The sequence below is a fragment of the Streptomyces avicenniae genome, assembly GCF_000719135.1.
Taxonomy (GTDB): domain Bacteria; phylum Actinomycetota; class Actinomycetes; order Streptomycetales; family Streptomycetaceae; genus Streptomyces; species Streptomyces avicenniae.
Map to the genome: position 1 here is coordinate 1 of NZ_JOEK01000021.1, position 56,255 is coordinate 56,255.

The 56,255-nt window shown below is 73.4% G+C and carries 49 protein-coding genes and 1 pseudogene (1 of these 50 running past the window's edge); 25 read left to right on the top strand and 25 right to left on the bottom strand.

Features of this window, described 5'->3' with window-relative positions; all coding sequences use genetic code 11:
* Positions 1-104: 104 nt before the first annotated feature.
* The 3 genes and pseudogenes from IF27_RS28900 to IF27_RS28910 form a co-directional block, all read right to left on the bottom strand.
* Positions 105-944 (bottom strand): annotated as a pseudogene (locus IF27_RS28900) (helix-turn-helix domain-containing protein); the annotation flags it as partial.
* A gap of 404 nt (positions 945-1,348) precedes the next feature.
* Positions 1,349-2,965, bottom strand: coding sequence for an MFS transporter (locus tag IF27_RS28905; protein ID WP_052852834.1), 1,617 nt, complete (start codon positions 2,963-2,965; stop codon positions 1,349-1,351).
* A 120-nt stretch (positions 2,966-3,085) separates the two neighbouring features.
* Positions 3,086-3,850, bottom strand: coding sequence for an SDR family oxidoreductase (locus IF27_RS28910; protein WP_052852835.1), 765 nt, complete (start codon positions 3,848-3,850; stop codon positions 3,086-3,088).
* Between the two features lie 222 nt (positions 3,851-4,072).
* On the opposite strand from IF27_RS28910, the gene IF27_RS28915 reads away from it, so the two are divergent.
* The 5 genes from IF27_RS28915 (at position 4,073) to IF27_RS28935 (ending at position 11,725) form a co-directional block, all read left to right on the top strand.
* A complete protein-coding gene (locus IF27_RS28915) occupies positions 4,073-7,378 on the top strand; it encodes an AfsR/SARP family transcriptional regulator (protein ID WP_052852889.1) in 3,306 nt (1,101 codons plus the stop codon).
* A gap of 823 nt (positions 7,379-8,201) precedes the next feature.
* Positions 8,202-9,086 (top strand): ABC transporter permease, encoded by an 885-nt coding sequence (locus tag IF27_RS28920; protein ID WP_223291252.1) that lies wholly within the window; start codon positions 8,202-8,204, stop codon positions 9,084-9,086.
* Positions 9,083-9,964, top strand: a complete 882-nt coding sequence (locus tag IF27_RS28925) for an ABC transporter permease (protein WP_110946351.1) — start codon at positions 9,083-9,085, stop codon at positions 9,962-9,964. The genes IF27_RS28920 and IF27_RS28925 overlap by 4 nt, the downstream gene beginning before the upstream one ends.
* The gene (locus tag IF27_RS28930; protein WP_052852836.1) at positions 9,957-10,724 is read left to right on the top strand and encodes an ABC transporter ATP-binding protein; all 768 of its coding nucleotides are present in this window, start codon (positions 9,957-9,959) and stop codon (positions 10,722-10,724) included. Before IF27_RS28925 ends, IF27_RS28930 begins: the two co-directional genes overlap by 8 nt.
* A complete protein-coding gene (locus tag IF27_RS28935) occupies positions 10,721-11,725 on the top strand; it encodes an ABC transporter substrate-binding protein (protein WP_052852837.1) in 1,005 nt (334 codons plus the stop codon). Before IF27_RS28930 ends, IF27_RS28935 begins: the two co-directional genes overlap by 4 nt.
* 91 nt (positions 11,726-11,816) lie before the next feature.
* On the opposite strand, the gene IF27_RS28940 is transcribed toward IF27_RS28935, so the two are convergent.
* The 4 genes from IF27_RS28940 to IF27_RS28955 all read right to left on the bottom strand — a co-directional run bounded on the left by IF27_RS28940 (position 11,817) and on the right by IF27_RS28955 (position 16,067).
* Positions 11,817-12,623, bottom strand: coding sequence for an IclR family transcriptional regulator (locus tag IF27_RS28940; RefSeq protein WP_110946352.1), 807 nt, complete (start codon positions 12,621-12,623; stop codon positions 11,817-11,819).
* 92 nt (positions 12,624-12,715) lie between these two features.
* Complete coding sequence (locus IF27_RS28945) at positions 12,716-13,600, bottom strand: fumarylacetoacetate hydrolase family protein (RefSeq protein ID WP_052852839.1); 885 nt, start codon at positions 13,598-13,600, stop codon at positions 12,716-12,718.
* 53 nt (positions 13,601-13,653) lie between these two features.
* Positions 13,654-14,781 (bottom strand): cupin domain-containing protein, encoded by a 1,128-nt coding sequence (locus IF27_RS28950; protein WP_110946353.1) that lies wholly within the window; start codon positions 14,779-14,781, stop codon positions 13,654-13,656.
* A gap of 20 nt (positions 14,782-14,801) precedes the next feature.
* Positions 14,802-16,067 (bottom strand): FAD-dependent oxidoreductase, encoded by a 1,266-nt coding sequence (locus tag IF27_RS28955; protein ID WP_190233140.1) that lies wholly within the window; start codon positions 16,065-16,067, stop codon positions 14,802-14,804.
* Positions 16,068-16,685: 618 nt separating this feature from the next.
* On the opposite strand from IF27_RS28955, the gene IF27_RS28960 reads away from it, so the two are divergent.
* The 4 genes from IF27_RS28960 (at position 16,686) to IF27_RS28975 (ending at position 20,950) form a co-directional block, all read left to right on the top strand.
* Positions 16,686-16,901, top strand: coding sequence for a hypothetical protein (locus IF27_RS28960; RefSeq protein WP_052852841.1), 216 nt, complete (start codon positions 16,686-16,688; stop codon positions 16,899-16,901).
* Positions 16,902-17,605: 704 nt separating this feature from the next.
* The gene (locus IF27_RS28965; protein ID WP_052852842.1) at positions 17,606-18,190 is read left to right on the top strand and encodes a TerD family protein; all 585 of its coding nucleotides are present in this window, start codon (positions 17,606-17,608) and stop codon (positions 18,188-18,190) included.
* 327 nt (positions 18,191-18,517) lie between these two features.
* Entirely contained in the window at positions 18,518-19,552 is a 1,035-nt protein-coding gene (locus IF27_RS28970; RefSeq protein ID WP_052852843.1) for a DUF4331 family protein, read from the top strand.
* 186 nt (positions 19,553-19,738) lie between these two features.
* Complete coding sequence (locus IF27_RS28975; protein WP_190233143.1) at positions 19,739-20,950, top strand: MFS transporter; 1,212 nt, start codon at positions 19,739-19,741, stop codon at positions 20,948-20,950.
* 11 nt (positions 20,951-20,961) lie between these two features.
* On the opposite strand, the gene IF27_RS28980 is transcribed toward IF27_RS28975, so the two are convergent.
* From IF27_RS28980 to IF27_RS29000, 5 genes are all read right to left on the bottom strand, one after another.
* On the bottom strand, positions 20,962-21,348 hold the full coding sequence (locus tag IF27_RS28980; protein WP_052852845.1) for a Dabb family protein: 387 nt from the start codon (positions 21,346-21,348) through the stop codon (positions 20,962-20,964).
* A gap of 150 nt (positions 21,349-21,498) precedes the next feature.
* Entirely contained in the window at positions 21,499-22,158 is a 660-nt protein-coding gene (locus tag IF27_RS28985; RefSeq protein ID WP_052852846.1) for a fasciclin domain-containing protein, read from the bottom strand.
* Between the two features lie 72 nt (positions 22,159-22,230).
* On the bottom strand, positions 22,231-23,865 hold the full coding sequence (locus IF27_RS28990) for a molybdopterin-dependent oxidoreductase (RefSeq protein WP_052852847.1): 1,635 nt from the start codon (positions 23,863-23,865) through the stop codon (positions 22,231-22,233).
* A gap of 383 nt (positions 23,866-24,248) precedes the next feature.
* On the bottom strand, positions 24,249-25,043 hold the full coding sequence (locus IF27_RS28995) for an anti-sigma factor (RefSeq protein WP_052852848.1): 795 nt from the start codon (positions 25,041-25,043) through the stop codon (positions 24,249-24,251).
* Positions 25,040-25,636: a sigma-70 family RNA polymerase sigma factor gene (locus IF27_RS29000; protein ID WP_052852849.1), complete on the bottom strand. Its 597-nt coding sequence runs from the start codon at positions 25,634-25,636 to the stop codon at positions 25,040-25,042. Before IF27_RS29000 ends, IF27_RS28995 begins: the two co-directional genes overlap by 4 nt.
* A gap of 233 nt (positions 25,637-25,869) precedes the next feature.
* Between IF27_RS29000 and IF27_RS29005 the strand changes: the two genes are divergently transcribed.
* A complete protein-coding gene (locus IF27_RS29005) occupies positions 25,870-26,202 on the top strand; it encodes a glyoxalase superfamily protein (RefSeq protein ID WP_052852850.1) in 333 nt (110 codons plus the stop codon).
* A 140-nt stretch (positions 26,203-26,342) separates the two neighbouring features.
* Positions 26,343-27,029 carry a restriction endonuclease gene (locus tag IF27_RS29010; protein WP_223291253.1) on the top strand — a complete coding sequence of 229 codons (687 nt, stop codon included), beginning with the start codon at positions 26,343-26,345 and terminating at the stop codon, positions 27,027-27,029.
* Between the two features lie 10 nt (positions 27,030-27,039).
* Here IF27_RS29010 and IF27_RS29015 read toward each other — a convergent pair whose 3' ends face one another.
* The 3 genes from IF27_RS29015 to IF27_RS29030 all read right to left on the bottom strand — a co-directional run bounded on the left by IF27_RS29015 (position 27,040) and on the right by IF27_RS29030 (position 29,819).
* A complete protein-coding gene (locus tag IF27_RS29015; protein WP_052852852.1) occupies positions 27,040-27,876 on the bottom strand; it encodes an SDR family oxidoreductase in 837 nt (278 codons plus the stop codon).
* A gap of 531 nt (positions 27,877-28,407) precedes the next feature.
* Entirely contained in the window at positions 28,408-29,205 is a 798-nt protein-coding gene (locus IF27_RS29025) for a fibronectin type III domain-containing protein (RefSeq protein WP_110946357.1), read from the bottom strand.
* A gap of 11 nt (positions 29,206-29,216) precedes the next feature.
* Entirely contained in the window at positions 29,217-29,819 is a 603-nt protein-coding gene (locus IF27_RS29030) for a hypothetical protein (protein WP_052852854.1), read from the bottom strand.
* Positions 29,820-30,151: 332 nt separating this feature from the next.
* Between IF27_RS29030 and IF27_RS29035 the strand changes: the two genes are divergently transcribed.
* Positions 30,152-31,324 carry a hypothetical protein gene (locus IF27_RS29035; RefSeq protein ID WP_052852855.1) on the top strand — a complete coding sequence of 391 codons (1,173 nt, stop codon included), beginning with the start codon at positions 30,152-30,154 and terminating at the stop codon, positions 31,322-31,324.
* A gap of 48 nt (positions 31,325-31,372) precedes the next feature.
* On the opposite strand, the gene IF27_RS31895 is transcribed toward IF27_RS29035, so the two are convergent.
* From IF27_RS31895 to IF27_RS29050, 3 genes are all read right to left on the bottom strand, one after another.
* Positions 31,373-32,257: an RICIN domain-containing protein gene (locus IF27_RS31895; protein ID WP_052852856.1), complete on the bottom strand. Its 885-nt coding sequence runs from the start codon at positions 32,255-32,257 to the stop codon at positions 31,373-31,375.
* A gap of 149 nt (positions 32,258-32,406) precedes the next feature.
* Entirely contained in the window at positions 32,407-34,143 is a 1,737-nt protein-coding gene (locus tag IF27_RS29045; RefSeq protein ID WP_052852857.1) for a ThuA domain-containing protein, read from the bottom strand.
* Positions 34,140-36,983 (bottom strand): PQQ-dependent sugar dehydrogenase, encoded by a 2,844-nt coding sequence (locus IF27_RS29050; protein WP_052852858.1) that lies wholly within the window; start codon positions 36,981-36,983, stop codon positions 34,140-34,142. The genes IF27_RS29045 and IF27_RS29050 overlap by 4 nt, the downstream gene beginning before the upstream one ends.
* Before the next feature lie 498 nt (positions 36,984-37,481).
* Between IF27_RS29050 and IF27_RS29055 the strand changes: the two genes are divergently transcribed.
* The 4 genes from IF27_RS29055 to IF27_RS29070 all read left to right on the top strand — a co-directional run bounded on the left by IF27_RS29055 (position 37,482) and on the right by IF27_RS29070 (position 41,138).
* On the top strand, positions 37,482-37,970 hold the full coding sequence (locus IF27_RS29055) for a beta-class carbonic anhydrase (protein ID WP_052852859.1): 489 nt from the start codon (positions 37,482-37,484) through the stop codon (positions 37,968-37,970).
* 85 nt (positions 37,971-38,055) lie between these two features.
* The gene (locus tag IF27_RS29060; RefSeq protein WP_110946359.1) at positions 38,056-39,414 is read left to right on the top strand and encodes a bifunctional o-acetylhomoserine/o-acetylserine sulfhydrylase; all 1,359 of its coding nucleotides are present in this window, start codon (positions 38,056-38,058) and stop codon (positions 39,412-39,414) included.
* Positions 39,411-40,535: a homoserine O-acetyltransferase MetX gene (gene metX, locus IF27_RS29065; protein ID WP_110946360.1), complete on the top strand. Its 1,125-nt coding sequence runs from the start codon at positions 39,411-39,413 to the stop codon at positions 40,533-40,535. Before IF27_RS29060 ends, metX begins: the two co-directional genes overlap by 4 nt.
* A gap of 144 nt (positions 40,536-40,679) precedes the next feature.
* Positions 40,680-41,138: a VOC family protein gene (locus tag IF27_RS29070; RefSeq protein WP_052852862.1), complete on the top strand. Its 459-nt coding sequence runs from the start codon at positions 40,680-40,682 to the stop codon at positions 41,136-41,138.
* A gap of 8 nt (positions 41,139-41,146) precedes the next feature.
* Here IF27_RS29070 and IF27_RS29075 read toward each other — a convergent pair whose 3' ends face one another.
* On the bottom strand, positions 41,147-41,938 hold the full coding sequence (locus tag IF27_RS29075) for an SDR family NAD(P)-dependent oxidoreductase (RefSeq protein ID WP_052852863.1): 792 nt from the start codon (positions 41,936-41,938) through the stop codon (positions 41,147-41,149).
* Between the two features lie 96 nt (positions 41,939-42,034).
* Between IF27_RS29075 and IF27_RS29080 the strand changes: the two genes are divergently transcribed.
* Positions 42,035-42,826, top strand: coding sequence for an MBL fold metallo-hydrolase (locus IF27_RS29080; RefSeq protein WP_052852864.1), 792 nt, complete (start codon positions 42,035-42,037; stop codon positions 42,824-42,826).
* A gap of 19 nt (positions 42,827-42,845) precedes the next feature.
* On the opposite strand, the gene IF27_RS29085 is transcribed toward IF27_RS29080, so the two are convergent.
* Positions 42,846-44,909, bottom strand: coding sequence for a S9 family peptidase (locus IF27_RS29085; RefSeq protein ID WP_052852865.1), 2,064 nt, complete (start codon positions 44,907-44,909; stop codon positions 42,846-42,848).
* A gap of 336 nt (positions 44,910-45,245) precedes the next feature.
* On the opposite strand from IF27_RS29085, the gene IF27_RS29090 reads away from it, so the two are divergent.
* The gene (locus tag IF27_RS29090; RefSeq protein WP_223291254.1) at positions 45,246-45,728 is read left to right on the top strand and encodes a cupin domain-containing protein; all 483 of its coding nucleotides are present in this window, start codon (positions 45,246-45,248) and stop codon (positions 45,726-45,728) included.
* 18 nt (positions 45,729-45,746) lie between these two features.
* Here the strand turns inward: IF27_RS29090 and IF27_RS29095 are convergent, their stop codons facing one another.
* A complete protein-coding gene (locus IF27_RS29095) occupies positions 45,747-46,472 on the bottom strand; it encodes a GntR family transcriptional regulator (protein ID WP_052852866.1) in 726 nt (241 codons plus the stop codon).
* A 145-nt stretch (positions 46,473-46,617) separates the two neighbouring features.
* Here IF27_RS29095 and manD point away from each other — a divergent pair, with 145 nt between their 5' ends.
* Complete coding sequence (manD, locus tag IF27_RS29100; protein ID WP_052852867.1) at positions 46,618-47,847, top strand: D-mannonate dehydratase ManD; 1,230 nt, start codon at positions 46,618-46,620, stop codon at positions 47,845-47,847.
* 10 nt (positions 47,848-47,857) lie between these two features.
* Here the strand turns inward: manD and IF27_RS29105 are convergent, their stop codons facing one another.
* On the bottom strand, positions 47,858-48,334 hold the full coding sequence (locus IF27_RS29105; protein WP_052852868.1) for a rhodanese-like domain-containing protein: 477 nt from the start codon (positions 48,332-48,334) through the stop codon (positions 47,858-47,860).
* A 71-nt stretch (positions 48,335-48,405) separates the two neighbouring features.
* On the opposite strand from IF27_RS29105, the gene ftrA reads away from it, so the two are divergent.
* Positions 48,406-49,392 (top strand): transcriptional regulator FtrA, encoded by a 987-nt coding sequence (gene ftrA / locus IF27_RS29110; RefSeq protein ID WP_052852869.1) that lies wholly within the window; start codon positions 48,406-48,408, stop codon positions 49,390-49,392.
* 36 nt (positions 49,393-49,428) lie between these two features.
* On the opposite strand, the gene IF27_RS29115 is transcribed toward ftrA, so the two are convergent.
* Positions 49,429-50,046, bottom strand: a complete 618-nt coding sequence (locus tag IF27_RS29115) for a TetR/AcrR family transcriptional regulator (protein WP_052852870.1) — start codon at positions 50,044-50,046, stop codon at positions 49,429-49,431.
* A 94-nt stretch (positions 50,047-50,140) separates the two neighbouring features.
* Here IF27_RS29115 and IF27_RS29120 point away from each other — a divergent pair, with 94 nt between their 5' ends.
* A complete protein-coding gene (locus IF27_RS29120; RefSeq protein ID WP_052852894.1) occupies positions 50,141-50,887 on the top strand; it encodes an SDR family oxidoreductase in 747 nt (248 codons plus the stop codon).
* A gap of 57 nt (positions 50,888-50,944) precedes the next feature.
* On the top strand, positions 50,945-51,337 hold the full coding sequence (locus IF27_RS29125) for an ester cyclase (protein ID WP_052852871.1): 393 nt from the start codon (positions 50,945-50,947) through the stop codon (positions 51,335-51,337).
* 95 nt (positions 51,338-51,432) lie between these two features.
* Here IF27_RS29125 and IF27_RS29130 read toward each other — a convergent pair whose 3' ends face one another.
* A complete protein-coding gene (locus IF27_RS29130; protein WP_052852895.1) occupies positions 51,433-52,518 on the bottom strand; it encodes a cation diffusion facilitator family transporter in 1,086 nt (361 codons plus the stop codon).
* Between the two features lie 96 nt (positions 52,519-52,614).
* On the bottom strand, positions 52,615-53,016 hold the full coding sequence (locus IF27_RS29135; protein WP_052852872.1) for a RidA family protein: 402 nt from the start codon (positions 53,014-53,016) through the stop codon (positions 52,615-52,617).
* Between the two features lie 99 nt (positions 53,017-53,115).
* Between IF27_RS29135 and IF27_RS29140 the strand changes: the two genes are divergently transcribed.
* From IF27_RS29140 to IF27_RS29150, 3 genes are all read left to right on the top strand, one after another.
* Positions 53,116-54,708: an N-acyl-D-amino-acid deacylase family protein gene (locus IF27_RS29140; RefSeq protein ID WP_052852873.1), complete on the top strand. Its 1,593-nt coding sequence runs from the start codon at positions 53,116-53,118 to the stop codon at positions 54,706-54,708.
* 112 nt (positions 54,709-54,820) lie between these two features.
* Positions 54,821-56,053, top strand: coding sequence for a glycosyltransferase (locus IF27_RS29145; RefSeq protein ID WP_052852874.1), 1,233 nt, complete (start codon positions 54,821-54,823; stop codon positions 56,051-56,053).
* Positions 56,054-56,062: 9 nt separating this feature from the next.
* Positions 56,063-56,255, top strand: partial view of a GNAT family N-acetyltransferase gene (locus IF27_RS29150; RefSeq protein WP_052852875.1) — the start only. The gene runs 332 nt beyond the window's last position; only the first 193 of its 525 coding nucleotides appear in the window; it begins with the start codon at positions 56,063-56,065; its stop codon lies off the right edge, out of view.

Below are 56,255 nucleotides of genomic sequence, written 5' to 3' on the forward strand. Positions count from 1 at the left end.
CGAAGAACCCAGCTCAGACCGCAGTCACCCGTCCGGGGATGATCACTAAATCACCAGCCCAACACCTCGCTCATCTAGTGATCGTTCCCAGATTCGGCACAGGGCAGGATCGCGAGCTGCACGCACTGACGGCGGCCGTCGCGAGCGGGGCGGTAGATCCGCGGCCACGGGCCGAACCCGCGGCGGGTGAGCTGCCACTTCGCGCGGGCAAGCTGCTTGACCACCGGGTGGTCCTCCGCCAGGCGCAGCGAACGGCGCTCCTCGAACCCTTCGAGGCGTTCGGGCAGGCCGCACTTCACAGCCGCCGCGGCGGTGAGCACGATCAGCGGGTCGCTGTCCTTGCCGTTGCGGTGCAGTCTGGGCGCGCCGAGCCCCGACTCGGTCAGCGTCCACTCCACCAGCTGGGGGATCGTGCTCGCCGGGCAGTCAAGCACCAGCCCCCCGGCGGCAGACGCGGCCCCGTCACCGTCCAGGACGGCCAGCGGACCATGCGGCCAGCGCGGATCGGCCGGGGGACGCTGGAACGTGGCCGAGCGGCGCGACGATGCGGCCGGACGGGCAGGACGGGCGTGGGTGGTCGAAGTAGTCGGGGTCCGGGGCGGCGCGGCGGCCTCCGGTGCGGCGGTCGAGGAGAGAGCCGGACGCGTGGTTGGTGACGTCGGTTGCGGCAGGGTGACCGGGGCCTCGGCGGACGTGGACGGGTACTTCGCGGCCCAGCCGTCCAGCAACCGCTGGTACGCGCCCAGACGCGGCGGGCGCGGCTCGGACCGGCCGTTCTCCCAGTTCTTCACCGTCTGCGGCGTCATCCTCAGCGCTTCGGCCAGACGCGCCTGGGTGATACCGGCGGCCTCCCGGAGCCTGGCCCGTTCCGCCGGAGGCGGCAGCTGCGGCTCCTCCTCAAGCAGCGCGTCCACCGACGCGAACAGCTCTTCCTCGGTCGCCATACGGGCTCCACCTCCGTCCCGGACGCTAACAGACTTTAGCCTCCGTTTTGCTGCGGCATTTAACCCGCACGGGTAAGCGTGGCAGGGTACCGGTGACGCGGCGGCGCAGCCCGGAACGCCCGCCTCCCGCCGCACGAGGACACCCGTGCGGCGGACAGACCGCCGGCCGCGCACCGCGTCCGTCTCGGCGCCGAGAACGAGCCCGGAGACGGCGCACCGCTCGCAGGGCGCGGTGGCAGTCTCCGCCTTGCCCCGGGGCGCCGATCCCCCCAACTCACCCGTACTCACCAGGCGTCCGCGGCCCGGGTGAGTCGCGTCCTGACTTCGGGGGCTCCGGGTGTTCGGGCCGGGGCCGGCCTGCCGTCCGGGGCCGGTCGAGAGCCCTGGGCGGCAGGCGCCGGCCGCTACAGGGCCGCAACCGGTGTCTCTTCTCCGGCGGAAGCGGTGGCCCCGGTGGGGGAATCGTCGGCCGGTGCCTGGTGAACGGGTGCGTTCGTGGGCGGCACGTGCCGCAGCATGGTCAGCGCGAGCACCGTCATGGCGGTGAGGAGGACCGCGCCCACCACGGCGACGCCGTTGAGGCCGGACGCGAAGGCGTCACGGGCGGGCGTGATGATCCGGTCGGCCGCGGCGGCAGGCATGCCCGCAGTGGCGTCGAGCGCGCGGGCCAGGGTGTCACGGCTCGCCTCGGCGGCGGCGGCCGGGGTGCCGGCCGGAAGGCTGTCGGCGACGCTGTTGCGGTAGATCGCGGTGCCGAGGCTGCCGAGCGCGGCGATACCGAGGGCGAGACCGAAGTCGCTGCTGGTCTGTTGCAGGGCGGATGCGGCGCCGGCCTTCTCGGGGGGCGCGGAGCCCACGATGAGAGAGACGCTCAGGCTCATGACGGGGCCGATGCCGGTGTAGACGAGGCCGAAACCGGCCAGGACGTACGCGAGTCCGTGGTCCTGGGGGTCGGCCTGGGTGAGGGTCGCGTACCCGATGGCGGAAAGGCCCAGGCCGATCGCGGTGACGCTGCCGGGGCGGATACGCCGTGCGGCGACGGGGGCGAGCATCGACGAGGTGATGAGGAGACCGGCGGCGGGCAGCAGCCACAGGCCGGCGCGCAGCGGCGAAAGACCGGCGACCATCTGCAGGTACTGGGTGACGAAGAGATAGATGCCGCCCATGGCGACCGCGGCGAACAGCATCACGCCCAGGGCGGCGCTGAAGGCGCGGGAGCGGAACAGGCTGAGGTCAAGCATCGGGTCGTCCAGGTGCAGTTGGCGCCGCGAGAAGACGAGTCCGAAGGCCACGCCGACGACGATGGCGACGATCGGCGCGGTCTGCGCGCCGTGCTTGGCGATCTCCTTGATGCCGTAGACGACCGGCAGGATGGCGAGGAGCGACAGGACGACGCTGGCCGGGTCCATGCGGCCGGCGTTCTCGTCCTTGTACTCCGGCAGCAGCACGGGCCCGGTGATCAGCAGCAGCAGCATGACGGGCACGGCGAGCAGGAACACCGATCCCCACCAGAATGCCTCCAGCATGAGTCCGCCGACGACCGGCCCGAGCGCGATGCCGACCGAGAAGCTCGCGGCCCAGATGCCGATGGCCGTGCCCCGTTCCCTGGGATCCTGGAACATGTTGCTGATCAGCGCGAGCGTGGAGGGCATGAGGGTGGCGCCCGCGACACCGAGCAGGGCCCGGGCGGCGATCAGCAGTTCAGGGCTGTTCGCGTACGCGGCGATCACGGAGGCGATGCCGAAGGCGAGCCCGCCGATCAGGAGCAGCCTGCGCCTGCCGATGCGGTCCCCCAGGCTGCCGGCCGTGACCAGGAAGCCGGCGATCATGAACGCGTAGATGTCGATGATCCACAGCATCTGCGTGCTGCTCGGCGCCAGAGCCGCGCCCAGGTGCGGCACCGCCAGGTGCAGCAGCGTCACATCGAGGGACAGCAGGATGCTGGGCAGCGCCAGCATGGCGAGACCGATCCACTCCCGCCGCCCGGCTTTTACCCTGCCGGAATCAACACCCGTAGACATCGTGGTGGCCTTTCGTGGTTGTGCTCGTGGGTCTTCTGTCAGATCAGGGGCCGCCGCCCCCGCAGCGCGGGGGCGGCGGCGGACGGTGTCCGTCCGTGGGGGCGGGGCCCCGAACAGCGGTCAGTGCTCGGCGCCCGGCAGGCCCTGCGCGAAGCCGCCGTCCACAGGGAATTCGACATTGGTGGTGAACGTGGCGTCGGCGGCCAGGAACAGCGCGGCCGCGGCGACCTCCTCGGCCGTCCCCATGCGCTTGAGCGGCGTGCTCAGGCCGCCCTGCTTCTCGAAGTCCGCGCGCTCCTGGTCGGTCATGCCGGGGACGCCCATGGTCGGGGTCTTGATGTAGCCGGGGGCGACGGCGTTCACGCGTATCCTGCGGGGCAGGTACTCGGCGGCGAGGACGTGCGCGAAGGCACGCACCGCGTCCTTGGAGCCGGCGTAGGCACTCAGGCCCGGGAAGACCAGGTCGTTGGCGACCGTGGTGAAGACGATGGCGCCGCCGTCGTTGAGGAGCGGTGAAAGGCTCTGCACGGTGAAGAAGGCGCCCTTGGTGTTGATGGCGAAGTGCCGGTCCCAGGACTCCTCGGTCACCTCGTCGAGGGTCTGCACCTCGGCGAGGCCGTGGTTGACGAACAGGTAGTCAACCCGGCCGAGCTTCTCCTGCGCGATGTCGGCGAGAGCGCGGACGTCGGCCATGCTCGCCGCGTCGGAGCGCACGACGTGCGCCCGGTCCGACACCAGCTCGGTGCGTGCCCCTTCGATGTTCTTCTCGTTGCGGCCGGTGAGGACGACCTCGGCCCCTTCGTCCAGGAGCTGCTTGACGATGGCGAGACCCATCCCGTGCGTCCCACCGGTGACGACCGCCGTCTTGCCCGTGAACCTGCTCATCTTCGTCTCCCTGGTCAGCTGTGGTGTGTGGTGCGTGTTCGACCGGTGGCCACCGGCGAGTGCCATCCTCGGAGCCGCCTCTTGCGGTCTGCTGTCGATCCGCTTTCACCACTGTCCGGACCGGCTGTCACCCGCTGTCCCCGTGCGCTGCGCCGCAGGCCGTGGGCGGACCGGGGGCATGCACGCGCCGCGCGGCCGGTGGTGCCGTACTACGGTGGCTCCATGCGTCTAGGGGTACTGGGGCCGCTCGCCGTCTGGTCCGACGACGGAGACCTTGCGGCAGTGCCGGAGTCGAAGGTCCGCGCTCTGCTCGCGGACCTGCTGACGGCTCCCGGGCAGGTGATCTCCGCCGACCGGCTCATCGACGAGCTGTGGGGCACCACCCCGCCGGCCAACCCCTCGGGCGCCCTGCAGACCCTGGTCTCCCGCCTGCGCCGGGTGCTCGCGCGGGCCGGAGCCGCCGAGGCGGTGCTCCACCGCGCACCCGGCTACGTCCTCGCGGTGGCGAGCGAAACGGTGGACACGGGCCGGTTCACAGCGATCACCGCACAAGCCCGCACCACCGTGGGCCACCAGGAGCGCGCCGGCCTGTTCGCCGACGCCCTGGCGTTGTGGCGCGGCCCCGCCTTCGCGGACTTCGCGGACGAGCCGTTCGCGCGCCCCGCGATCGCCCGCTGGGAGGAACAACGGCTGCTGGCCCTGGAGGACCAGGCGGAAGCCCGCCTGGAGCTGGGCGACCACGGACTGCTCGCGGGCGAACTGGGCGACCTCACGAGCCGCCACCCCCTGCGGGAACGGCTGCGGGCGGCCCACATGCGGGCCCTGTACCGGGCAGGCAGAGCGAGCGAGGCCCTGGACAGCTACCTCGACCTGCATCGGCAGCTGAAAGATGAACTGGGCCTGGACCCCGGTCCCGAACTGATCGCTCTGCAACGGGAAATCCTGCGCCAGTCACCCGCTCTGAGCCAGCCACCGAGCACCGACGCACGCCTCAGGCAGCCGGGCACGCACCGCTCACCCGCACGGGAACCACGCGCGGGCCACCGGCCCCGCACCAACCTGCCCGCTGCCACCACCGACCTGATCGGCCGCACGGACTCCGTGGGCGAGATACGCGCCCGAGTGCGCGCAGGCCGCCTGGTCACCCTGACCGGTCCCGGCGGCGTGGGCAAGACCCGCCTCGCCGTGGAGGTCGCGGCCCAGCTCGCCGAGGAGTACGAGGACGGGGTGTGGCTGGTGGAGCTGGCGGCCCAGGCGCCGACCACCCCGTCGGACGACGAACTGGCCGAACTCGTGGCGGCGACGCTCGGCGTACGCGACGACTCCGGGACGGGCTCCCCGCCCGGCGGCCGGCCGTACACCCTGCCGGGGCGGCTCACCGATGCACTTCGCGGTCGCCATCTGCTGCTCGTCCTGGACAACTGCGAGCACGTGGTCGAGGCGGCGGCGCGCCTGGCCCGGGCACTGCTGCGGCATGCGCCGGGCGTCCGTATCCTCGCCACGAGCCAGGAGCCGCTGGACGTCGCCGGTGAACAGGTGTGGCCCGTCCCGCCACTGGACCTGCCCGACCCGGCCGCGTCGGCTGCCGCCTCGGCCCGCGCCAGTGCGGTGCAGATGTTCCTCGCCCGTGCCCGGGCGGCCCTTCCCGGTTTGGAGCTCACCGACGACAACGCTCCGCTGGTGGCGGCGATCTGCCGTCGTCTCGACGGGATCCCGCTCGCCCTGGAGCTGGCCTCGGCCCGGGTCCGTGTCCTGGGGGTGCACGAACTGGCCGAGCGCCTGGACGACCGGTTCCGGCTGCTCACGACCGGCCGGCGGGACGCCCCCGCGCGCCAGCAGACCCTGCGCGCGATGATCGACTGGAGCTGGGAACTGCTGACGGCGGCCGAGCAGACGGTGCTGCGGCGGCTCGCCATCCACTCGGACGGGTGCTCGCTGGAGGCCGCCGAGGCCGTCTGCGCAGGCGAGGGCGTGCAGCCGGCCGAGGTCCTGGACCTGCTCGCCCGCCTCGTCGATCGTTCCCTCGTGTTCGTCGTGCAGGAGGCGTACGGGCCGCGCTACCGGCTCCTCGAATCGGTGGGCGCGTACTGCCTGGAGCAGCTGCGGGCCGGCGAGTACGACCGCGTACGGCGCGTCCACGCCCTGTACTACGCGTCCCTGGCAGAGCGTGCCGACCCCTTTCTGCGCGGCGAGCGGCAGCAGCAGTGGCTTCGCCGCCTGGACGCGGAGACGGCGAACGTGCGGGCCGCGCTGGACGGCGCCGCAGCCGGTGGTGACGGCCGTCTGATGCTGCGCCTCGGCTCGGCGATGGTCTGGTACTGGTTCCTGCGGGGGCGTCTCGGCGAGGCGAAACGCTCCCTGACCCGGGCCCTGGAGGTGGCCGGTGCCCTGGCCCCCCAGGAGGCCGCCCACGCCGATGCCGACCGTGCCCGGGCCATGGCCTGGCGTACCGGCATGGACCTGGTGTCCGGCGCCCCGGACGGGCTCGCGGGGCACGGCCGCTCCGTGCTGGCCCTGTACGAGGACGTCCGTGACCCGCATGAACGCACCCGGGCAGGCTGGTTCCTGGGCTCCGCCGTCACCCGGTTCGGCGACCAGGCCGTCGGTGAGGAACTGCTGGACCGAGTCCTGGCCGAGTCCCGTGCGCTGGGGGAACGGTGGGCCATCGCTGCGAACCTGGGGACACGCGGCATGCAGACGTATGTGTGCGGGGATCTCGACTCCTCGCGCCGAGACGGTGAGGAGAGCCTCGCGCTGTTCCGCGAGACAGGCGACCGCTGGGGCCAGCTCCAGGCGATGGCGGTGCTCGGGCGGGTCGCCGAGATCCAGGGCGACTACGCGGAGGCGAGCCGGCGGCATGGCGAAGGGCTGTCCATCGCCGAGGAGTTGGGGTTGTGGACGGACGCCTCCATGCGCCTGTCCGAGCTGGGCCGGATGGCGCTCCTGACCGGTGACCACGCCCGTGCCGACGAACTGCACGAGCGTGGTCGGCGCCTGGCCGTCGAGCAGGGGGACAAACCGGCGGAGGAGTTCGCCGAGATCGGCCTCGCCCTGAGCGCACGCCGGCAGGGCAGGCTGGACGACGCGGAGGGCCGTCTGGGGCGTTGGCTGGAGTGGAACCGGCAGTTCGACGCGGCGAACGGCGCCGCCCTGATCCTCGCCGAACTCGGCTTCGTCGCCGAACTGCGCGGCGATGCGGAGGCGGCGCTCGCCCGACACCGGGAGGGTCTGGCAGCCGCCGGTGCCACCGGTGATCCGCGCGCAGTGGCCCTGGCCAGGGAAGGACTCGCCGGTGCGTGGGCGCTGGCGGGGCGGCATGAGCACGCCGCCGTGCTGCTGGGCGCGGCGGCGGCGGCGCGCGCGTCGGTGGGGGCGCCGTTGCCCCAAGGCGAGCGGGGCGACGTGGACCGCATCGAGTCCGCTGTACAGGCCGCGCTGGGAGACGCCGTGTTCTCGGCGGCGCACGCGTACGGCGGGACACTCGGCACGGACGCCGCTGACGTCACTGAGCTAGCCGTTCCCCGATGACGGTGTCCTCCCGCGCGGCACAACGGCCAGGTGAGGCCGCATGAGGCGACCAGCACCAGCTGCTGCCCGCCGAGCCAGGCAGCCCGGGCCACGCCCAAGGCGGGCGCGTGGGCACCGGCGGCGCGGACCAGTCTGCTGATCGCCCGGCGACTGGCCTTTCTCGACGCGCGCCGTCCGGGCTGCTCGACGCCATCCTGACCGGCTTCCCCAGCGAGGAGGCCGCACAGCCCACCGGTGCCCGGGGACGTCCGGTAGCTGAGGCGCCGACACCGCGATCGCCCACGCCGGACCCCGTCCTCGTCGTGACGAAGGGCGTCCCCCGGGTCGCAGCCGGGTCGAGGAAGCACAGCCAGCAGGCGCGGACCCCTCGGACAGGCCCGCCGAGCCGGAGCGGCGGGCGGCCCGTGCCGACCGCGGGATCGTGGCCGGGACGCCGGACGGCGACCGGCTCGTGGAGATCGAGGCGATCGCCGCGGGCCGAGATGCTGCCGAAGGGGCCGGTTTCCGGCGCGCGAACCAGCGTAAAACGGTCACCGGCCGAGCTGACCTCCCGTCAACTGCCGCCCGAGCCAGGCCCGAAGGCCGCCGCCACCACCCGCGTCACACAGGGTGAGGAATGCGTTGCGATGGCGGCGTTTTTTCTCATGGAGGGAAATTCGAGCACTTGTATTGCTGCATGCGGAATTAGGTCGTAGCTTGCGAGCTACTCGTGATCGAGCGCACGACGGTTCGCCGTCCAAGCCTCACACTGCAAAGGAGCCGCCATGAGCTGGACCGAACCCTTTTCCGGCGCGTCACGGCCTTCGGCCCCCGGGCGGTCCCGGTGAGCGTGGAAGGAACCGCCTCCGCGGCGAGCGCCGGGCCGCGCGAGCGCGGCACCCCGCCGCCGGGCGCGGCGCAGGGCGCGAGCCGCCTCAGGCGCCTCGCCGAGCGGCGCCGCGTGCGCGACCTCGGGCTCCGGGTCGCCGGCGTCCTCACCGTCCTCAGTGCCCTCGAACTGTGCTCCCGCGTCGGCCTGCTCTCGCAGGACTGGTTCCCGCCCGTCACCGAGACCTACGCCGAGCTGGGCAGGCTGGCCGCCGGCCACCCCCTGTGGACCGAGATCGGCCGCACCCTCAACGGCTGGCTGGTCGGCATCGTCATCGCCACCCTCCTCGCCGTCCCCATCGGCGTCCTCCTGGGCAGCAACAACACCGCCTACCGCTTCTCCCGGGTGGTCATCGAGTTCTGCCGGCCGATCCCCTCGGTCGCCCTCATCCCCCTCGCCGTCCTCGTCTACGGCGTCGGCCTGGAGATGAAGGTCTTCCTCATCGTCTTCGTGACCTTCTGGCCCATCCTCCTCCAGGTCATCTACGGCGTGCGGGACGTGGACCCGCTGGTGCAGGACACCGCCCGCAGCTACGGTCTCCCCCCGAGTGCCCGCTTCCTGCGCGTCACCCTGCCGAGCGCCGCCCCCTACATCGCGACCGGCCTGCGCATCGCCTCGTCGATCGCGCTCGTGCTCGCCGTCACCGCCGAACTCGTCGTCGGCGCCCCCGGTCTCGGCCAGTCCATCGTCGTCGCGCAGTCCAACGCCCTGCTCCCGCGCATGTACGCGCTCATCATCGTCACCGGACTCGTCGGCTGGGCCCTCAACTCGGTCTTCCAGGCCATCGAGCGCCGCCTGCTCCGCTGGCACCCGTCGCAGCGCCGGGAGGTCGCCCAGTGACACGCCGTCTCCTCGGAATCCTGCTCGAACTCGCCCTGCCCGTCGCTCTCGTGGCCGGGTACTGGGTGTGGTCGGAGCAGGCCGACAACTTCTACTTCCCGCCCTTCGGCGAGATCCTCGACTACTTCCGGGAACTGTGGCTCTTCGACCGCGTCGGCAGCGACCTCGCCCCGAGCCTGCTGCGCATGCTCGCCGGCTACGGCATGTCGATCGTCATCGGCGTCTCGCTCGGCGTCCTGCTGGGAATGTCCCGGGTGCTGCGTACCGCAGCCGAGCCGGTCGTCGAGTTCCTGCGCGCCCTGCCCGCGCCCGCCCTGATCCCCTTCTCCCTCCTGATGTTCGGCGCCGGCGACGGCTCCAAGATCTTCGTCATCGTCCTCGGGTCCGTCTGGCCGATCCTGCTCAACTCGATCGACGGTGTCCGCGGCGTCGATGCCCAGCAGCTCGACATGGCCCGCGCCTACCAGATCCCGCTCACCGCCCGGGTGACCCGGATCATCCTGCCCGCCGCGAGCCCACGCATCTTCGCCGGCATGCGGACCTCCCTCGCCATCGCGATCATCCTCATGGTCGTGTCCGAGATGGTGGCCAGCTCCAACGGCCTCGGCTACTTCGTCCTCGAATCCCAGCGGTCCTTCGCCATCCCCGACATGTGGACCGGCATCATCCTGCTCGGCCTGCTCGGCTACGTCCTCAACTGGCTGTTCCTGCGCGTGGAGAACCGCGTCCTGCTCTGGCACCGGGGCGTCAGAGGGCTCCTGCCGGCCGCACGCACCGGCGCCGGGGACCGGGGCCGCGCCACCGCGGCCACGACCGCCCCCGCCGCCCCGCACCCGCCCTCGTCCACGCTCTCGTCCTCGGAGAAGTCTGATGCTTGAAGTCACCGACCTGCGCAAGGTCTACGGCCCCGACCCGACCGCGGCCCCGGCCGTCGCCGACCTGTCCTTCACCGTCGGCGACCGCGAGTTCGTCTGCATCCTCGGCTCCTCCGGCTGCGGCAAGACCACGATGCTGCGCTGCCTGTCCGGCCTCGTCCCGGCCACCTCCGGCGAGATATCGCTGCGCGGCAAGGCCGTCACCGAGCCGCCCGAGGACATGGCGTTCGTCTTCCAGGACTACAGCCGCTCCCTGCTGCCGTGGATGACGGTCCGCCGCAACGTCGCCTTCCCCCTGCGCTACAAGGGCATCGACAAGCGCGAGGCCGCCACCCTCACCGACGAGGCGCTGGACGCCGTCGGCCTCTCCGGACGCGGCGACCGCTACCCGTGGCAGCTCTCAGGCGGCATGCAGCAGCGCGTCGCCATCGCCCGGGCGCTGGCGTACCGGCCCAGGATCCTGCTGATGGACGAGCCGTTCGCCTCCGTCGATGCGCAGACCCGCTCCGGCCTCGAAGACCTGCTCCTCAAGGTCTGGGAGCGCTACGACATCACCGTCCTGTTCGTCACCCACGACATCGACGAGGCCATCTACCTCGCCGACCGGGTGCTCGTGCTGCGCCCGCCGGCCAACGTCGGGCACGAGGTGACGGTCAACCTGCCGCGCCCGCGCCACCAGGTCACGACCAAGCAGGAGCCGGAGTTCGCCCGGCTGCGCGGCGAGCTGTACGCCGCCCTCGACGGCCGGTCGGTGGCCGCATGAGCAGCCTCCTCCTGCGCCCGCTGCGCAAGCGGCGCCATCGCGCGGGGCTCGCCGCGCTCTCGGGCCTGCTGCTGGTCACCGGCTGCACCGACTACGGCGGCGACCTGTCCGGGGCGAGCATCTCCGGCGGCGGCGACGGCGACACGGTCGTCGTGTCAGAAACGGCCGGTACCCCCTCGGCGTTCCTCGCCTACGGGGTGCGCGAGGGATTCTTCGAGGACGAGGGCCTGAACGTCGAGGTCCGCCCGTCCTCCGGCGGCGCCAGCGTCATCCCGGCACTGCTCAGCGGCGACATCGACATCGCGGGGTCCAACGTGGTCTCGGCGCTGCTCGCGATGGGCCGCCGGATGCCGATCGAGATGATCGCGGCGGGCACCAGCACCTCCGAGCGGGCCGATGACGACTTCTCGTCGCTGATGGTCCCCGCCGACAGTCCCATCGCGGGCCCTGAGGACCTCGACGGCGCGAAGATCGCCGTCAACACGCTGCAGAACATCAACGACATCGTGCTGCACTCGGTCCTCGCCGAGCACGGCCTGGGCAACGGCGACGTGCAGCTCGTGGAGATGCCGTTCCCCGACATGCCCGCCGCCATGGACAGGGGTGACGTGGACGCCGGGCTGCTGATCGAGCCGTTCGCCACCATCGGCCGGGGCGCCGGGCTGCGCGACATCGCCCGCCCCTACACCGCGACCCGGCCGAACCTGCAGATCGGCACCTACCTGATGACCGGCGACGAGATCGGGGAGGACCCCGAGCTGGCCCGGGCATTCCGGGCGGGCGTGGAGGCGACGGCTGAGTCGATCGCGCGGGACCCGCAGTCGTTCCGGGACGCGCTGCCGGAGATCAGCGAACTGGCGCCGGAGCTGGCCGCGCAGATCGACCTGCCGGACTGGCAGGGCGTCACCGACCGGGGGTCGATCGAGACGATCCACGCGGTGATGCGGGACATCGGCCTCACCGACGCCGAACTGGACTACGACGAGGCGGTGTACGAGTAGGGCCTGGGCCGCGAAAGGGCGGCGGTCGGCGCGACGGGACGAGCAGGTCCCGCGCCGGCCGTCGCCCTTCTCCGCGGTCTTCCGGTCCTCCTCAGCCCCTGACCTGGTCGCTCAGCAGGTCCTGGAGCCGGTCGCGGGCATGCAGCAGGTCGGCCGCCAGCTCGCGGGCCTCCGCCTTCGACGGCAGCCGCGTCGCGGGGACCACGACCGCTATCGACGCCAGGGGCGTCTCCGCCAGGTCGCGCAGCACGGCGGCCACCGCGCTGATGCCGCGCTCGCCCTCCTCCACGTTCGTGGCGTACCCGTCGCGGCGGATCCCCGCCAACTCGGCCTCCAGGGCGGCCCAGTCGGAGACGGACGCCTCGGTGCGGGTGACCAGCTCGCGGTCCGCGAACCGCCGGGACAGCTCGGCGGCGGGCATGGCGGCGAGGATCGCCTTGCCGGCGGCGGTGCAGTGGGCGGGCAGCACGACGCCGGTGCGGTTGCCGACGCGGACCGAGCGGGGGCTCTCCACGCAGTCAACGAAGCGGACGTTGCGGCCCTCCAGGAGGGACAGGCTCACCGTCTCCTGGGTGCGGTCGCGGATCTCCTCCAGGATCGGGCGGGCCACCTGCCGGATGTCGATACGGCCGATGGCGGCGAGCCCGATCTCGTTCAGCACCGGGCCGGGCCGGTAGGCGCCGTTGGGCTTCTCCTGGAGCACGAAGCCGCGCCGGCGCAGCGCGTTGAGCAGCCGGTGCGCGGTGGAGGGGGCGACGCCGAGCTGGACCGCCGCCTCGGAGACACGCAGGGCCTGCCGTTCGCCGATCAGCTCCAGGAGCCGCAGCGCGTTGTCCACGGAACTGGTGACGCCCTGGGACGCCGCGGGGGCCGCCGCCTCGGGAGCAGAATTCGACATGGAAGAAATCTACCCCAGAGTTTTTCGAATGCATACGTCCCGGGCGGTCGAGTAAACCGCCCGGGACGCCGTGGACTTCCTGGGGTGGGGGCTCAGCCCTCGCGGACGTCGAGCGTCAACCTCCCGATCCGGCTGATGGCGGCCGTGAGCCGGTCGCCCGGCTCGATGGCGCCGACGCCGGGGGGCGCCCCGGTGAAGATCAGGTCGCCGGGCAGCAGCGTCATCATCGAGGACGCGTAGGAGACGATCTCGGGGACGGCCGTCAGCAGGTCCCGGGTGCTGACCTCCTGCCGCTTGACGCCGTTGACGTCGAGGGTGATCTCCAGCGTCCGGGGGTCGCCTATCTCGTCGGCGGTGACGATCACCGGGCCGAGCGGGCTGAAGGTGTCGTAGCTCTTGCGCCGCGAACGGTCGGCCGGGCTGCGGACGGTGATGTCGAGGCCGAGGGTGTAGCCGAAGACGTGGTCGAGGGCGCGCTCGGCCGGGATGTCGGCGCCGCCGTCGCCGACCACGACGACCAGCTCCGACTCGTGGTGGATCTCCTGGCCCGCGGCGACGATCTCCTTCGGCAGCACGATGTCCTCGCGCGGCCCCGACAGGGAGGACGGCGCCTTCAGGAACACGTCGAAGTTCATCATCCAGGACTCGACGCCGCCCAGGGTGCGCTCCTGCACCTCGTGCATCTCGGCGACGTGGTCCGCGTAGTTGGACGCGCAGGCCACGATCTTGCTCGGGTTGAGCGCGGGGGCGCACAGCGTCACCTCGCCCAGCGGGCGGGCCCGGCCGGTCGCGGTCGCCGCCGCCAGGGCGTCGCGGACGCCGGCGAAGTCACGGCAGAGCCGCCGCCACCAGCCGGCGGTCAGCGGGTCGGCGTCGTGCGGCCACCCGAGTGCGTCCGTCACGTCCACCACCCGCTCGGTGCCCTCCGCCCCGGTCACGACGCCGAGCCGGTGGTCGTCGAACAGCGCCAGCCTCATCTTGGGAACCTTTCACAGAATCGAATGTCACAACGGGTCGCCGCCGGCCCTGGTCAGTCGAACACACCGGTGACGACCTGGGGTTCGGGCAGCGTCTCCTCGCGGTAGACGCCGAGGGCACGCAGCACCGGGGCGTCGCCGAGGCTGAAGAGATCGGCTCCGGCGGCCGAGCGGTGCTCGGCGGCGGACCACGACGGCACGACGAACATGTCCCCGGCCGACCAGTCGAAGCGGCGCCCGTCGATGACGCTGCTGCCCTCGCCCCGGAAGACGACGTACACGCTGTTGCCGCTGCGGCGCACCGGGGCCGACGAGCCGCCCGGCAGCAGCCGGTGCATGCCGCAGGCGAGCGTCGGCAGCACGCTGGCGCCCGAGTGCGGGTTGGTGAACTCGACGCTCACCAGCGGGCCGCCGTCCTCGACGGCGAGCCGCGTCAGCTCCTCGTCGGTCGCCGACCAGCGGTAGACCAGCAGCGGGGAGGGCGCGGCGTCGAGCGGGCCGTCCACCGAGCCGGACGTCATCGTGGCGCCCGCCGTGCCGCCGCCGGCCACGTACGCCGTCTCCGACCGGTTGTGCTCGCCCTCGACGGGCTGGCGCAGCTCGGGGTGCGGCTCGAAGAAGATCGCGTCCAGCGCCTCGACCATGGGCAGGTCGAGGCCGTCGAACCAGAACATGCTGCCGTCGCCACCGTTGGCGTGGTCGTGCCAGGCGCCGCCGGGGGTGAGGACCAGGTCGCCGGGATGCATGTCGCAGGCGTCGCCGTTGACCGTCGTCCACACGCCTTCGCCCTCGATGACGAAGCGGATCGCGCCGGGTGTGTGCCGGTGGGCGGGCGCCGTCTCGCGCGGGCCGAGGCACTGGATCGCGCCCCACAGCGTCCCGGCGGCGTAAGGGCGCCCGCCGAGGCCGGGGTTGGTCAGCGACAGCACCCGGCGCTCGCCGCCGCGCTCCACCGGCACCAGGCCGATGGCGCGCTCGGCGAGCGGGCGCAGCACCGAGGACCGCCACAGCCACGGCACGGCCCGGGGCCTGGGGGTCGGGGTGAGGAGCTGCTCGGTGATGGTCCACAGCGGGCGCAGGCCGGCGGCGGCGATGTCCTCGTACAGCGCCGCCAACTCCGGTTCCCCGTCGGCTGGTCCGGCCGCCGTGGTCTGCGCCTGCGTGTCGTCGAGTGTTGACATGTCGGTCTCCTTGCCGGTGCTCAGTGGGCCGGGACGGCCTCGGACGGGGACGGGTGGCCGGGCGGCAGCCCGATCCCGAAGCGGCGCACGCTCTCCAGGAGCGACGCCCGCCGCATGTAGGCGCGCGCCCGGCCGGGGTCGGTCGCGATGGCGCGCATCTCGTCGTGCGAGGCGCGCCGCCGCGCCTCGTCGGTCTCCATCAGCCGCTGCGTGTTGCGCTGCGTGTCGGCCTGCACGTACTCGACGGCCACCCGGTGGCGCAGTTCGGCGAACGTGGACAGCTCGCTCTCGGCGTCGCCCTCGCCGGAGCGGATGCGGGCGATGCGGCGGGTGACGTCCATGGCGTCGTGGATGCCGCTGTTGAGGCCGACGCCGCCCATCGGGCTGTTGATGTGGGCGGCGTCGCCGATCAGGACGACGTCGCCGGCTCGGAAGGTCTCGGCGACCCGCTGGTGCACGCGGTAGAGCTGGCGGTCAACGATCGGGTAGCCGCCGGGCCGGGGCGCGACGCCCTGGAACTGCCGCTGCAGGGTCGCCTCGTCCTTGGCCTCGTCCTCGCTCTGCTCCGGCGGGACCGGCCACACGGCCCGCCAGGACTCGACGGTGCGCAGGAGGAACAGCCACTCGTGGGGGTCCGCCACGTAGTTGACGTCCGCGATGCCGGGCAGCGCCTCGGACAGGTCGATGGTGGTGCTGGCGATGAGGAAGCGCTCGGGGTAGGTGTAGCCGGTGAAGCCGACGCCGAGCGAGCGGCGGACGGTGCTGCCCGCGCCGTCGGCGCCGATCACGTGAGCCGCGTCGAGGGCGCTCGCCCCGCCCCGGCCCTCCACCAGCACGGAGGCGCCGCCGCCGGGCGCCGGCTCGACGCCGGTGACACGGGTGCCGAACAGCAGCGTGACGCCGGGGGTGTCCGCCAGCTGCCGGTGCAGCATGCGCACGAGGTGCTGCTGGTTGAGCTGGAGGCGGTAGGGATAGGGCGTCTCGTCGGCGAGCAGGGAGAAGTCGAACTCGGCCACCAGCCCGTCGCGGCGGTCGCGGAAGTGGTAGATCGGCACCTGCAGGCCCTCGGCGTGCATCTGCTCCACGACGCCGAGTCCGGACAGCAGTTCCAGGGTCGCGGCGTGGAACGTCGATGCGCGCCAGTCCGTCTTCGGCTCGTCCTCCGCCTCGACGAGCACCACCGGGACGTCCAGCCGCGCGAGCGATGCGGCGGCGACCATGCCGACCGGTCCACCGCCGACGATGACGACCGGGCATCTCGAAAGGTCACGTTCATTTCCTGGCATGGCCCTAAACATGGCACATGTTCCGCAGAACTGAAAGCTGTCCGAAATTAATTCCTCTGTGCAGAAAAGATGGCAGCAGCCGAGGTGTACAGGTGGGTCGCGCACCCCCTCGCGACGTGCGCACTCCCCCACAGGGGGCGACGGGGAACCCTGGCACGGCACGGCTCGTCGGTGCCGTGCCGTCAGCAGGACACCGGGCCGACGACCACGCCGACCCGTCCGCCGATTTCACTCCATGGGCCACCGGTCGGCGCAGGTCCGGTGACTGACCTTCGGGCAACCGCGCACTTTCAAGTGGGTTCTTGTGGCACGTACCGCCCGAGGTGGACAGCGCTTCTCATGAATACGCGATGCCCGAACCGGCCCTGCGGGAGTTGGGCGGCGGCACAGTGGTCAACCTCACCAGCGGCTCCGCACGGCAGGCGCGCGAGCTCGCCGGATGGCTCGCGGGATACGGAGCGCGCCTCCTTGCCGGCGGGATCATGGCCGTGCTTGCGACGGTGGGGACGCAGGGAGCCTTCATCCTCACAGCGGTGCGCGTGATCTGTTCGACCGTGTCGCCCCTGTGCTCGGCCCTCTCGGCCGTTCTCCTTGGTGGGAACGGGAGCCGACCACGCGGTGGCGATGGTCCATGCGGAGGGCGGCGACGTGGAGACGTTCAAGCAGGAAGTGCTCAGGCCGTGGATGGAGCAGATACTGGCGATCACGGTCGAGGGCGCCGATCCGAGCGAATCCGTCCCGGACGAGTACAGCCCCGTGATGCAGGCGACCGGCCTGGAGAGCATTTTTGCCGCCTCGGAGGAGGCGGGTCCGCGGAACTGGCGGGACACCTGAGCGCATCCCTGTGGCGGATGCGGCGCGCCGTCGCTGCCCGCTGAGCCACATCCAGGGGGTCCACGGGTAGGCGGAGCACCCCGGCTACGACGTGCCGGAACTCCGGTGTGTGCTCAACCCGGCAGTGACCGTATCAAGTCCCCCCGGATACACGGCGGGAGCGGACTGGATCGGCTCGGCCAGTGCCTGGACAGAGGCGCGCAGCGCGTCGAGGTGCCAGCAACTCGGTCAATGCTGCGGCGGACTTGGTGGCCAGGGACGTGACCTGGCGGCGGGTCTGCGCTGATCGGCCCTGAGTGACCTCTCGGCCGACTCGACACGGGTCCGGCAGGCCCGGGAGGACTCGTCCAGCCGGGTGGATGCCGTCCTCGGCGTCCACCGGGTAGGTGACAAGTCACCCGATCCGTGCGCCATGGCGTCCTCACGTGAGAAGGAAGGTCACAAGTCGAGCCGTTGGGGAGCTTGCCTGACCTGGGCGCGCGGGTGAGGTGATTGACCGAAGATCGCTCCAGGGGGTGATGGGCGGCCTCCCCGGGGCCCTGCGAGCGGGGCGGGCCAGGGGGAGGAACCGCGGGGGCCGCAGGACCGTTCACGGTCAAGAGCCGGGTGCGCCGCGCTCACGCCCCCTGGGGACAGGGGCGCCGGTCGCACCAGGCACACTTCACCTGGAGAACACGCCACCTATCGACCAGAAGAGGTCAGGGATGATCACTCTCACCAAAGACGACGAACCGGCGGACCTCGACGGCATCACCCACATGTCGATCGGCGTGTCCTGGGACCCCACCGCCGGAAGCAGCGGCGGTGTCCTCGGCAAGGTGCGGAGGAAGATGGGGACGGACCTCGATCTCATCGCCATCGCGCTCCAGGGCAGCGACCCGGTGCGGCTTGCGGGGCTCGACTCCCTCGACCCGCTCGGCAACGGCGCGCTCCTCCACACCGGGGACAACCAGACGGGCCGCGGGGAGGGCGACGACGAGACCGTCACCGTCGAATTCGGCCGTATACCGCCGAACATCACGGCCATAGCCTTCGTCGCCAGCGCGTTCAAGCGCGGCAGCAGTTTCCAGAAGGCACGCAATGTCAGCTTCAAGGTCTACGACGCGACCGGCGGAGACATCCAGCAGGTGGCGGACATCTGGCCGAGTCTCATGACGAACGACAACAGCTGCGCAATCGCCAAGGCATTCCGTGCGGGCAACTCCTGGAAACTCCAGGTCGTGAACAAGACCGGCAAGGTCAAGCAGGGGGACGAACTCTCCCTGATGCGCTTCGCCGCGACCGCGTAGTCACGGCGCCGACGGGGGCAGCTCGTGCCGACCGGGCGGTGGATGTTCCCGGGGAATGCGGGAGTGGGGCGCGGGTGCGCGGAATGCGGCACCCGGCCCTCCCGCAGACCGGAATTGCACGGACGCACCGCGCATTTCGTCGGTGCGGGCGACGCCGATTCTCCGGCGCGTCGGCGTGGTCACGTGCCGCAAGGTGGTGGACTCGGTTAGCTTTCGCGTGGCAGAGCGCGCTGTTCCGTTCCCGGCCGTCGTATTCGCCGACGCGGGAAACAGCGCCAGGGAGTTCCGTCTCCCGCCCACCCCCGCGCGCATGAGAAGAGAACCGCAGTGTCACACCACCTTGACTCCCCCCTCGCCCTCCAGGACGTCCGTCTGGACATCACCGACCTGTACGTCTTCCGTGGGGAGACCGGCACCGCGTTCGTGCTGGACGTGTGTCCCTCGGCGGCCGGGGAGGACGCGCCGAAGGGGTTCCACCCTGAGGCGCAGTACGAGATCAAGATCGACTGCGACCACGACGCCGTCGAGGACGTGACCTACCGCTTCAGCTTCGGCGAGCGCACCGCGCAGGGCGGCCAGGAGTTCGAGCTGCGGATGATCACGGGGACGGACGCGCGTGACCCCCACGCCACCGGTTCCCTGGTCGCGCAGAGCGTCACGGGTCAGGCCGTCGCCTCGGAGCGGGGCATCAGGGCGTGGGCGGGGCGGGCGAGCGACCCGTTCTGGATCGAGCCCGACGTGCTGAAGGCGATCGGGGCCGCCTTCGCGAACGGCACACGGGTGGACCTGTCGTCGTGGGACCCGGCGCGCGCGCAGAACCTGTTCGCCGACAACAAGGTGTACACGATCGTCCTTGAGGTGCCGGACGACGAGCTGCTCCCGGCGATCGGGGCCGACCGGCACATCGACGTCTGGGCGCTGACGAGTCTGGCGACGGACGCGGGCGGATGGCGGCCCGTCAACCGGTTCGGGCACCCGATGGTGCACCCGCTGTTCGCGCAGCTCGACGAGGAGCTGGGGAACCGGCTGAACACGACGGCCCCGGCCGACGATGTGAAGGTGCACGGGGAGAAGCTGGCCGAGCTGGTCGCGGGCGTCGTCCGCGCGTACGGCACGGCGGCGGACCCGGTGGCGTACGGGAAGACGGTCGCCGCGCGGCTGCTGCCGAACGTGATGCCGTACATCGTGGGGACGCAGGGCGTGTACGGGTTCGCGTGCTGGAACGGGCGCTCGATGATCGACAACGCGCCCGATGTCATGTTCTCGTTCGCGACCAACACCCCGTTCGGCATCGGGCTGGACCGGAACGCGGTCGCGGCGAAGCCGTCGGACACGTTCCCCTACGTGCCGGTGCTCGACTGACCCCGTCCGGGCGGATCGTCCGGGGCCGTGCGGGCGCGTCCGGGGCCCCGGGATATGTTCTGCGGCGGTGGGGGACGTGTGCCGTCCCCCACCGCGGGACGACAGGACAGCGGGACGGCCGTGGGCGTGGACAGGGAAGACAGTGAGGACGCGGAGCCGCGGGAGGCCGTGCGGCGGCGGTGGGCGATGGACACCCGGCCGCTGCGGCGGCCGGCGTACCGGCGGCTGTGGGGTTCGACGGTCGTCACGGCGGTGGGCAGCCAGCTGACGGCCGTCGCCGTGCCCTTGCAGGTCTACGACATCACCGGGTCGTCCGTGTGGGTCGGGTACGCGAGCCTCGCGGGACTGCTGCCGTTGGTCGTGTTCGCCCTGTGGGGCGGGGCCGTCGCCGACCGGATGGACCGGCGCACGCTGCTGATCGTCGGCGACACGGGGATAGCCGTCACGTCGCTGCTGCTGTGGGCGCAGGCGATCGCCGGGCTCGACTCGGTGGCGGCCCTGATGATCCTGCTGGCGGTGCAGCAGGCGTTCTTCGGTCTGGAGGCTCCGGCGCGCAGCGCGTCGATACCCCGGCTCGTGCCCGTGGGGGAGCTTCCGGCGGCGAACGCGCTGGGCTCGACGGTCTCGCAGACGGGGATGCTGGTCGGTCCGCTGCTGGCCGGGGCGCTGATCCCCGTGATCGGGCTGGCCGAGCTGTACCTGATCGACGCGCTGGCCCTGGGCGTGGCCGTGTGGGCGGACTGGCGGCTGCCCGCGCTGCCGCCGCTGGGCGGCCCGTCGGCGGCGGCGAGGTCGGGATGGCGGGAGATCGTGGCGGGTTTCCGCTACATGGCGGCGCACACGGTGCTGCTGCTGTCGTTCGTCGCCGACATCATCGCGATGGTGCTGGGGATGCCGCGGGCGCTGTTCCCGCAGCTGGCGTCGGAGACGTTCGCCTCGCACGGGGAGGGGTTCGCGCTCGGGCTGCTGTACGCGGCGATCCCGGTGGGCGCGGTGCTGGGCGGTCTGGGCTCGGGGACGTTCTCGCGGGCGCGGCGGCACGGTCTGCTGGTGATCGCGAGCGTGGTGGTGTGGGGGCTGGCGATCATGGGGTTCGGGCTGAGCGGGAGCCTGTGGGTGGCGCTCGTGTTCCTGGTGGTCGCGGGGGTGGCGGACATGGTGTCGATGGTGTTCCGGGGGGCGATACTGCTGTCCGCGGCGACCGACGAGATGCGGGGCCGTATGCAGGGGGTCTTCACGGTCGTCGTCGCCGGGGGGCCTCGGCTGGCGGACGCGCTGCACGGGGCGGGTGGTTCGGCGTTCGGGCCGCGTGTGGCGATAGCGGTCGGCGGGGGGCTGGTCGTCGTGGGGGCGCTGGCCCTGGCGGCGGCGCCGGGGCTGCGCCGCCACCGGGTCTGAGGCGCGGGCCGTCAGGCGGGGATGGCGTTGAGCAGCCGGTCCCACTCGGGGTATCTGGCGAGCTTCGCGGCGTGGAGGGCTCCGATGCGCGGACCGATCTCCGGGTCGGGGTCGTCGGTGAAGCGGACCGCGGAGAGCCGGGCGATGCGCGGGAGGATCGTCCAGTCGCCCTCGATGTGCACCGGATCGTTCATGTAGTGCTCCAGGGCGGTCAGGTCCTGGACGGAGGCGGAGTACGCGTGGGTGAAACCCTCGGCCGGGTCGCCGAGGTCGTGGCCGACGCTGCCGAACGTGACGGAGGCGACGGACGCCGTGCGCCGCATGAGGGCGAGCACCTCGGCCCGTTCGTCGTCGGTGGTGCCGTCCTTGAAGGTGAAGCGCAGGACGTTGGTGATCATGGGTGGCTCCTCGCGCAGAAAATTGACCAGCGGGTTCAGATTAGTGAATTCACCGGTTGGGGCGCAAGGACCGGCGGCGCGGGCACCGGTGCAGGAGGTGCCCGCGCCGCCGGAGTCATACCGGGCGCGCGGTGAGGCGGCCGGGGTGGGTCACGGCATCAGGACGGAGTCGATCAGGTAGACCGTCGCGTTGGCCGTCTGCACGTTGCCGCAGACCACGGAGGCGCTGTCGTTGACGGTGAAGGACTCGCCCGAGCCCGAGGTGGTCACGGTGCCGCCCTGGAGGGTCTCGAACTCGCCGTTCGCGAGGTCCTCGGGGGTGAGGCGCTCGCCGACGACGTGGTAGGTGAGCACGTCGGTGAGGGCCGCCTCGTCGGCGAGCAGCGCGGTGAGGTCGGCCTCGGGGATCTGGGCGAACGCGTCGTTGACGGGCGCGAAGACGGTGAGGGCCTCGGAGTTGTTGAGCGTGTCGCCGAGACCGGCGGCGGTGACGGCGGTCACCAGGGTGGCCAGCTCGGGGTTGTTGCTGGCCGCCGTGGCCACCGGGTCCTGGGCCATGCCGTTGAAGCTGCCCGCGCCGTCGGCGGGGACGCCCGCGCAGGCCGGGCCGAAGGGGGCGGACGCGTCGGTCATGCCCTCGTCGGTGTCCTCCGTGGGCTGCTCGTCCGTGGTCTCCTCCTGCGAGGTCTGGCTGTCGGACGAGTCGGCCGAGGTGTCCTCGTCGTCCGACGAACACGCGGCCAGGCCGAGGGGCAGGACGGCGGCGGCGACGAGGGCGACGGTGGTGCGGCGCATGCGGTTGACGTTCATGAGGGTTCTCCTGGAATGGGGTTTCTTGGGCTGTTCGTGGTGTGGGGGGCGTCCGTCGTGGGGACGGCGGGGTCAGGCCACTTCGACCACCACCGAGTGCCATCCGGTCGCACCGCCGGGGATGGGGTCGGAGCGTTCCGAGGTCTGTATCTCCCCCGTGCGGTCGGTGGCGCGGACCTCGATGCGGTGCCGACCGGGCTGGGCGGGCCAGTCCCAGCGCCACTGGCGCCAGGTGTCCACCGTGTCCTCGGCGGCCAGCTCGGTCTCCTGCCACGGGCCGTCGTCCACCCGGACCTCGACCCGGTCGATGCCGGTGTGCTGGGCCCAGGCGACCCCGGCGACCGGTACGGTCCCGGCGGGGATGTCGGCGAAGCCTCGCGGGGTGTCGATGCGGGACTGGGTCCTGATCGGCGCCTGGGCGGCCCAGTCGCGGCGGACCCAGTAGGCGTCGAAGTCGGCGAAGGTGGTGAGTTCGATGTCCTCGATCCACTTGCAGGCCGACACGTAGCCGTACAGGCCGGGGACCAGCATGCGGACGGGGAAGCCGTGGTCGAACGGGAGGGGTTCGCCGTTCATGCCGACGGCGAGCAGCGCGTCACGTCCGTCCATCACGGCCTCGACGGGGGTGCCGAGGGTCATGCCGTCCACGGACCGGGCCACCAGCTGGTCGGCCGGTCCGCCTTCGGAGGGCGGGCGGACCCCGGCGTCGCGCAGCACGTCGGCCAGGGGGACGCCGATCCAGCGGGCGTTGCCCGCGTAGGGGCCGCCGACCTGGTTGGAGACGCAGGTCAGGGTGATGTGACGTTCGATCAGCTCGCGGCGCAGCAGGTCGTCGTACGAGAGGGTCAGGGGGCGGGTGACGCCCGCGCCGTGGATGCGCAGGCGCCAGCTGCGGGCGTTCACGCGGGGGACGGTGAGGGCCGTGTCCACGCGGTAGAAGTCGGTGTTGGACGTGAGGTGCGGGGTGATGCCCTCGACGCCGAGGTCGGCGCCGCGGGGGGACGGCGTCACCGGGGAGGCGGGGGCCGGGAGGCGGATCGCGTCGCGGGCGGCGGCGGCCTGGCTGCTGCCTGCCTGGTTTATGCGGGTGGCGAGGACTCCCGAGGCGGCCGACACGGCGGCGACCGAGGTGGCCGCGAGGACGAAGGCGCGCCGGTCGAAGGCCGGGGGGACGTCGGGGGGCGGTGCGGTGGGAGGTGACGGCTCCTGGGCGTCGGGGGCCGGTCGTCGGCGGATGGCGGGGAACAGCCCGGCCAGGAAGTGGAGGACGGCCGCGCCGGTCACCGCTCCGAGGAGCGAGGGGACGGCGTCGAACCGTCCGGCGTCCGGACGGCCCGCCGCGGCGACGGCCCCGACCGCTCCGACGAGCAGCACGCCGAGCGCCGCCGTGCGGCGGAACCGGGCCGCCGCGAGACCGAGGGCGATCGCGAAGAGGACGAGGAGCGCAAGGATGCCGAGGCGCAGGACGAGCTTGTCGTTGGTGCCGAAGGTGCGGATCGCCCAGTCCTTGACGGGGGCAGGGGTCCGGTCGATGACGGCGCCGCCGAGGGCGGTGACGGGTCCGGCCTCGCGGCGGATCAGGGAGGCGGACAGTTCGGCGACGGCGAGCGCGGCGCCGGCGGCCAGGAGGCCGGACAGCGCACCGGGAATTCCCACCCGTGCCGCTGCCCGCCATCGGGTCGTGCGCTGCGCCTCGTTGCCGCTCATGCCCGTACTTCGGAGCCCGACGGGCGGTGGATTGGTGGGACTTCGGAGAAATTCGGGAATGCTGCGGAAGGAGCGGCGAAATACGCGCCGGACACGGGGCTTTGACCACTCTCCTCTCTCTCAGCGGACGATCCCTGAGGAACCACCGGCCATTTGATCGGTAGGCGAATGCCTGTACGTGCGCGCCTCGTGAATCGTCGGCCCTGCTGGTGGAGTTGTCGGCGCTCTGCGCACCTCACTCCTGGCGGGCACGCCCTGGGGTCGGGCGCCGTGCCTTCACGAGGCAGGTCCACCGACGGCTGAGGCGCCGCAGGCGGGGCGGCGTGGCCTGACGTGGCGACGCCGCCGACCGCGCGGGGCGGTCGGCGGCGTGCGGGGCGGTGTCAGGCGGTCGGGAAGGCCATGACCGCCAGGGGGTCGCTGGTCGGCTGCGGGGAGCCGCCGTCGGGTTCGAGCGTGACGCCCATCCCCGACGCGCCGCCGAGGGCGCCGTCCATGAGGACGGTCTCGCCGTCGGCCGCCGGGTCGAGCAGCCCGGCGGGACGCATCCGCCCGTCCTCGTCGAACCACAGCTGGTAGACCTTGCCGGGCGGCGGGGCGGCCAGGCCGGAGACGGCGAACGCGGCACGGTCCGCCGAGGCCGAGACCACGACGGTGGCGCTGCCGCCGCCGGGGAGGGGGCCGGTCGTCACCCGGGCGTCCGGCGCGGACATGACGCGGGACAGCTCGGCCGCGCGTGCCTCGACCTGTTCGGCGCGGGCACGCGCGTCCTGCGCCGTCTGCCACTGCCAGACGGCCGTGCCGCCGAGCGCGGCGGCCGTCACGCAGGCGGCCAGCGCGAAGGCGACCGCACGGCGCCGCGTGCCGCCCCGGCGTGCGGGGACCTCGGGCTCGGCGGCGCCGGGCGGCGGTTCCTGGCGGACGCTGCCGATGCGCCGCAGGACGGCCTCGCGCATCGCGGGTGGCGGTGTCTCGGCGACGGCCTGCCCCAGCCTGGCGGCGGTCTCCAGCAGTTCCGTGACCTCGGACGCGCACGCCGGGCAGCGCCCCAGGTGGCCCTCGAACCGGGCGCGTTCCGCGGGCAGGACGGCGTCGAGCGCGTACGCGCCGCCGAGGATGTGCAGCTCGGCCTCGTCGTCCCGCGTCACTCCCTCGCCGTTCGTTCCTGTGCCTTTCATGACGTCACCCCCAGGCAGTCCCGCAGTCGGATCAGGCCGTCCCGCATCCGTGTCTTGACCGTGCCGAGCGGCAGCGAGAGGAGGTCGGCGACCTCGCGGTGCGTCAGCCCGCGGTAGTAGGCGAGGGTGACGGACTGCCGCTGCCGTTCGGTGAGTCCGCTCATGCAGCGTTTGACCTGTTCGCGTTCCAGGCGCGCCTCGACCTGTTCGGTGACCTCGTCGAACGCGGGGGTGCGCTCCAGCAGGGCGGCGCGCTGCTCGCGGTCGCTCGCGGCCTGGGCGGACCGTACGCGGTCCACGGCGCGGCGGTGCGCGAGCGTCATGACCCAGGCCATGGCCGAGCCGCGGTCGGGCCGGTACTGGGCGGCGCAGCGCCACACGTCGATGAGGACCTCCTGCGCCACCTCCTCGGACTGCGCGGGGTCGCGCAGCACCGACCTGACGAGGCCGAGGACGGGGCCCGCGACGCGGTCGTAGACCGTGGCGAAGGCGTCCTGGTCGCCGCGCGCGACCTCGGCGAGCGAGTCGGCGAGGCTGGGGGCGGGGCCCTCGCCGTCCCGTGGGACGCCGGACAGGCGGACGGACTCCCTCACCGGCGGACTCCCTCGCCGACGGGGGCGGGACGGTCCGGCCGGGGGGCCGTGAGAGCGAACTCCATGCGACTTTCTCCGAACGACGACGAACGGTGCCCACCGTACGGCGGACCGTGGGGTATTCGCCGCCGGTGCCCGCGTGGATTGGTGGGGGCGGCGGTTTTTTTCGCGGCCTTGTTCGGAGGGGGGCCCGGGAGGGGGAAGCGCCCAGGGGGACCGAGGAGAATGGTGTGATGAGCGAAGAGGCGATTCCGGTGCTCCGGATCAAGGACGCCGACGCGGCGGTCGGCTGGTACGGACGGCTCGGCTTCGAGAAGCGGTGGGAACACAGGTACGAGCCGGGTTTTCCGGCGTTCGTGGAGGTGGCGCGGGGCGAGGTGCGGCTGTTCCTGTCGGAGCACGAGGGGGACGCGCGTCCCGGCGCGCTGGTGTATCTGCGGGTGGAGGACGTGGACGCGGTCGCCGCGGTGTTCGGGGCGGAGGTGCGGACCGCCGCGTGGGCGCGGGAGGTCGAGCTGTCCGACCCCGACGGGAACCGGCTGCGGGTGGGCACGCCCACGGAGTGAGGGGCCCGTCCGTACGCGGGGCTCGTACGGGTGTGCGTTCTTCCGTGGGGGCGCCCGGGGCGTGAGGCTGGTGCCCGGTGCCGGACGGGACGAGCGGGGTGGGCGGGGTGGCGAGGCGGGCGCGGAAGCGGCGGAACAGGGTGTCCTTGTGGGCGGTCGTGGCGGTGGCGGCGCTGGCCCTGTGGCCGTGGGCGGGGACGCTGCTGCTGGGGGCGGCGGTCGTGGGCGTGGCGGGGGCCTGCGTGTGGTGGGGACTGCGGGTGCACCGGGCACTGCGCGAGCGGGACGCGCGGTGGCGTGCGCAGGACAGGTTGCTGGCCGCGAACAGGTCGCTCGCCGAGGTGGACGTCCTGGACGGGAACGCCTTCGAGCTGCTGGTCGCCGCGCTGCTGCGGCGTGACGGGTGCGCCGACGTGGTGAAGGTCGGCAGGACGGGGGACAACGGGCGGGACGTGACCGGGCGGCTGCCGGACGGGCGCAGCATGATCGTGCAGTGCAAGCGGTTCGGGCCGCGACGGTCGGTCGGGGTGCGGGACATGCGGGACCTGCTCGGGACGCGGACGCATTTCGCGGCGGACGTCGCGGTGTTCGTGACCACCACGCGTTTCACGCGGCAGGCGCTGGATCTGGCGGTCGCCAACGGCATCCTGGTCGTGCACCGGGACCTGCTCGCGTCCTGGCTGGCCGGCGCGTCCTTCGCCTCGGTGGCGGGGCTGGGCGGGCGGGGGCAGGGGGACGGGCGGCACCTCGCCCGGTGGCGGCGCGCGTACGGCGTCGCGGGTGTCCGGGCGAGGCGGGCGCGTCCGGTGGGGCGGCGCCGGGGCTGAGCGGGCGGGGTCAGCGGAAGGCGGCGGCGTTCTCGGTGGCCCACTGGGCGAACGGGCGGGCGGGCGTGCCGGTGACGCGCTCGACCGTGTCGTGCACGGCGCGGAGTTCGTCGGTGATGTCGCCGCCCGTCAGGTCGAGCATGGCGTGCGCGACGGCGTCCCCCACGGCCGCGGCGAGTTCCTCGTGCGCCTCCTTCCTGCTGACCACGGTGAGGGGCACCTCGCGGCCCAGTGCGGCGCCGAGCGCGGCGACCTGCTCCCTGGCGGTGACGGGCCCCGGGCCGGTGAGGGGGTACGTGCGGCCGTGGTGGTCGGGCCCGGTGAGTGCGGAGGCCGCGACGGCGGCGATGTCGGCGGGGTGGATCGTCGGCAGGCCGAGGTCGGGGTAGGGCAGGCGGACGGGCCGGTGTGCGCGGATGGCGTCCGACCAGAGGAGGGTGTTGGAGGCGAACTGGGTCGGCCGCAGCATCGTCCAGGCCATGCCGCTGGCGCGCAGGAGGTCTTCCGTGGCGAGGACCCGGGCCGCCGTGGGCAGGTGCGGGTGGGTGCGGACGGTGATGGAGGAGACGAGGACGACGTGCTCCACGCCCGCCCGGCGGGCGGCGGCGAGGACGGCCTCCTCGGGGCCTGTTCCGGCGAGGAGGAAGAGGGAGCGTGCTCCGGTGAGGGCCCGGTCGAGCGAGGCGGGATCGGCGAGGTCGCCCTCGACCGCCTCGACGCCGTCGGGGAACGAGGCGCGGGCGCGGTCGCGGGTGAGTGCCCGCAGGGGGCGGTCGGTGCCGGACGCGCGCAGGTACCGCAGCAGGGGCCGCCCTATGTTGCCGGTCGCGCCTGTCACGAGAATCATGGATGTGTTCTCCGGGTGTCGGGGGAACTTCGCCTGACACGCTAGGAGTTCAAGGCGGGTCGAGGTCAACCGTGGCGGGCGGCGGTCAACACGCGGCGTGTCCCGTGCGGGCGCCGCTCGTTGGCGACGGTGTGCGCCGCCTGCTCCCCGCTGTCGCGATCAGCGGACTCGTCCTCGTCGCCGCGTGCGACGGCCCGCCCCCCTCGGCCGATCCACCGGTGCCTGTACCGCAGGGCGGGCGGTCCGTGCCGTTGTCCCAGCGGCTCCCGGTCGAGGCGCTGACGCCGCCGTCGCCCGTGGAGGGCACGGTGCCGCCGCGTCCCGTGCCCTCGCCGCCGACCGTGCGCAGCGCGTCCGCGGCGCCTCCCGCACCGGTGGAGCGGGGGGAGCGCCGACGGAGCGCGGCGCCGCCGCGGCCCGCCCCGGCGCCGTCTCCCCCACCGCGGCGGGGCGCGGCCGACCCCGAGGCACTGTGCGACGCGGCCGGTTCGCTTCCCCGCACGGCGGACCTCGCGGACTGGTGCCGCGCCCTCATGCCGTGACGCCGGTGGTGAGCAGGACGGTGTTGGAGCGCGGCCCGTAGGTGAACGCGCGGACGCGGTAGGACGCGTGCTTCTCCTCGGGCAGGGTGATGATGCCGTAGGAGTTGACGTCGGGTTCGAGCAGGGCGACGGGGCCGAAGACGGAGCCCTCGCCCGGCAGGCGCGACTCCAGCAGGAAACCGGCCTCGTCGGCGGAGCGGTCGGTCCAGGTGAAGTGGATGCCGTTGGCGTGCATCACCTCGGCCTCCAGGGCGGCGGGCGCGGCGTCCTCGCCGGTGGCGAGCGGGCTGCCCGGGACCGTGGCGTCCTCCCGCGTGACCGGTGAGAGCCACGCGTGGTCGGTGTTCTCGTCCTCCGCGGTCAGCTCGCCCTCGGGGAGGTCCACCTCGACCGGTCCTGACGTGGGGCCGTCGAAGGCGCGCAGGCGGTAGAAGAACGGCGTCCCGGGGATCAGGTCGGGGTGCCGGAACTCGGTGACCTCGGGCGGCAGGTACTGGAGTGCGGTGTACTCGCCGTCCTCCTCGGTGGCGAACTCCAGCACGTATCCGGACGTCCCGGGGGCGCCGCCGTCCCAGGAGAGGTCGATGTCGGTGGGTGTGGTGAGCGTGGCGCGCAGGGTGGGCGCCCCTGGCTCCGGGCCGGGGCCGACGTCGGTGGCGGTGTCGCCCGCCCCGGCCGGGGAGGAGGTGACTCCCCGGCCGGTCGCGTCGTCGGACGAGGACCCCGAGCAGGCGGCCAGCGCCAGGACGAGCGCGAGCGGAGCGGCGGCGCGGCGTGCGTGGGTCACAGGTCCGCCCGTCACCGGCGCCAGAACTGGACGCCGCTCCACACCACGGTCGCCGGGCCGGCCCCGCTGTTGGTGCGGTAGGCACCGAACTTGTCGTAGAAGCTCCCGCCGGGGCTGCTGTAGGTGTGGACGAGGGAGCCGTTGATGTAGGTGCGGTGCTGACTGCCCACCTGGTGCACGGTGTTGACGCGGACGGTGGCGCCGACCGTGCCCGCGTTGGAGAGCGTGGTGCCGCCGTGCACGGCGTACAGACGGCCGCCCCGCTCGCCGGCCAGCATGAAGTACGGCCCCGAGCCGGACTCGTGGAACGTCTGCTTGAGGCTGATGCGGGTGCCGCTCATGCTGGCGATGCGGAAGTAGCCCTCGAACTGGCGGGTGCCGCCGGTGTAGGTGGCGTAGCGGCGTTCGGCGCGCTGGTCACCGCTCGCGGTGGAACAGGTGAGGCGGAAGGTCAGGTTGTCCACCTGGCCGCAGCCGCGCTCCTGGACGGTGAAGGTCGGCGAGATCGAGGTCCAGCCGCCGGGTTCCACCTCGGCCGACGCGGGGGCCGCCGCGAACAGCGCGGTGGCGAACGCCGCGGCGGTCACGGCGAGGGTCCGCAGACTTCTACGCATGGGTCACGTCCCTGTCACATGGGGGATCGGCCCGCCGGGGCCCGGCGGGCATGGCAGAGCGAGTGGAGAAGTGGTCCGGACCATAGGACTGGACCTATGGACCGTCAAGAGGGGCGGCACGGCGGCGGAGGGCGCCTCGAACGGGCCGTTGCGCAACACCGCAGGCAGACGTCCCGGCCGCCGTGGGCCGGGGGCCGGGCCCGCCGGTTCCGGTCCGCGACCGCCGGGGCCCCGGGCAGAATCCGAGGAGCCTTGCGGTTCTGGCGTGGACGCCGGACAAGGAACACTGGGGCGGATCGAGAACGGCGAGGGGTCGAGGCGAGGAGCGGTTCATGTCCGGTTCGGGGACGGGTCTGCCCCCGTCGATGCTTCTGGGGTCCGTCGTCCACGTCGTGCTCTCCTGGGACGAGGAGCCCGCCCTGGCGGCGCGCCGTCTGGACAGCCTGCTGCGGCAGGCGACACCGGCGGAGTTGGTGCGTCTGGAGGCGGACTACCGCGGCCGTCGCTACGGTCTCGGCTCTCTCGTGCACGGCCCCGGCCGGTACGCCGTGGCCCTGGCGGCGCTGAAGTCGTTCGACCGGTCCGGGTACGTCAGGGAGGCCGGTGTCGCCGAGCTGGCCGACTGCCCGGAGCCCTTCCCCGTCCCCTTCCTCCTGCTGCGGCTCAACGATCCGGTCGGGGAGGTGCGAAGCCTCGCGCAGGAGGCGCTGACCACACGGCTGGCGCCGGAGCACGTGGACCTGCTCGTCCGGGCGCTGCCCATGCTCGACAGGCTGAGCAGGCGCCGCAGGGCCGGTGGTCTCCTGGCCGTGGTGGAGGACCTTCTGCACCGCGACGGAGGGGAGGCGTTGTGGGAGGGCGCCCGGTCGAGCGATCCCCTGGTGCGGGCCTGCTCCCTGCGGTGGCTCGCCCGGATCGAGCCCGTCGCGTCCGTCAGGGCCGCCTTCGCGGCCAGGGATCCGGCCCTGTGGCGGTGGGCCGCGCGCGTGGCCACGTCGTCGCGGCTGACGGCGGCGCAGCAGAACGACCTCCTCCCGTGCCTGGAGGACAGCAGCAACCCCCGCATCCGCAGGCGCGCGCTCCGTGCACGGGCTCGTCAGCCGCAGGGCGAGCCGTACCTGCGACGGGCGATGCTCGATCGCGACGCGCGGGTCCGCTACGAGGCTCGCGCCGCCCTGTACGCGCGCGGCCACACGGGTCTCGCGCCGCAGGTGTACCGGGACGCCCTGGCGCCAGGTGACGTGCCGGAAGGGATCGTCATCGCCGCGCTGGGCGGGCTCGCCGACCTCGGAGGCGCGTGCGACGTGCCGCGGGTGCTGGACTTCCTCGGACACCGCAAGGCTCGCGTACGCGCCGAGGCGTGGCGCACCTTGAGTCTCCTGGACCCGCGCGAAGTGGACCGCAGGGTGGCCCAGTTGGCCGCCGACCCGAGCAGCAGGGTACGGCGGCACCTCGGGAACCGGGCCGCCCCGGGAGGCGAGGGACGTCCGGCCGCCGACACGTGAGGGGTGGCGGGGCCGGGGGACGTCCGCCGCGTCCTCGGGGCTCTCCGTTCAGGGGGCGGACCACTTCTGGGCGCTGTTGCCCGAGCACCAGGCGATCTGGAGGGGGGTGCCGTCGGTCGGGTCGGCATGCGCGACGTCGAGGCACTTGTCGGCGGCGACGTTGACGACGTCACCGGCGGCGCGTTCGATACGCCAGTGCTGGCGGGTGTCGGAGGGGTTGCAGGCGGCCAGGACCGCCCGGGTGCCGTCGGACGTCGCGCCGCCCGAGAGGGCCAGGCACTGCCCGGCGACGCGCAGCGTGCCGTCGGAGGCGACCAGCCAGCGCTGGTTCGCGGAGTCGGAGCAGGTGCCGAGCTGGCTGCCGGTGCCGGGGGACGTGGCGGGGACCTCGGCGCACTTGCCCGCGAGGCCGATGAGGTGGCCGGTGCTGCCGGTCACGGCGGGGGCGGCGGGCGGGGGTTCGGGATCGGCGCGTGGCTCGGGTTCTTCCGGCTGTTCCTCGGGCTCGTCGGCCGGGCGTTGCTCGCCGGGGTCCGCGCCGGTGCCGGTCCCGGCGTCGGGCTGTGCAGCGGGTGGGGCGGGGGCGCGGGGCGCCGGATCGGGCGCGCCGGGGTCGGGCGGCGCGGGTTCGTCCCGTTCCTCGGCAGGTTCCTCGGTGCGGTCGTCGGCGTCCTGGGACGCGTCGGGTGAGGCGGGAGGCGGCTGCTGCGGACCGGGCTCCTCGGCGCGCTCGCCCGGCGGGGCGGCGGCGGAGACGGGGGCAGCGTCGTCCGGGGCGAGGAGCCGGGCGGCGACGGTCCCGGTGCCCGCGACGGCGGCGGTGACGACGGCGGTGGCGCACAGGGTCGTCCAGACGCGGCGGCCGGGTGCGATGCCCCGGGAGGGGCGGGCTGGCTTGCGGGCGAACGTGGTGGCGAAACGTTCCTCGGACACCGGTCTCCTCTGCTCGCGGAGGGAGGGGGTGGGGTGTGCGAGGTAGAGGGTATGCGCTGCCGGGCCGTGAGGGAAAAGGGCGGGTGCCCGGCCGCTGGCGGCGGCCGGGCACCCGGGAGTGCGGGGATGGTGCGGTGCTGTGCGGTGCGTCAGGTGGGCAGGACCCAGCGCTGGTTGGCGGCGCCGAGGCAGTCCCACAGGTGGATCCTGGTGCCGTCGGCCGAGGAGACACCCTCGGCGTCGGCGCACCGGTTGCTCACCGGGTTCACCAGCATGCCGTCGGCACGAGGTGCCCACTGCTGGTCGGCCCCGCCGTCACAGGTGAACAGCTGGAGACGGGAACCGTTGCCCGTGCCCGCGGCCTGGGCGCACTTGCCGAGCGCGCGGACTGTGCCGTCGCCCGGGAGCGTCCATGTCTGGGCGCCCGTGCCGTTGCAGGTGTAGAGCTGGATCTGCGTGCCGTCGGCCGTGTTGGACGCGGCCACGTCCAGGCACTTCCCGCCGTAACCCGTGATCCGGCCCGTCCTCGGGTTCGGGTTCGGGCCCGGCCCGCCGTCGTCCAGGTTCTGGACGCGGACGTTGCGGAAGGACGCCGTGTCACCGGCTCCGTGGTTCTGGAGCCCGATGTGGCCCTGTTGGAGGCTGCGGGCGGGATCGGTGTTGGTGAAGTCGTTGATCAGCCTGCCGTTGAGGTAGACCCGGAGGCGTTCCCCCTCGACGCGGATCTCGTACGTGTTCCACTCGCCCGGTGGATTGAGCGCGGCGTCGCGGACGGCGAGGTTCGCCGACTGGAAGCCGTAGATCGCTCCGGTGGTGCGGTCCGGGCTGTCCGTCGCGTCGATCTGGATCTCGTAGCCGTTGTTGACGGCGGAGAACGGGTCCCCCGAGGGCGGGAAGCCCACGAACACACCGGAGTTGTCGTCACCGTCGAGACGCCAGTCGAGCTTCAGCGAGTAGTCCGTGTACTCCCTCGCCTGGTACCAGAGCAGGCCCATGCCGCCCTGGGACGTCAGCGTGCCGTTGCTCAGCGAGAAGGAGCCGGGACCGGCCTGCGACCAGCCCGCCGTGTTCGAGCCGTTGAAGATGCTGGTGTAGCCGGTCTCGGGACGGCAGTCGGCCTCCGTCACCTCGGCCGCCCAGCGGATGCCGCCCAGCAGGTGCCGCGTGAACGCGGCCTCGCTGTACGACTCGGCCGTGTGGCCGCCGCCGGTGTAGAACGCGCGACCGCCCTGGTAGTCCTTGCACCAGGCGATCGGGTGGTCGCCCGACATGTTGCCGCCGGTGTAACTCGACTCGTTGAGCGACGCGAGGACGTGCGCCGTGGTGCGGGGGTTGGTGCGGTAGTTGTACCACTCGTCGGTGCGCTGCCAGGTCGAGCCCAGGTGCGCCGTGGCGTCGTGGGCCCGGTCCTCGACGTTGACCGTCGCGGACTGGATGTGCGGGTGCGAGTGGAAGAGGGCACCGGCCAGCCCGTTGTACCAGGGCCAGTCGTACTCGGTGTCGGCCGCCGCGTGGACACCCACGTAGCCGCCGCCGTTGTTGATGTAGCCCTCGAACGCGGTCTGCTGGGCGCCGTTCAGGACGTCGCCCGTGGTGGAGAGGAAGACGACGACCTCGTACTGCGCGAGGTTGCCTCCCGTGAAGGCGTTCGCGTCCTCGGTCGCGGTCACGGAGAAGTTGTTCCCCGCGCCCAGCTGGCGGATGGCGGCGATGCCCTCGTCGATCGAGTCGTGCCGGAAACCGGCGGTCTTCGAGAAGACGAGCACGTCGTAGCGCGGGTCGTCGGGTGCGGCCGAGGCCGGACCCGCCGCGAGGGCGGGCAGGGCGGCGGCGCACAGCAGGGCTCCGACCGCCATACGGGCGAAGCGGGTCAGGCGTCCGGTCATGAGGGGAGCACCCATCTCTGGTTGGCGGCGCCGAGGCAGTCCCACAGGTGGATACGCGTGCCGTCGGCCGAGGACACGCCCTCGGCGTCCGCGCACTTGTTGCTCACCGGGTTCACCAGCGTGCCGTCAGGGCGCGGCGACCACTGCTGGTCCGCCCCGCCGTCACAGGTGAACAGCTGGAGCCGTGAGCCGTTGCCGGTACCGGCGGCCTGGGCGCACTTGCCGAGCGCGCGGACCGTGCCGTCGCCGGGCAGCGACCAGGTCTGGGCGCCGGTGCCGTTGCAGGTGTAGAGCTGGATCTGCGTGCCGTCGGCCGTGTTGGACGCCGCGACGTCCAGGCACTTGCCGCCGTAGCCGGTGATCGGGCCCGTCCTCGGGTTCGGGTTCGGGTTGCTGCCGCCGGTCGTCAGGGTGAAGTCGTCCACGTCGAACAGCGCGGCGCCACCGGTGGGTCCGGTGAAGCGGAGGTAGAGCGTGGTCGTCCCTGCGGGTGCGCCGGAGATGCCGGTGGTGACGTTCTGGTACGTCTCCCAGCCGCCGGTCACCGGGACGTTGACCGAGCCGAGGAGGGTGCCCGTGGGCGAACCGGCCCGGATCTGGATGGCGCCGCCCGCGCCGCCGGAGGCCACGCGCGCGGTGAACTGCGTGACGTTCGAGAGCAGGTAGGGCTGGAACGCGATCCAGTCGCCGTTGTCGATGTACCCGGCCGTGCGACCGCCGTGGGCGTTCGCGTGCGTGGCGATCTCGACGCCGCTCTGGCTGGAGAAGTGCTCGGCCTGCCGCTGGCGCGTCTGGACCTGGGCCTGGTCGTGCGAGGTGAGGCCGCCGCCGTCCGTGTACTCGGCGTCGAAGACACCGAAGATGTTGGCGTTCGGGTCGTGTTCGCCGTCCGCGAGCGTCTGGAGCGTGCCCGAGCAGCCGGTGGCCGAGGTCTGCGGGTGGCCGTGGCTGTCGTGGCCGAGGATGAAGTTGACCGTGACCTCGGAGCAGTCGATCTGCCCGTCCTCGGGGTCGGTGACCGTCACCCGGAAGGGCACGGCGTCACCGAAGTCCACGAGCGTTCCGTCGGCCGGTAGTTCGAGGCGTACCGTCGGCGCCGTGTTGCCGACCGAGATCTGGACCGAGGCGCTGCCGGTGGCACCGGACGGGTCGCGGACGGTCAGGGTCGCGGTGTAGGTGCCGTTCTGGGTGTACGTCTTGGTCGGGTTGGCGGCCGTCGATGTGGTGCCGTCACCGAAGTTCCAGGAGTAGGTGATCGGGTCGCCGTCGGGATCGCTGCTGCCGCTTGAGGAGAACTGCACGGCCAGTGGTGCGGGGCCCGAGGTGCGGTTGGCCGACGCCTGGGCGACCGGCGAGCGTCCTCCGGTGACGTTCTCGATGCGGTACAGACCGCTGTTCTCGTCGCCGTTGAACCAGCTCGTCCCGTAGTCGAGGACGTACAGCGCGCCGTCGGGTCCGAAGGCGGCGTCCATGATCTGGGTGCCGGTCCAGGGGAACTGGTTGATCGCGCCCGCCGTGCCGTTGGCGTTCACGTCGATGTTCCTGATCCAGCGGCGGCCGAACTCCAGCGCGAAGAAGTCGCCGTCGAACTCCTGGGGGAACTTCACGGACGACTGGAGGTTCGGGTCGTAGTTGTAGACGGGCCCGGCCATCGGCGACTCGGAGCCACCGCCGAACTCGGGGACGGAGTTGCCGTCGTAGGGGATCCACGCCGGGCGCACCGGGGGCAGCGTCGTCTGGCCGGTGTTGTTCGGCGAGTTGTTCACGGGAGCCGCGCAGTTGAAGGCGCCGCCCGACGTGTTGGTGGCGAAGTTGAAGTCCACGTACGGCTGGTTGTTGCCCACGCAGTAGGGCCAGCCGTAGTTCCCCGCGCTGGGGATGCGGTTGAACTCCACCAGACCGGCCGGGCCGCGGCCGGGCGAGGCGGTGCCGGCGTCCGGGCCGTAGTCGCCGACGTAGACGACGCCGGTCCGCTTGTCCACGCTGATGCGGAACGGGTTCCGGAAGCCCATCGCGTAGATCTCGGGCCGGGTGTTCGGCGTGCCGGGGGCGAAGAGGTTGCCTGACGGGATCGAGTAGGTGCCGTCGGCGTTGACCTTGATGCGCAGGACCTTGCCGCGCAGGTCGTTGGTGTTGCCCGAGGAGCGCTGGGCGTCGAACGCGGGGTTGCGGTTCGTGCGCTCGTCGAGGGGCGAGTACCCGTCCGAGGCGAACGGGTTCGTGTCGTCGCCGGTGGACAGGTACAGGTTGCCCTGGGCGTCGAAGTCGATGTCGCCGCCGACGTGGCAGCACTGGCCGCGGTTCGCCGCGACGTCGAGGACGCGGACCTCGCTGGCGAGGTTCAGCGTGTTGTTGGCGTTGAGCGTGAAGCGGGAGAGGCGGTTGACGCCGTTGAACGGCGCGAAGGCCGCCGCGTTGCCCTCGCTCGGCGCGTCCCCTGCCGGGGTGTTGAGCGGCGGGGCGTAGTAGAGGTAGATGTGGCGGTTGGTGGCGAAGCCGGGGTCCACGCCGACGCCTTGGAGCCCTTCCTCGTCATGGCTGTAGACGGGGATCGTGCCCGCGACGCTGGTGTTGCCCGCGGCGTCGGTGATCCGCAGGGTGCCGTTGCGCGCGGTGTGCAGCACCGAGCGGTTGGGCAGCACCGCGAGCGACATCGGCTCGCCGGTCTCGGCGGCTCCTCTGGCGAGCGCCACCTGCTGGAACTCGGCCGCCGCCTCGATGGGCGCGGCGGGGGCCGGGTCGGCGGTGGCGGGGGACGGGGCGATGACGGTCAGGGCGCCCGCCATGGCGAGCACCGATCCCGTCAACGCGGCGAAGAATGTTCTGAATCTCCTGTGCACGTGCGTCCTCCGTGGCACAACGGGGGGCAGATGAAAGAGCAGTCGCACAGGCGCGCGCCGTCGCGCCGGGGCATGCGGGACCGTGGGACGGGAGGGGTGGCTCCGCAGGCCAGAGGTGGTGTGGCACCGGCAGACAAGACCGGGGCCCACAGGGAAGGTAACGACTCACGGGGTCGCTGAACAGCCCTCTCGCACACCTGAATCCGCGCCGTCGCGCGGCGGCCCGGAACCGGTACCGCCGCCCCGGCGGGGCGGGCGGGCGGTGACGCTGCGCGGGGGCGGCGTCACCGAGGGCCCGCGCAGGGCGGGTGTGGGGCCGGTGGAGAATCCGTGGACTTCCGTGGTGGCACAGGCGTCCGATTCCGTGGTCGCATTCCGTCGCTTTGTTGCCGTGCATTGCGACCGCGTGGCAGGTTCGTGGATTCTGGCCGTTTTCCTTCACCGTGTCACGGCGCCCTGCCTAGGCTCCGGGAGAGCAGGGCAGAGAAAGGTGCGGCCATGACGGTCACGGATGAATTCCTGGAACACAACGCCTCCTACGCGGCGGCTTTCGAAGGGCCGCTCCCGCTGCCGCCCGCGCGGCACGTCGCCGTCGTGGCCTGCATGGACGCGCGGCTGAACCCGTACGGCGTCCTCGGCCTGAACGAGGGTGACGCGCATGTCGTGCGGAATGCCGGCGGGGTGGTGACCGACGATGTGATCCGTTCACTGGCGATCAGCCAACGGCTCCTCGGAACACGGGAGATCGTGCTCATCCATCACACCGACTGCGGGATGGTGACTTTCGCCGACGACGCGTTCAAACAGCAGATCGAGAACGAGACCGGGCTGCGTCCGCCGTGGGCGGCCGAGGCTTTTCCCGACGCGGAGGAGGACGTGCGGCAGTCGCTGCGGCGTATCGCCGCCAGTCCTTTCGTGCCGCACAAGGAGTCGGTGCGCGGTTTCGTCCTCGACGTGGCCACGGGGCGGCTCGGCGAGGTCGTCTGACCCTCGGCCCCGCCGCCCGTCCCGCTCCCCCTCCGCACACCCGCACACCCGCACACCCGCACACCGAGATTCCCGAGGATTCCGCATGAGCCAGCCAGAAGCCGTGACCGGCGGACACACCCCGCAGGACGCCGACCGGCCCGAGCCGTCGGCCGCGTGGTCGTTCGAGACCCGCCAGATCCACGCCGGGGCCGCGCCCGACCCGGCCACCGGCGCCCGCGCGGTGCCGATCTACCAGACGACGTCCTTCGCGTTCCGCGACACCCAGCACGCCGCCGACCTGTTCTCGCTGGCCGAGCCGGGCAACATCTACACCCGCATCCACAACCCGACGCAGGACGTGCTGGAGCAGCGGATCGCCGCGCTGGAGGGCGGCGTCGCGGCGGTGGCGGTCGCCTCGGGGCAGGCCGCGGAGACGCTGGCCGTCCTGACGCTGGCCTCGGCGGGCGACCACGTGGTGTCGAGCGCGTCGCTGTACGGCGGCACGTACAACCTCTTCCGGCACACGCTGCCCCGCTTCGGGATCGAGGTGTCCTTCGTCGAGGACCCGGACGACACGGAGGCGTGGCGCGCGGCCGTGCGGCCGAACACCAAGGCGTTCTTCGCCGAGACGCTGGGCAACCCGCGCGGCAACGTGCTGGACGTCGCCGCCGTCGCCGCGGCGGCGCACGACGCGGGCGTGCCGCTGATCGTGGACAACACGGTGCCGACGCCCTACCTGCTGCGGCCCCTGGACCACGGCGCGGACGTGGTGGTGCACTCCGCGACGAAGTTCCTGGGCGGGCACGGCACGACGATCGGCGGCGTCGTCGTGGACGGCGGCACGTTCGACTTCGGTGCGCACGCCGAGCGGTTCCCCGACTTCAACGAGCCCGACCCGAGCTACCACGGGCTGCGCTACTGGCCGGCGCTCGGCCCGAGCGCGTACGCCGTGAAGCTGCGCGTGCAGCTGCTGCGCGACCTCGGCCCGGCGATCGCGCCGCACTCGGCGTTCCTGCTGCTCCAGGGCGTGGAGACGCTGAGCCTGCGCGTCGAGCGGCACTCGTCCAACGCGCTGGCCCTGGCGACGTGGCTGGAGCAGCGCGACGAGGTGGCGGCCGTGCACTACCCGGGGCTCGCGTCGAGCCGCTGGCACGCGGCGGCGGAGCGGTACCTGCCGCGCGGCGCGGGCGCGGTCGTCGCGTTCGAGCTGCGTGACGGGGTGGAGGCGGGCAGGCGGTTCGTGGACGGCGTCGGCCTGTTCAGCCACCTGGCGAACATCGGCGACGTCCGCAGCCTCATCATCCACCCCGCGTCCACGACGCACAGCCAGCTGGACGAGGAGCAGCTGGCCGCCACGGGGACGTCCCCCGGTCTCGTCCGGCTGTCCGTCGGCCTGGAGCACGTGGACGACCTCGTCGCGGATCTGGAGAGCGGCTTCCGCGCGGCGAAGGGCGCGTCCTGAACACGGCGGCAGACACCGCCCTCCCGCCGGCCACCGGGGCCTGGCGGGAGGGCGACCCGGCGGGCGCGCGCCGCTTCGCGCGGCTCGGCGGGGGCCCGCTGCGCCCGGAGCGGGGCGGGGAGCTGCCGTCCGTCACCGTCGCGTACGAGACGTGGGGCCGCCGCGCGCCCGACGGGTCGAACGCGGTGCTCGTCCTCCACGCCCTGACGGGCGACAGCCACGCCGCAGGGGCCGCGGGACCTGGCCATCCGACGCCGGGCTGGTGGGACGCGCTGATCGGTCCGGGGCGCCCCCTGGACACGGACCGCTGGTTCGTCGTGGCGCCGAACGTGCTGGGCGGCTGCCAGGGCACGACGGGCCCTGCGTCGGCCGGGCCAGGCGGGCGGGCATGGGGCGGCGCGTTCCCGCTGCTCACGCCACGGGACCAGGTGGCGGCCGAGGCGCGCCTCGCCGACGCCCTGGGCATCGGGCGGTGGGCCGCCGTGATCGGCGGCTCGATGGGCGGGATGCGGGCGCTGGAATGGGCGGTCACCCACCCCGCGCGCGTCGGTTCGCTGCTGCTCCTGGCCTGCACGGCCGCCGCGTCCGCCGAGCAGATCGCCTGGTCGGACGCGCAGGTCCGGGCGATACGCGGCGACCCGTCCTGGCACGGCGGGCACTACCACGACGCGCCCCCCGGCGGCGGCCCGCACACGGGCCTCGGCCTGGCGCGGCGCATCGCGCACATCACCTACCGCAGCGAGCCCGAGCTGGCCGCCCGCTTCGGGCGCGCGGGGCACGACGGGCGCTTCGACGTGCAGGGCTATCTGGACCATCACGCCGACAAGCTGGTGCGCCGCTTCGACGCGGCGAGCTACGTCGTGCTCAGCGACGCGATGAACGCGCACGACGTGGGACGCGAGCGCGGGGGCGTCGCGGCGGCGCTGCGCGGGGTGCGGGCGGACACGCTCGTGGCGGGCGTGGACTCCGACCGGCTCTACCCGCTCGCGCAGCAGGCCGAGCTGGCGCGGGGCATCGCGGGGGCCGACCGGCTGCGGGTCATCGAGTCGGCACGTGGGCACGACGGGTTCCTCGCCGAGACGGAGCAGGTCGGGGCTCTGGTGCGCGAGCTGCTGGCGTGAGCCGGGCGCCCGGGGGCGCGGCGCGGACGGCGGCGCTCGGGCTGCCGGCCACCGGCGGCGCGGCTAGCGTCGGGGTACCGCGCCGGAGCACGGCCCGCGGCCGTGGGCGCGAGGGCATCCGGCGGGTGGCGAAGGGACGGACCCGTGAGCGAACGCCGTGACGACTGGCCGACCCCCGCGCAGGGGCTCGTGCTGACGCATTTCCTGACGGTGCGGGACGTGGCGGTCTCGCGGCGCTTCTACGCCGATGTCCTCGGCGGCCAGGTGGTGCTTGAGGAGAACCCCTGCATCGTCAAGGTCGCGGGGAGCTGGATCATCATGAACCCGGGCGGCGGGCCCACGCCCGACAAGCCCGGGATCACGCTGCGGGCGCCCGAGCCCGGCGACCCCGTCTCCTCGTTCCTCAACGTGCGGGTCGCGGACATCGCCGCGTTCCACGCGCACGCCGTGGCGCACGGCGCGGAGTTCGTGACCGAGCCGCTGGACCGGAAGGCCGAGATCCGTTGCTACTTCCGTGACCCGGACGGCTATCTGGTCGAGGTGGGCCAGGCCACCGGGATGCTGGAAGGCGTGTTCGCCGACACGCCGGGACGGTCGGGCTGACGCGGGGGTCAGCGCAGCGTGATGACGTTCCCGGTGATCAACTCGGCCTCGTCTGAGGCGAGATGAGCGATGGTCCTGGCCACCTGCTCGGGGCTCGCGACGTGGAAGAGCGTCGGGCTCTCCTCGACGAAGCGGCGCACCTCGTCCGTCACCCAGCCGGTGTCGGTGACGGGCGGGTGCACGACGTTCGCGGTGATGCCGAGTGCGGCCAGTTCGGCGGCGGCCGACAGCGTGTAGTGGGTCTGGGCGGCCTTCGCGGCGCCGTAGGACACCTCGCCCGGGAAGCCGAGTTCTGCGCCGGACGTCAGCCCGATGACGCGGCCCCAGTCCGCGCCGCGCGCGCGGTGGCGCCTGGCCAGTTCGCCGATGAGCAGGGCGGGGGCCAGCGCGTCCACGGCGAACTGCTGCCGGAACGTCTCGGGGCTGACGGGGCGCAGGGGGCGGCCGAAGCGGTCGGCGGGTTCGGGGGTGAAGGTGTCCTGCACCCAGCCGGAGGCGTTGTTGACGAGGATGTCCACGGGGCCGAGACGGGCCTCGGCATGGTCGAAGAGCGCGGCGGGGGCGGTGGGGTCGGAGAGGTCGGCCGCGTAGGCGTCCGCCCGGCCGCCCGCGCGGCGGATCTCCTCGGCGACGTCCTCGCCCGTGGGGGCGCCGTCCGCGGCGTCCGCCGTGCGGGGGTCCAGGTAGGCGCACAGGACGGCGGCGCCGCGTGCGGCGAGTTCGCGCGCCGTCGCGGCGCCGATGCCCTGGTTGGCTCCGGTCACGAGTGCGACGTGGGGTGTCGGGCTGGTCTTCGGCATGGGCTCACGCTTTCATACGGCGCTGACACCGGTCGTCCCGATTCCGGTGCGGGGGCGGATGGGCCGTGGGCGGGCGCGCTGTGCATGATGAGCGGCGTGGAGATACGGCTGTTGGGCACGGGGTCGGCCGACGGCTGGCCCAATCCCTGGTGCGTGTGCCGCTCGTGCGTCTGGGCGCGGGAGACGCCGGGGGCGGAGCGGGCGCAGACGAGCGTGCTGGTGGACGGCACCCTGCTGATCGACACGGGCGGCGTGCGGCGCGCGGGGGTGCCGCTGCACGGCGTGCGGACCGTCCTGTTCACGCACGCGCACCCCGATCACGCCGATCCGCAGCCGCTGTTGTGGCGGCAGTACGCGGAGGCGCGGCGGGGCGCGGAGGCGCCGCTTGAGGTGGCGGGGCCGCCTGCCGCCCTCGACCTGTGCCGCGACTGGGTCGCGCCCGGATCGCCCGTCACGTGGACGCCGCTGCTGGCGGGCGACCGCGTGCGCCTGGCCAGCGGCCACCGGGTGCGGGCGCTGGCCGCCGACCACTGGCGGGACGACCCGTACGTCGGCCCGGCGTTGCTGTACGCGGTGGACGACCGACTGCTGGCCGCCTGGGACACGGGGCCGCGGCTGCCCGCGGTGGAGCATCCGGCGTACGACTTCGTGCTGCTGGACTGCAACGACGGGACGCGGCCCGGCACGGGCCAGCACCACGACCTCGCGTCGTTCGCGCGGACCGTCGCCGCGCTCCGGGAGCGGGGCGCGATCGGCGGGCGGACGCGGGTGGTGGCCGTGGCGCTCGGCTGCGGCAACCCGCCGGGGCCGGAACTGGACGCGATCCTGGGCGAGGTGGGGGCGACGGCGCCGTTCGACGGGACGGTGCTCACCTCCTGGGAGGGGTGAGCACCGTCCGGCCCGTGCGTCAGCCGAGGAGGTCGGGGCGCTTCCACTCCTCGCCGAGGACGTGCTGGGCGAGGAACGCGAAGACCGTCTGGTACCAGAGCGTCGCGTGGTTGGGCGTCAGGATCCAGTGGTTCTCGTCCGGGTAGTAGAGGAACTTGTGCGGGCTGGTGCCGTCCGCGCGGCCGTCCTTGGCCTGGAGGTCGGCCCACAGGCGGAAGCCCTCGCCGACCGGCACGCGGTAGTCCTTGTCGCCGTGGATGACGAGGACGGGGGTGTCGATCCGGTCGGCCGAGTGGTGCGGCGAGTACGTGTCCACCATCTCGGGCGTGAACTCCTGCGCGAAGGCGTAGGCGTAGTCGCTGACCCGGATCGAGTGCTCGAACGTCCACAGGGACGCGTGGGTGACGATCGCGTCGAAGCGGTCGGTGTGCCCGGCGATCCAGTTGGCCATGTAGCCGCCGTAGGAGCCGCCCATCGCGGCGGTGCGGTCGGCGTCGATGTCGGGGCGGCGTACGGCCTCGTCGGTGATGTCCATCAGGTCGGTGTAGGGCGTGCCGCCCCACTGGCCCCAGCCGCGGCGGATGAAGTCCTGGCCGTAGCCGGTGGACAGCGCGGGGTCGGGCTGGAGGACGGCGTAGCCGCGCGCGACCGCGAGCCACTGGTTCCAGCGCCAGGACCAGGCGTTGGTCGAGCCGAGGGGGCCGCCGTGGATCCACAGCAGGAGCGGGGCGGGCCGCTCGGCGGAGGCGCCGTCGGGCAGGGAGAGCCAGGCGCGCACCTCGGTGCCGTCCTCGGTGGTGGTGGTCACCTCGGTGAGGCGGCCTGGCAGTGTTGCCGGACGGCCGAGCGCCTCGGCGGGGCCCGGCAGCGGCTGGAACGGGCCGGGCGCGTCGAGCGGCACCCGTACCGGGGCGGGCGGGGCGTCCATCGCGGCGCGGACGGCGTAGACCCAGCGGCCGTCGGGCGAGACGTGCGGGTCGGTGTAGGCGCCGTCGTCGGGCGTCAGGCGGGTCGCCTCGCCTGACGCGGCGTCCACGCGCCACAGGGGGGAACGGCCGTGGTCGTCGGCCGACAGGACGAGGGCGGTGCCGTCCGGCGTCCAGGCGGGGGTGTGCGGCCAGCGGTCCCAGTCCTTGGCGATGTGGCGCACCGGGCCACCGTCCAGCGGCACGATCGCGAGCCACTGGTCCACGGCGACCTCGGGGTCGAGGCGGCTGCCCACGACGACGGCGACGCGCGTGCCGTCCGGCGAGAAGCGGGGGGAGGTGACCTCGATCGCCGGGTCGTCGAGGAGCGTCCTGCGCTCGCCGGTCGCGACATCGACGGCGACCAGGGTGAGGCGCTGGAGGCCGCCTTCCTCGGGGACCATCCAGGCGGCGGCGACCGTGCTGCCGTCGGGGGACAGGTCCCAGCCGCCGTCGTCGTGGAGGGCGGGGCCGACGTGGCCCGTGAGGTCCCTCGGGGTGACGGGGTCCGTCTCGCTGTCGCCCGGGAGCGCGACGGCGAGGAGGCGGGTGGTCGCGGGGCCGAGGTCGTGGTCCCAGAGCCGCACCTGCGTCGTCTCGTGCAGGATGGCGGTGACCTTACTCTTCTTCCTGGCCTCGCGGAGCGTCGCGTCGTGGTCCGGGTCGGTCGCGGAGGGCAGCAGGTCGGAGGCGAGGACGACGGTGCCGTCCGTGCCGACGTGCGGGGCGTTCACGCCGCCGGCGAGGGCGGCGACGCGGCGGGGGTCGCCTCCGGCCGCGGGCTGCGCCCACAGCGCGGGCGCGTCCTGCGGGTCGGAGTCGCCGGGCGCGGGGCGGGCGGAGACGAACAGCAGGTCGCCCGAGGGGGTGAAGGCGGGCGACGAGACGGCCTTGTCGCCGCGGGTGAGGCGGCGGGCGGGGCGCTGCCCTTCCGGGTCGATCTCCCACAGGGCCTGCACGAACCGGGCGCGCTCGGTGTCCAGGGTGGCGGCGGAGAGGACGAGCCGCGCGCCGTCCGGTGAGAGTGCGAGGCCGCCGACACGGGGCAGATCCGCGTAGGCGTCGAAGTCGTGGAAGGGGGTGCCGGATTCGGGTTCCTGACCAGCGCTTTTCGTCATCCTGTCTTCCTATCATCCCGGACGGAGGGGTCTCCATACCGTTCGGGTGTCCGGTTCCGGTGTCCTGTTCGGGTGCATGCGGCGGGCGGGGCGCCGGGGGCCCGTACCATGGGCGGGCCGAAGTCCCCGGCGCGGTGGGCCGCCCCTGGCGCCGGGCACGCGGCGGCTGGCGCGGCACGTCGCACGGCGGGCGCCCCGTACGGGACATGCGGGGGTGACGCCGGACGTCGCCGCCCGCCGTCACGCGCCGCCGCGGTGGACGTCGGGTCAGGCACAGCCCCACGGGATCCGCGCGCGGGCGCGGGTCGGCCGCACCGGAGAGGAACGAGACGAGACGTGCAGCCCCCACGGACACCGCCCGACGTGCTGGCCCGGATGGACCGCCTGCTCGGGGAGCCTCCGGTGCGGAGCGGGGCCGTGTGGCGGCTCGCGGAGCGCGACCGTCAACTGGACGCCAACGTGATCCGGCTCGCGCCGGGCGCTGAGGTCGCCCCGCACGTCGAACCCGACCTGGACGTGCTGCTGTACGTCGTCGGCGGCGGCGGACGGCTGCGGACCGACGCCGGGACCGTGGACCTGTCGCCCGGCAGCATCGTCGGGCTCCCCCGGGGCACGAGCCGCGCGCTGTCCGCGGGCGTCGAGGGCATGGCCCATCTGACCGTGCACCGCAGGCGGCCGGGCCTGCGCATCGGGCAGGCGCCCGCGCCGACGGGGAGCGGGGCGGCGCCGGAGACGGCCTGCCGGGCGTGCGGACGGCGCGCCACGGAGACGGACGCGCGCTTCTGCGCGCGCTGCGGCGCGGAGTTGCCGACGGGCTGAGGCGCCTGCCGCCTCCCGTCAGCCGGACGCGCCGCCGCCCTCGCGCCGCAGGACGGCCAGCAGCCGCTGCTCCGCCGCGTCGAGGTGGACGCGCATCGCGCGCGCGGCGGCCGGTCCGTCACCGGCGGCGATGGCGGTCAGCACGCCCTCGTGCTCGGTGTAGGTCTGCTCCTGGCCGCCGACGCGCAGTTGGAGGCGGTAGACGTGCGTGTGGGGCTGGAGGCGGGTCAGGGTCTCGCGGAGCATGCCGTTGCCACTGGCCGCCGCGACGCGGTCGTGGAACCCGGCGTCGCACAGCGCGAAGTCGCGGTAGTGCACGTACCGTTCGCCGTCGAAGGGTTCGCGGGCGCCCTGCCACAGGTCGCGGAGGGCGGCGAGGTCGGCGTCGTCCCGGTGCATCGCGGCGGCCGACGCGGCGGGCTCCTCCAGGTAGCGGCGCAGGTCGAACAGCTCGGCGACGCCGCGCGCGCCGAGCAGCGGCGTCGCGGTGAACCCGGCGAGCGCGCGCTTGGTGACGAGCCCCTCGCTCTCCAGCCGGGACAGCGCCTCGCGCACGGGCGTGGGGGACACGTCGAGACGGCGCGCGACCTCGTCGATGTTGACCCGCTCCCCCGGCGGCAGGACCTGGTCCATGAGGAGTGAGCGGATCGCCTCGTAGGTGTGCTCGGCGAGGACGCGCCGCCGGGGCATCGCGCCCGAGGCACGCGCCCAGGGGTCGTCCGTCGCCTCGGCCTGCGGCGCCATCGGCTTCTCCTTCACCGGTCGGGAGGGGGGGCGGTCGGGGGTCCAGGGTGGGGCACGGACCGCCCGCCGGACGAATCCTATAGGATTTTTCCGATCGGCTCGGCGAGCGGGTCGTCCGAGCGAGAACCAGCGAGAGGGAACCGCCATGCGCATCGAGTCCGTGCGGACCGTCGTCACCAGTCCTGGACGCAACTTCGTGACGCTGAGGATCACCACGTCGGACGGGATCACCGGCCTGGGCGACGCGACGCTCAACGGGCGGGAACTGGCCGTCGCCGCCTACCTGACCGAGCACGTGGAGCCGCTGCTGGTCGGACGCGACGCCGGGCGCGTCGAGGACACCTGGCAGTACCTCTACCGGGGCGCCTACTGGCGGCGCGGCCCCGTGACGATGGCCGCCCTCGCCGCCGTGGACACCGCGCTGTGGGACATCAAGGCCCAGGCCGCCGGGATGCCGCTCTACGAGCTCCTCGGCGGCGCGTCACGCCGGGGCGCCCTGGCCTACGGCCACGCGTCGGGGCGGGACGTCCCCGAACTCCTCGACTCGATCCGCGCGCACCTCGACGCGGGCTACCGCGCCATCCGCGTGCAGACCGGCATCCCGGGCCTCGACTCGGTCTACGGCGTCGCCGCCTCGGCCGCCGGGGGCGGCGACCGGTACGACTACGAGCCCGCGCGGCGTACGGCGCTGCCGGTCGAGGAGACGTGGGACACCCGCGCCTACCTGCGGCACGTCCCGACCGTGTTCGAGGCGGTGCGGGCCGAGTTCGGCCCCGAGCTGCCGTTGCTGCACGACGGGCACCACCGCATGACGCCGATCCAGGCGGCGAAGCTCGGGAAGTCCCTTGAGCCCTACGACCTGTTCTGGCTTGAGGACGCGACGCCGGGCGAGGATCCGACCGCGCTGCGGCTGATACGGCAGCACACGACCACGCCCCTGGCCATCGGCGAGGTCTTCAACTCGGTCCACGACTACACGCCGCTGCTCCAGGAGCGGCTGATCGACTACGTGCGTTCGGCCGTCACGCACACCGGCGGCGTCACGGCGATGAAGAAGCTGCTCGACCTCGCGGCGGTGTACGGCGTCAAGTCCGGCATGCACGGGCCGACCGACATCTCGCCGGTCGGGCAGGCAGCCGCGCTCCATCTCGACCTGGCGATCCACAACTTCGGCATCCAGGAGTACATGCGCCACTCCCCCGACACCCTGGACGTCTTCCGGACGTCGTACACGTTCGCGGACGGCCTCCTGCACCCGTCGGACGCCCCGGGGCTCGGCGTGACGCTGGACGAGGAGGCCGCCGCGCGCTTCCCGTACGCACCGGCGTACCTCCCCGTCAACCGGCTCACGGACGGCACCGTCCACGACTGGTGAGGCTGCGGCCTCAGCAGGCGCAGGAGACGCCCCCGCGCGGCGCGGCCAGGCCGTCCGCCGGGCGGCGTTCGATGCCGGTGGCCGTGCGGACGGGGAAGCCCTCGCGGACCCAGTACTCGTAGCCGCCGGTCATCTCCTTGACGCGGAAGCCGAGCCGGGCGAAGGCGCGGGCGGCGCGCACGGCGCCGTTGCAGCCGGGGCCCCAGCAGTAGGTCACGACGACGGCCCCCGCCGGGACGACGGCCGCGGCGCGGCGGGGCACGTCGGCGGTCGGCAGGTGGACGGCGCCCGGGACGTGGCCGAGGTCCCAGGCTTCCGCGCTGCGGGAGTCCACGACGACGAGTCCCGGCGCGCCCGCCTCCAGGTCGGCGTGGACGTCGCTCGCGTCGGTCTCGAAGGAGAGGCGGGCGGAGAAGTGCGCGAGGGCGGCCCCGGCCTCGGCCGCGGGGGTGCGCAGGACGGCCGGGGGCTGTGCGGTGTGCGTCATGACGGCGATCCTGCCGCGCGGCCGGGGGGACGGCGAGCGGCGTGGACGACACCGGTCGCTAAGATTCCGCCATGTCCCAGCCCGCCCCGGGGTCGTCGCGCCCCCTGACCGTGTCGGTGCTGGCCTACCCGGGGATGTCGGTCTTCGAGACGGGCATCGTCACCGAGGTGTTCGGCCTGCCGCGCCCGGAGTTCGGGACGCCGTGGTACGAGCTGGCCGTGTGCGCGGAGCGGCCGGGGCCGGTGCCCGTGATCGGCGGCGCGACGCTCTCGACGCCGCACGGCCTGGACGTCTTCGCCGCAGCGGGGACGCTGATCGTGCCGGGGGTGCGGGACGTGGAGGGCGAGGTGCCGCCCGAGGTGGTGGCCGCGCTGCGGGCGGCGCACCGGCGCGGCGCGCGCATCATGTCGATCTGCTCGGGCGCCTTCGCGCTGGCAGCCGCCGGTCTGCTCGACGGCCGCCGCGCGACGACGCACTGGCGGTACGCCGAGGCCCTGCGCCGGCGTCATCCGGCGGTGCGTGTGGACCCGGACGTGCTGTACATCGACGACGGGCAGGTGCTGACGAGCGCGGGCAGCGCGGCGGGGCTCGACCTGTGCCTGCACGTGGTGCGGCTCGACCACGGCGCGGCGCTCGCGGGCGCGGTGGCGCGGCGGCTCGTCGTCCAGCCTCATCGGGAGGGCGGGCAGGCGCAGTTCGTGGAGGCGCCGGTCGTGGCCGACCCGGAGGACGCGCGGGTGGCGCGCAGCATCGACTGGGCGCTCGCGCACCTGGCGGAGCCGGTCGGCGTCGCCGCCCTGGCGCGGCACGCGCATCTGTCGGAGCGCAGCTACCTGCGGCATTTCACGCGGGCGACCGGGACGACGCCGATCCGCTGGCTGACCGCGCAGCGGGTGCGGGCGAGTCTGGCCCTGCTGGAGACGTCCGACGCGCCGGTGGAGCGGATCGCCCGCGCGGTGGGCTTCCGGACGGCGGTGACCTACCGGCACCACTTCGGGCGGATCATGCGGACGTCGCCGACGGCGTACCGCCGGGCGTTCCGTGCCGCCGGTTCCTGACCGGGGTCGGCGCGGGCCGCTCGGGCGGCGGTGGCGTCACGCGCCGGTGGCGGGCGGCCAGTTCAGCAGGGCCATGTCGGCGACCTTCCTGAGTTCTTCGCGTGCGAGGCCGCCCGCGGCCTGGACGGCGATGCCGTTCGCGACGGTCGTGAGGTAGCGGGCGAGCAGGTCGGGGTCGGCGTCGGGGGGCAGGTCGCCCTCGTCCACGGCGCGCCTGAGCCGGTCGCGCAGGAGGGCGGTGTGCGCGTTGCGCCAGGTGGTGAGGGTGTCGCGGGCGTGGCCCCCCGTCCCTCCGGCGGCGAGGGAGCCCTGGACGCCGAAGCAGCCCGCCGGGGCGCCGGGGCGGGTGGTGGCCAGGACGGAGCCGTGCAGGTACGCGGTGGCCACCTGCCGGGCGGTCGGCTCGCGCAGGGCGCGGGCGCCGTACGAGGCGGGGCCCTCGGTGTAGCGCTCCAGGGCCTTGTGGAACAGCTCCTCCTTGTTGCCGAAGGCCGCGTACATGCTGGTGCGCGTGATGCCCATGGCGTGGGTCAGGTCGGTGAGGCTGGCGCCTTCGTAGCCCTGTTCCCAGAAGACCCGCATGGCGCGTTCGAGTGCCATGTCGGCGTCGAAACCCCTCGGCCGCCCGACCGGCGCCCGCTGCCCCATCTCCATACGGCGATCCTACTCCTTCTGTACCGATCGGTGCTGAAGATGCTACGGTCTTCTTCGGTACCGACCGGTGCCGAACTATGGGGAGGTCATGTCCGTGGGACAGTTCGAGGGCAGGACGGCCGTCGTCACCGGCGGCGGCACCGGGATCGGCCTGGCGACCGCCGTCCGGCTGGCGGCCGAGGGCGCGCACGTGTTCGTCACCGGGCGGCGGAAGGACGTGCTGGACGCGGCCGTGGGGACCATCGGGGCGGGGAGCGCGACGGCGGTGGCGGGGGACATCTCCGACCTGGCCGACCTCGACCGGCTGTACGACGCGGTCCGCGCCCGGGGGCGGGGCCTCGACGTGCTGTTCGCCAACGCCGCCACCGCGTCGTTCGCGACGCTGGAGGAGGTCACCGAGGAGCACTTCGACGAGACGTTCGGCGTCAACGTCAGGGCCACCGTGTTCACCGTGCAGAAGGCGCTGCCGCTGCTCAACGACGGCGCCTCGGTGATCCTCAACTCCTCGGTGCGCGCGGACGACGGCGTCGCGGCGTTCGGCGCGTACGCGGCCTCCAAGGCGGCGGTACGGTCCTTCGCCAGGACCTGGGCCAACGAGCTGAAGGGCCGCGGCATCCGGGTCAACGTGGTCTCGCCCGGCACCATCGACACGCCCGCGTTCGACGCCGCGGTCGAGGGGGACTCGCCCTTCACCAGGGAGCAGCTGACCGCGACCGTCCCGCTGGGGCGGATCGGGCGGCCCGAGGAGGTCGCCGACGCGGTGGCCTTCCTCGCCTCACGGCGGAGCGGCTTCGTCCTCGGCGCCAACCTGTACGTGGACGGTGGCGAGAACCAGTTCTGAACGTCGCACGCGACATCCACCGACCCGGCCCAGGGCCGAGACAGGAGAGAGGGCATCATGCCCGGTACCGATCTGCACGCGTTCTTCGGCAACTACATCGACGCGCTGAACACGCACGAGTTCCACCGCATGACCGAGTTCATCCACGACGAGCTGGTCATGAACGGCCGGGCGGTCACGCGGGACGAGGTCATCGCGGAACTGGAGGGGCACGGCGACGCGGTGCCCGACTTCACCTGGCGGGTCCAGGACCTCGCGGTCGAGGGCGATCGCGTGGCGGCCCGTCTGTTCAACAGGGGCACACCCGCGAAGGAATGGTTCGGTCTGGCCCCCACCGGCGCCACGGTCGAGTACGGCGAGTACGCGTTCCACAAGGTCCGTGACGGGCGGTTCTACGAGATGAACTACCTGATCGACGTCGAGGCGGTGCGCAGCCAGCTGGCCGCCTGACGACCGGGGCGGCCCCTCGTCGGCGCCCCCGGCACCGGACGCGTGCGGCTTCCCCTGTCGGTACGGGGGGCACGGGAAGCCGCACGCGGGTGTGCTCACCGGCGGGAGAGTTCTCCGTCCGGGGGTGCGGGCGCCTCACGGGGGACGTCGTGGTGCCGCAGGGCGGCGTGCGGGTCGTCGCCGAGGGGGCTGTGGTCGATGTGGACCGTCGCGGCGGTCAGCCGGGGCACGGCGTGGATCAGCGCGTGTTCGGCCCTGACCGCCACCTCGTGGGCGGCCACCACGGTCAGCCGGGGATCGACGACGACGTCGGCCTCCGCGCGCAGGGCGTGGCCGATCCACCGCATGCGGACCTGGCCGACGCCCCGTACGCCCTCCACGCCCCGCAGCGAGTCCTCCGCGGCCGTGACGAGCCGGGGATCGACGGAGTCCATCAGCCGCCGGTACACCTCGCGCGCCGCGTCCCCCAGGACGACGAGGATCGCCACGGTGATGAGCAGGCCGACGACCGGGTCGGCGTACCGCCAGCCCAGCGCGGCGCCGCCCGCGCCGAACAGGACGGCCAGGGACGTGAAGCCGTCGGTGCGGGCGTGCAGGCCGTCGGCGACCAGCGCGGCCGACCCGATGCGACGTCCGGTGCGGATGCGGTGGCGCGCCACCCACTCGTTGCCCACGAACCCGGTCAGGGCCGCGGCCGAGACGGCCCACAGGTGGGTGATGTCGCGGGGCTGGAGCAGCCGCTCGACCGCCGCCCAGGCGGCGAACACGGCCGAGGCGGCGATGGTGAGGACGATGAGGACGCCCGCCAGGTCCTCGGCCCTGCCGTAGCCGTAGGTGTAGCGGCGGTTCGCCGCCCGGCGGCCCAGGACGAAGGCGACGCCGAGCGGCACCGCGGTCAGCGCGTCCGCCGCGTTGTGGACCGTGTCGCCGAGCAGCGCGACCGATCCGGACAGGGCGACGACGACGGCCTGCACGACCGTCGTCAGCCCCAGCACGGCGAGGGAGACCCACAGGGCGCGCATGCCCTCGCGCGAGGTCTCCATCGCCTTATCGACTTTGTCGCCCGCCTGGTGGCTGTGCGGCCTCACGAGGTGCGCGAGCCGGTGCCTCCATGTGCCCGGTGGTGAGCCGGGGTGGTCGTGGTGCTCGTCGGGTGCGTGGTCGTGCCGTCGGGCCTCCATGACGGACAGGCTCACACAGGAAACCCGTTGCAGCCATGGCCGTCGTACCAGCCCTGACCAGGTGCGACGCGCTCGCAACTGCCTCCGGCGCGCCTCTCAGACGACGGCGAGCGCGTCGATCTCCACGAGCATCGCCTCGTGCGGCAGGCCGACGAAGACGGTGGTGCGGCTCGGCAGGACGCCGCCGGGGCAGTTCTCCTCGACGAACGCCCGGTAGACCTCGTTCATCAGGGGGAAGTCCTCGCGCTTGGTGAGGTAGACGCGGAACATCACGACGTCCTCGACGTCCGCGCCGCCCGCCAGCAGGACGGCCCTGACGTTCTCCAGCGTCCGGCGCGTCTGCGCGCGCACGTCGCCGGGGTACAGGTACGCGCCGGTCGCCGGGTCCTGCGGGCCCTGGCCCGAGACCTGGAGGACCGGCCCCTTGCGGACACCCTGGGAGAACCCGTGCGCGGGCGCGGGCGCCCCGTCGGCGCGGATCTGCTCCTTGTCGGCCATCGCCGTCCCTTCTCCGTCGCCGCCGGGGGGCTCACCCGGCCCGGCGGACGTCAACATCACGATCCGTCCTACCCTATGGGGCGACGAGAGGGCGGCGACATGACCGATCTCCTGATCAGGGGCGCGACCGTGATCGACGGCACGGGCGCGCCGCGGCACGTCGCCGACGTGACGGTCACCGGAGGCGTGATCGAGGACGTCGGCGGCCCGTTCCCGGCGGCGCGGCGGGTGATCGACGCGGCGGGGCTGGTGCTCTCCCCCGGCTTCATCGACATGCACGCGCACTCCGACCTCGCCCTGCTCACCTCCCCCGACCACCTCGCGAAGGTGAGCCAGGGCGTCACCTGCGAGGTCCTGGGGCAGGACGGGCTGTCGTACGCACCGGCCGACGACCGCACGCTGCCGCAGATCCGGCAGGCCGTCGCGGGGTGGAACGGCGACCCGCCGGGGCTTCGTTGGGACTGGCGCAGCGTCGCGGGCTACCTGGCGCGGCTCGACGCGGGCATCGCCGTCAACGCGTGCTACCTCGTCCCGCAGGGCTCGGTGCGGATGCTGGCGATGGGCTGGGACGACCGCCCGCCGAGCCTGGCCGAGCTGGACCGGCAGCGTGAGCTGGTCGCCACCGGGCTGCGCGAGGGGGCGGTCGGCATGTCGAGCGGGCTCACGTACGCGCCCGGCATGTACGCGTCCGACGCCGAACTGACCGAGCTGTGCCGGGTGGTGGCGGGCCTCGGGGGCTTCTACGCGCCGCACCACCGCTCGTACGGCGCGGGGGCGCTGGCGGCGTACGCGGAGATGACCGAGGTGGCCCGCGCGTCAGGCTGCGCGCTCCATCTCACGCACGCCACGCTCAACTTCGGCGTGAACAAGGGGCGCGCCCCCGAACTGCTCGCCCTGCTCGACGCGGCGATCGGCGACGGGCTCGACATCAGCCTCGACACGTACCCCTACCTGCCCGGCTCCACGACGCTGGCGGCGCTGCTGCCGAGCTGGGCGTCGGAGGGCGGCCCGGCCGCGACCCTGGCGCGGCTGCGCGACCCGGCGGCCCAGGCGCGGATACGGCGCGCGCTGGAGGTGGACGGCTCGGACGGCTGCCACGGGGTGCCGGTCGAGTGGGAGACCGTCCTGGTCTCGGGCTCGCGCGACCCGGCGGCCGTCGGCCGGACGGTGGCGCGGATCGCGGCGGACGCCGGGCGGGAGCCGTACGACGTCTGCCGGGAGCTGCTCCTCGGCGACGCACTGTCCACGACGATCCTCCAGCTCGTCGGGAACGAGGAGAACGTCCGGGCGATCATGCGGCATCCGGCGCACACCGGCGGGAGCGACGGGCTGCTCGCCGCCGACCGGCCGCACCCGCGGGCCTGGGGGACGTTCCCCCGGTACCTGGGCCACTACGTCCGCGAGGAGGGCGTGCTCGGCCTTGAGGAGTGCGTGGCGCGCCTGACGGGCCGTCCGGCGCGGCGGCTGCGGCTGGCGGGGCGCGGGCGGGTCACACCGGGGTACCACGCGGATCTCGTGCTGTTCGACCCCGGGCGGGTGCGGGACACGGCGACGTTCGAGGAGCCGCGGCAGGTGGCGGAGGGGATTCCGTACGTGCTGGTGGGGGGCGTGCCGGTCATCGACGAGGGGCGGCACACGGGCGCGCTGCCCGGCCGCGCGCTGCGGCGCGGGGCCGACGGCATGACGCGCTGAGCGTCGGCCGCGCTCACCGGTTCGGGTGATGTCGGGGCAGGTCGCGGTGGTGCGGGGGCGGGGCTGGGCAGGTCCCGGGGGCGTAACCGCCGCCGCTCCGGGAGGAATTGTCATGCGTGTCCTGTGCACGGCCATCGGATCGCCTTCGCACGGACGGGCCCTGCTCCCTGTGGCGCGGGCGCTCGCCGGGGCGGGCCATGACGTCACGGTGGCGACGACGGACGCGGTCGCGCCGGTCTTCGCGCAGGACGACGTGACGGTCTCGGTGTGCATGCCGCCCCTGGTGCTGCTCCCGCAGGAGGAGGGCGCGGGCGGCGGGCCGCCGGGGCGGGAGGAGGACGCGCACATCCCGATGATGATCGACGTCCTGGCCGGTACGTACGCGCCAGAGGGTTTGCGCGTCCTGTCGGCGGCGGCGCGCGAGGTGCGGCCCGACCTGCTGATCAGGGACGGGATGGACCTGGCGAGCTGTCTGCTCGCGGAGCGGCTCGGCGTCGCGCAGGTGCCCTTCCCCTCCGGGTTCGCGAACGTCGCCGACCCCGCGCGGATCGTGTGGGCGCTCGGCGGGGCGCGGGAGCGGCTGGGGCTCGCCCCGGACGACGACCCGGCCTCGCTGCATCCGCACGGACGGCTGGACTACCTGCCGCCCGACTACGCGTTCGCCGCCCACCCGGCGCCCGTGCTGGCGTACCGGCAGACCACCGCCGTCGCACGCGCGGCGGCGCTGCCCGGCTGGGTGGCGCGGCTGCCCGCCGACCGGCCGCTGGTCGTCGCCGCCTTCGGGACGGCGCTGCCCATGGTGCGCACGATGACGGAGGACGGGCGGATGCCCGAGGGGATGACGGACCCGGTCGCCGCGCTGGCGGCGGTCGTCGCGGCGCTGTCGCGGCTGCGCTGCGCGGCGGTCGTGGCGACGGGCGGCATCCCGCTCGTCGGCGTCGAGCCGGGGCGGCACGTCCACCTGACGGAGCGGATCGCGCAGCCGCTGCTGCTGGAGTGCGCCGACCTGTTCGTGCACCACGGCGGCTACAACGGCGTCCGCGAGGCGGTCAGGACCGGCACCCCGATGGCGGTGCTGCCCCACTTCGGCGACCAGTACCACAACGCACGGCGCGTCGAGGAGTTGGGGCTCGGCGTGCGTCCGGCCGACACGCGCCCCGCCGCGCTCGCCGCCACGCTGGAACGCCTCCTCGCCGACACGGAGACGGCGGCGCGCGTGCGGCGGGCGCAGCGGGCGGTGCTGGCGCTGCCCGACCTCGGCCGGGCCCCCGCCGACCTGGAGGCGCTGGCGGCCCGAGTCCGAGGGACGGCGGCCGTTCCCCCGCCCGCGGCCGCGCGGTTGTAGCGTGTGCGGATGCCGACGACGATCACCCATTACCTGGAGATGACGGCCCCCGGGGACCTCTCCCCCGCCCCGGCCGTGCCCGGCCTCGCCCTGCGCCTGATCGACGGCGCGCGGCCCGAGGCGCATGCCGCGCAGAAGGCGGTGGGGGCGCCGTACGGTTGGCGCGCCGTCTCGCTGACGGAGGCGGACTGGGCGGCCCAGT

Coding starts and splice junctions, on each gene's coding strand:
- IF27_RS28945 (WP_052852839.1), bottom strand. CDS start 13,600: ATGAGGCTGGCGCTGTTCGACGACCACCGGCTCGGCGTCGTGACCGGG.
- IF27_RS28930 (WP_052852836.1), top strand. CDS start 9,957: ATGCTTGAAGTCACCGACCTGCGCAAGGTCTACGGCCCCGACCCGACC.
- IF27_RS29145 (WP_052852874.1), top strand. CDS start 54,821: ATGCGTGTCCTGTGCACGGCCATCGGATCGCCTTCGCACGGACGGGCC.
- IF27_RS28985 (WP_052852846.1), bottom strand. CDS start 22,158: ATGAACGTCAACCGCATGCGCCGCACCACCGTCGCCCTCGTCGCCGCC.
- IF27_RS28915 (WP_052852889.1), top strand. CDS start 4,073: ATGCGTCTAGGGGTACTGGGGCCGCTCGCCGTCTGGTCCGACGACGGA.
- IF27_RS29075 (WP_052852863.1), bottom strand. CDS start 41,938: ATGCCGAAGACCAGCCCGACACCCCACGTCGCACTCGTGACCGGAGCC.
- IF27_RS29135 (WP_052852872.1), bottom strand. CDS start 53,016: ATGGCCGACAAGGAGCAGATCCGCGCCGACGGGGCGCCCGCGCCCGCG.
- IF27_RS28955 (WP_190233140.1), bottom strand. CDS start 16,067: ATGCCAGGAAATGAACGTGACCTTTCGAGATGCCCGGTCGTCATCGTC.
- IF27_RS29060 (WP_110946359.1), top strand. CDS start 38,056: ATGAGCCAGCCAGAAGCCGTGACCGGCGGACACACCCCGCAGGACGCC.
- IF27_RS29055 (WP_052852859.1), top strand. CDS start 37,482: ATGACGGTCACGGATGAATTCCTGGAACACAACGCCTCCTACGCGGCG.
- IF27_RS29130 (WP_052852895.1), bottom strand. CDS start 52,518: ATGGAGGCCCGACGGCACGACCACGCACCCGACGAGCACCACGACCAC.
- IF27_RS29045 (WP_052852857.1), bottom strand. CDS start 34,143: ATGACCGGACGCCTGACCCGCTTCGCCCGTATGGCGGTCGGAGCCCTG.
- IF27_RS29030 (WP_052852854.1), bottom strand. CDS start 29,819: ATGCGTAGAAGTCTGCGGACCCTCGCCGTGACCGCCGCGGCGTTCGCC.
- IF27_RS29015 (WP_052852852.1), bottom strand. CDS start 27,876: ATGATTCTCGTGACAGGCGCGACCGGCAACATAGGGCGGCCCCTGCTG.
- IF27_RS28980 (WP_052852845.1), bottom strand. CDS start 21,348: ATGATCACCAACGTCCTGCGCTTCACCTTCAAGGACGGCACCACCGAC.
- IF27_RS28940 (WP_110946352.1), bottom strand. CDS start 12,623: ATGTCGAATTCTGCTCCCGAGGCGGCGGCCCCCGCGGCGTCCCAGGGC.
- IF27_RS28965 (WP_052852842.1), top strand. CDS start 17,606: ATGATCACTCTCACCAAAGACGACGAACCGGCGGACCTCGACGGCATC.
- IF27_RS28975 (WP_190233143.1), top strand. CDS start 19,739: ATGGACACCCGGCCGCTGCGGCGGCCGGCGTACCGGCGGCTGTGGGGT.
- IF27_RS29140 (WP_052852873.1), top strand. CDS start 53,116: ATGACCGATCTCCTGATCAGGGGCGCGACCGTGATCGACGGCACGGGC.
- IF27_RS28910 (WP_052852835.1), bottom strand. CDS start 3,850: ATGAGCAGGTTCACGGGCAAGACGGCGGTCGTCACCGGTGGGACGCAC.
- IF27_RS29115 (WP_052852870.1), bottom strand. CDS start 50,046: ATGGAGATGGGGCAGCGGGCGCCGGTCGGGCGGCCGAGGGGTTTCGAC.
- IF27_RS29035 (WP_052852855.1), top strand. CDS start 30,152: ATGTCCGGTTCGGGGACGGGTCTGCCCCCGTCGATGCTTCTGGGGTCC.
- IF27_RS29095 (WP_052852866.1), bottom strand. CDS start 46,472: ATGGCGCCGCAGGCCGAGGCGACGGACGACCCCTGGGCGCGTGCCTCG.
- IF27_RS28935 (WP_052852837.1), top strand. CDS start 10,721: ATGAGCAGCCTCCTCCTGCGCCCGCTGCGCAAGCGGCGCCATCGCGCG.
- IF27_RS28950 (WP_110946353.1), bottom strand. CDS start 14,781: ATGTCAACACTCGACGACACGCAGGCGCAGACCACGGCGGCCGGACCA.
- IF27_RS28995 (WP_052852848.1), bottom strand. CDS start 25,043: ATGAAAGGCACAGGAACGAACGGCGAGGGAGTGACGCGGGACGACGAG.
- IF27_RS29105 (WP_052852868.1), bottom strand. CDS start 48,334: ATGACGCACACCGCACAGCCCCCGGCCGTCCTGCGCACCCCCGCGGCC.
- IF27_RS29085 (WP_052852865.1), bottom strand. CDS start 44,909: ATGACGAAAAGCGCTGGTCAGGAACCCGAATCCGGCACCCCCTTCCAC.
- IF27_RS29125 (WP_052852871.1), top strand. CDS start 50,945: ATGCCCGGTACCGATCTGCACGCGTTCTTCGGCAACTACATCGACGCG.
- manD (WP_052852867.1), top strand. CDS start 46,618: ATGCGCATCGAGTCCGTGCGGACCGTCGTCACCAGTCCTGGACGCAAC.
- IF27_RS28990 (WP_052852847.1), bottom strand. CDS start 23,865: ATGAGCGGCAACGAGGCGCAGCGCACGACCCGATGGCGGGCAGCGGCA.
- ftrA (WP_052852869.1), top strand. CDS start 48,406: ATGTCCCAGCCCGCCCCGGGGTCGTCGCGCCCCCTGACCGTGTCGGTG.
- IF27_RS28905 (WP_052852834.1), bottom strand. CDS start 2,965: ATGTCTACGGGTGTTGATTCCGGCAGGGTAAAAGCCGGGCGGCGGGAG.
- IF27_RS29005 (WP_052852850.1), top strand. CDS start 25,870: ATGAGCGAAGAGGCGATTCCGGTGCTCCGGATCAAGGACGCCGACGCG.